Annotated in this window: 55 protein-coding genes (2 of these 55 cut by a window edge); 10 read left to right on the top strand and 45 right to left on the bottom strand. The window is 37.2% G+C overall.

All coding sequences use genetic code 11. From position 1 onward, the window contains the following. From KHA96_RS00925 to citZ, 7 genes are all read right to left on the bottom strand, one after another. On the bottom strand, window positions 1-20 hold the beginning of the coding sequence (locus KHA96_RS00925) for a hypothetical protein (protein ID WP_213127426.1). The gene continues 235 nt to the left of window position 1, outside the view; only the first 20 of its 255 coding nucleotides appear in the window; the start codon lies at window positions 18-20; its stop codon lies off the left edge, out of view. A 77-nt stretch (window positions 21-97) separates the two neighbouring features. Beyond that, window positions 98-1,030, bottom strand: coding sequence for a protease modulator HflC (gene hflC / locus KHA96_RS00920; RefSeq protein ID WP_213127425.1), 933 nt, complete (start codon window positions 1,028-1,030; stop codon window positions 98-100). Continuing rightward, complete coding sequence (gene hflK / locus KHA96_RS00915) at window positions 1,030-1,980, bottom strand: FtsH protease activity modulator HflK (protein ID WP_213127424.1); 951 nt, start codon at window positions 1,978-1,980, stop codon at window positions 1,030-1,032. The genes hflC and hflK overlap by 1 nt, the downstream gene beginning before the upstream one ends. A gap of 143 nt (window positions 1,981-2,123) precedes the next feature. Continuing rightward, a complete protein-coding gene (locus KHA96_RS00910; protein ID WP_213127423.1) occupies window positions 2,124-2,585 on the bottom strand; it encodes a MaoC/PaaZ C-terminal domain-containing protein in 462 nt (153 codons plus the stop codon). A 128-nt stretch (window positions 2,586-2,713) separates the two neighbouring features. Next, on the bottom strand, window positions 2,714-3,652 hold the full coding sequence (mdh, locus tag KHA96_RS00905; protein ID WP_213127422.1) for a malate dehydrogenase: 939 nt from the start codon (window positions 3,650-3,652) through the stop codon (window positions 2,714-2,716). 93 nt (window positions 3,653-3,745) lie between these two features. Next, window positions 3,746-5,017, bottom strand: a complete 1,272-nt coding sequence (gene icd / locus KHA96_RS00900; RefSeq protein ID WP_213127421.1) for an NADP-dependent isocitrate dehydrogenase — start codon at window positions 5,015-5,017, stop codon at window positions 3,746-3,748. Between the two features lie 72 nt (window positions 5,018-5,089). Further along, a complete protein-coding gene (gene citZ / locus KHA96_RS00895) occupies window positions 5,090-6,205 on the bottom strand; it encodes a citrate synthase (protein ID WP_213127420.1) in 1,116 nt (371 codons plus the stop codon). A gap of 920 nt (window positions 6,206-7,125) precedes the next feature. Between citZ and ytvI the strand changes: the two genes are divergently transcribed. Then, on the top strand, window positions 7,126-8,250 hold the full coding sequence (gene ytvI / locus KHA96_RS00890) for a sporulation integral membrane protein YtvI (RefSeq protein ID WP_213127419.1): 1,125 nt from the start codon (window positions 7,126-7,128) through the stop codon (window positions 8,248-8,250). Between the two features lie 187 nt (window positions 8,251-8,437). Here ytvI and KHA96_RS00885 read toward each other — a convergent pair whose 3' ends face one another. The 8 genes from KHA96_RS00885 to dnaE form a co-directional block, all read right to left on the bottom strand. Next, on the bottom strand, window positions 8,438-8,824 hold the full coding sequence (locus tag KHA96_RS00885; RefSeq protein WP_213127418.1) for an FxsA family protein: 387 nt from the start codon (window positions 8,822-8,824) through the stop codon (window positions 8,438-8,440). Between the two features lie 247 nt (window positions 8,825-9,071). Beyond that, window positions 9,072-10,832: a pyruvate kinase gene (gene pyk / locus KHA96_RS00880; protein WP_213127417.1), complete on the bottom strand. Its 1,761-nt coding sequence runs from the start codon at window positions 10,830-10,832 to the stop codon at window positions 9,072-9,074. A 49-nt stretch (window positions 10,833-10,881) separates the two neighbouring features. After that, the gene (pfkA, locus tag KHA96_RS00875) at window positions 10,882-11,841 is read right to left on the bottom strand and encodes a 6-phosphofructokinase (RefSeq protein ID WP_213127416.1); all 960 of its coding nucleotides are present in this window, start codon (window positions 11,839-11,841) and stop codon (window positions 10,882-10,884) included. Between the two features lie 470 nt (window positions 11,842-12,311). Next, window positions 12,312-13,292, bottom strand: a complete 981-nt coding sequence (gene accA, locus KHA96_RS00870) for an acetyl-CoA carboxylase carboxyl transferase subunit alpha (RefSeq protein ID WP_213127415.1) — start codon at window positions 13,290-13,292, stop codon at window positions 12,312-12,314. After that, window positions 13,286-14,155 (bottom strand): acetyl-CoA carboxylase, carboxyltransferase subunit beta, encoded by an 870-nt coding sequence (gene accD / locus KHA96_RS00865; protein ID WP_213127414.1) that lies wholly within the window; start codon window positions 14,153-14,155, stop codon window positions 13,286-13,288. The genes accA and accD overlap by 7 nt, the downstream gene beginning before the upstream one ends. Before the next feature lie 52 nt (window positions 14,156-14,207). Beyond that, window positions 14,208-14,822: a FadR/GntR family transcriptional regulator gene (locus KHA96_RS00860; protein ID WP_349305635.1), complete on the bottom strand. Its 615-nt coding sequence runs from the start codon at window positions 14,820-14,822 to the stop codon at window positions 14,208-14,210. Then, on the bottom strand, window positions 14,819-16,057 hold the full coding sequence (gene ystJ / locus KHA96_RS00855; RefSeq protein ID WP_213127413.1) for an NADP-dependent malic enzyme: 1,239 nt from the start codon (window positions 16,055-16,057) through the stop codon (window positions 14,819-14,821). The genes KHA96_RS00860 and ystJ overlap by 4 nt, the downstream gene beginning before the upstream one ends. A 285-nt stretch (window positions 16,058-16,342) precedes the next feature. Next, window positions 16,343-19,690 carry a DNA polymerase III subunit alpha gene (dnaE, locus tag KHA96_RS00850; protein WP_213127412.1) on the bottom strand — a complete coding sequence of 1,116 codons (3,348 nt, stop codon included), beginning with the start codon at window positions 19,688-19,690 and terminating at the stop codon, window positions 16,343-16,345. 179 nt (window positions 19,691-19,869) lie between these two features. Here dnaE and ytrH point away from each other — a divergent pair, with 179 nt between their 5' ends. Together ytrH and ytrI are read left to right on the top strand one after the other, a co-directional pair. Next, window positions 19,870-20,202 carry a sporulation membrane protein YtrH gene (gene ytrH, locus KHA96_RS00845; RefSeq protein WP_213127411.1) on the top strand — a complete coding sequence of 111 codons (333 nt, stop codon included), beginning with the start codon at window positions 19,870-19,872 and terminating at the stop codon, window positions 20,200-20,202. Further along, a complete protein-coding gene (gene ytrI, locus KHA96_RS00840; RefSeq protein WP_213127410.1) occupies window positions 20,199-20,705 on the top strand; it encodes a sporulation membrane protein YtrI in 507 nt (168 codons plus the stop codon). The genes ytrH and ytrI overlap by 4 nt, the downstream gene beginning before the upstream one ends. A 15-nt stretch (window positions 20,706-20,720) precedes the next feature. Here ytrI and KHA96_RS00835 read toward each other — a convergent pair whose 3' ends face one another. After that, window positions 20,721-21,656, bottom strand: a complete 936-nt coding sequence (locus tag KHA96_RS00835; protein ID WP_213127409.1) for a DHH family phosphoesterase — start codon at window positions 21,654-21,656, stop codon at window positions 20,721-20,723. A 127-nt stretch (window positions 21,657-21,783) separates the two neighbouring features. Between KHA96_RS00835 and KHA96_RS00830 the strand changes: the two genes are divergently transcribed. Beyond that, window positions 21,784-22,086, top strand: a complete 303-nt coding sequence (locus KHA96_RS00830; RefSeq protein WP_213127408.1) for a YtpI family protein — start codon at window positions 21,784-21,786, stop codon at window positions 22,084-22,086. 220 nt (window positions 22,087-22,306) lie between these two features. Here KHA96_RS00830 and KHA96_RS00825 read toward each other — a convergent pair whose 3' ends face one another. The 3 genes from KHA96_RS00825 to KHA96_RS00815 all read right to left on the bottom strand — a co-directional run bounded on the left by KHA96_RS00825 (window position 22,307) and on the right by KHA96_RS00815 (window position 24,690). Beyond that, entirely contained in the window at window positions 22,307-23,617 is a 1,311-nt protein-coding gene (locus KHA96_RS00825) for a CBS domain-containing protein (RefSeq protein ID WP_213127407.1), read from the bottom strand. A 76-nt stretch (window positions 23,618-23,693) separates the two neighbouring features. Further along, entirely contained in the window at window positions 23,694-23,936 is a 243-nt protein-coding gene (locus KHA96_RS00820) for a hypothetical protein (RefSeq protein ID WP_213127406.1), read from the bottom strand. A 70-nt stretch (window positions 23,937-24,006) separates the two neighbouring features. Beyond that, entirely contained in the window at window positions 24,007-24,690 is a 684-nt protein-coding gene (locus KHA96_RS00815) for a metal-dependent hydrolase (protein ID WP_213127405.1), read from the bottom strand. A gap of 237 nt (window positions 24,691-24,927) precedes the next feature. On the opposite strand from KHA96_RS00815, the gene KHA96_RS00810 reads away from it, so the two are divergent. Beyond that, entirely contained in the window at window positions 24,928-26,019 is a 1,092-nt protein-coding gene (locus KHA96_RS00810; RefSeq protein ID WP_213127404.1) for a M24 family metallopeptidase, read from the top strand. A 45-nt stretch (window positions 26,020-26,064) separates the two neighbouring features. Here KHA96_RS00810 and ald read toward each other — a convergent pair whose 3' ends face one another. Further along, a complete protein-coding gene (gene ald, locus KHA96_RS00805; protein ID WP_213127403.1) occupies window positions 26,065-27,180 on the bottom strand; it encodes an alanine dehydrogenase in 1,116 nt (371 codons plus the stop codon). A 386-nt stretch (window positions 27,181-27,566) separates the two neighbouring features. Continuing rightward, the gene (locus KHA96_RS00800; RefSeq protein WP_213127402.1) at window positions 27,567-27,716 is read right to left on the bottom strand and encodes a hypothetical protein; all 150 of its coding nucleotides are present in this window, start codon (window positions 27,714-27,716) and stop codon (window positions 27,567-27,569) included. 105 nt (window positions 27,717-27,821) lie between these two features. On the opposite strand from KHA96_RS00800, the gene KHA96_RS00795 reads away from it, so the two are divergent. Further along, entirely contained in the window at window positions 27,822-28,277 is a 456-nt protein-coding gene (locus tag KHA96_RS00795) for a universal stress protein (protein ID WP_213127401.1), read from the top strand. Window positions 28,278-28,370: 93 nt separating this feature from the next. Here the strand turns inward: KHA96_RS00795 and argH are convergent, their stop codons facing one another. The 6 genes from argH to KHA96_RS00765 all read right to left on the bottom strand — a co-directional run bounded on the left by argH (window position 28,371) and on the right by KHA96_RS00765 (window position 34,750). Further along, the gene (argH, locus tag KHA96_RS00790; RefSeq protein ID WP_213127400.1) at window positions 28,371-29,744 is read right to left on the bottom strand and encodes an argininosuccinate lyase; all 1,374 of its coding nucleotides are present in this window, start codon (window positions 29,742-29,744) and stop codon (window positions 28,371-28,373) included. Continuing rightward, window positions 29,741-30,946 carry an argininosuccinate synthase gene (locus KHA96_RS00785; RefSeq protein WP_213127399.1) on the bottom strand — a complete coding sequence of 402 codons (1,206 nt, stop codon included), beginning with the start codon at window positions 30,944-30,946 and terminating at the stop codon, window positions 29,741-29,743. Before KHA96_RS00785 ends, argH begins: the two co-directional genes overlap by 4 nt. Before the next feature lie 190 nt (window positions 30,947-31,136). Beyond that, on the bottom strand, window positions 31,137-31,643 hold the full coding sequence (locus KHA96_RS00780) for a MogA/MoaB family molybdenum cofactor biosynthesis protein (protein ID WP_213127398.1): 507 nt from the start codon (window positions 31,641-31,643) through the stop codon (window positions 31,137-31,139). Next, on the bottom strand, window positions 31,640-32,485 hold the full coding sequence (locus KHA96_RS00775) for an EcsC family protein (RefSeq protein WP_213127397.1): 846 nt from the start codon (window positions 32,483-32,485) through the stop codon (window positions 31,640-31,642). Before KHA96_RS00775 ends, KHA96_RS00780 begins: the two co-directional genes overlap by 4 nt. Before the next feature lie 33 nt (window positions 32,486-32,518). Continuing rightward, window positions 32,519-33,712 (bottom strand): acetate kinase, encoded by a 1,194-nt coding sequence (locus tag KHA96_RS00770; protein WP_213127396.1) that lies wholly within the window; start codon window positions 33,710-33,712, stop codon window positions 32,519-32,521. A gap of 48 nt (window positions 33,713-33,760) precedes the next feature. Further along, on the bottom strand, window positions 33,761-34,750 hold the full coding sequence (locus KHA96_RS00765; protein ID WP_213128634.1) for a class I SAM-dependent methyltransferase: 990 nt from the start codon (window positions 34,748-34,750) through the stop codon (window positions 33,761-33,763). Window positions 34,751-34,928: 178 nt separating this feature from the next. Between KHA96_RS00765 and KHA96_RS00760 the strand changes: the two genes are divergently transcribed. Continuing rightward, a complete protein-coding gene (locus KHA96_RS00760) occupies window positions 34,929-36,050 on the top strand; it encodes a helix-turn-helix domain-containing protein (RefSeq protein ID WP_213127395.1) in 1,122 nt (373 codons plus the stop codon). Window positions 36,051-36,142: 92 nt separating this feature from the next. Here KHA96_RS00760 and tpx read toward each other — a convergent pair whose 3' ends face one another. From tpx to sppA, 5 genes are all read right to left on the bottom strand, one after another. Beyond that, window positions 36,143-36,643, bottom strand: coding sequence for a thiol peroxidase (tpx, locus tag KHA96_RS00755; protein ID WP_213127394.1), 501 nt, complete (start codon window positions 36,641-36,643; stop codon window positions 36,143-36,145). Between the two features lie 332 nt (window positions 36,644-36,975). Further along, complete coding sequence (gene ytfJ, locus KHA96_RS00750) at window positions 36,976-37,452, bottom strand: GerW family sporulation protein (protein ID WP_213127393.1); 477 nt, start codon at window positions 37,450-37,452, stop codon at window positions 36,976-36,978. Next, window positions 37,445-38,074, bottom strand: a complete 630-nt coding sequence (locus KHA96_RS00745) for a DUF2953 domain-containing protein (RefSeq protein WP_213127392.1) — start codon at window positions 38,072-38,074, stop codon at window positions 37,445-37,447. The genes ytfJ and KHA96_RS00745 overlap by 8 nt, the downstream gene beginning before the upstream one ends. A 52-nt stretch (window positions 38,075-38,126) precedes the next feature. Beyond that, entirely contained in the window at window positions 38,127-38,618 is a 492-nt protein-coding gene (locus KHA96_RS00740) for an RDD family protein (RefSeq protein ID WP_213127391.1), read from the bottom strand. A 12-nt stretch (window positions 38,619-38,630) separates the two neighbouring features. Continuing rightward, window positions 38,631-39,638, bottom strand: coding sequence for a signal peptide peptidase SppA (gene sppA, locus KHA96_RS00735; RefSeq protein WP_213127390.1), 1,008 nt, complete (start codon window positions 39,636-39,638; stop codon window positions 38,631-38,633). A gap of 163 nt (window positions 39,639-39,801) precedes the next feature. Here sppA and KHA96_RS00730 point away from each other — a divergent pair, with 163 nt between their 5' ends. Continuing rightward, the gene (locus KHA96_RS00730; RefSeq protein WP_213127389.1) at window positions 39,802-40,602 is read left to right on the top strand and encodes an NAD kinase; all 801 of its coding nucleotides are present in this window, start codon (window positions 39,802-39,804) and stop codon (window positions 40,600-40,602) included. Window positions 40,603-40,849: 247 nt separating this feature from the next. Here the strand turns inward: KHA96_RS00730 and rarD are convergent, their stop codons facing one another. From rarD to refZ, 7 genes are all read right to left on the bottom strand, one after another. Beyond that, entirely contained in the window at window positions 40,850-41,767 is a 918-nt protein-coding gene (gene rarD / locus KHA96_RS00725) for an EamA family transporter RarD (protein ID WP_213127388.1), read from the bottom strand. Window positions 41,768-41,823: 56 nt separating this feature from the next. After that, the gene (locus KHA96_RS00720; protein WP_213127387.1) at window positions 41,824-43,434 is read right to left on the bottom strand and encodes an amidohydrolase; all 1,611 of its coding nucleotides are present in this window, start codon (window positions 43,432-43,434) and stop codon (window positions 41,824-41,826) included. A 272-nt stretch (window positions 43,435-43,706) separates the two neighbouring features. Further along, window positions 43,707-43,907 (bottom strand): alpha/beta-type small acid-soluble spore protein, encoded by a 201-nt coding sequence (locus KHA96_RS00715; RefSeq protein WP_213127386.1) that lies wholly within the window; start codon window positions 43,905-43,907, stop codon window positions 43,707-43,709. A gap of 99 nt (window positions 43,908-44,006) precedes the next feature. Beyond that, complete coding sequence (gene thiI, locus KHA96_RS00710; protein WP_213127385.1) at window positions 44,007-45,215, bottom strand: tRNA uracil 4-sulfurtransferase ThiI; 1,209 nt, start codon at window positions 45,213-45,215, stop codon at window positions 44,007-44,009. Next, window positions 45,212-46,360, bottom strand: a complete 1,149-nt coding sequence (locus KHA96_RS00705) for a cysteine desulfurase family protein (protein WP_213127384.1) — start codon at window positions 46,358-46,360, stop codon at window positions 45,212-45,214. Before KHA96_RS00705 ends, thiI begins: the two co-directional genes overlap by 4 nt. Window positions 46,361-46,507: 147 nt before the next feature. Then, window positions 46,508-48,220 (bottom strand): septation ring formation regulator EzrA, encoded by a 1,713-nt coding sequence (ezrA, locus tag KHA96_RS00700; RefSeq protein ID WP_213127383.1) that lies wholly within the window; start codon window positions 48,218-48,220, stop codon window positions 46,508-46,510. 206 nt (window positions 48,221-48,426) lie between these two features. After that, window positions 48,427-49,062: a forespore capture DNA-binding protein RefZ gene (refZ, locus tag KHA96_RS00695; protein WP_213127382.1), complete on the bottom strand. Its 636-nt coding sequence runs from the start codon at window positions 49,060-49,062 to the stop codon at window positions 48,427-48,429. A 201-nt stretch (window positions 49,063-49,263) separates the two neighbouring features. Here refZ and KHA96_RS00690 point away from each other — a divergent pair, with 201 nt between their 5' ends. Next, window positions 49,264-49,743: a GAF domain-containing protein gene (locus KHA96_RS00690; protein ID WP_213127381.1), complete on the top strand. Its 480-nt coding sequence runs from the start codon at window positions 49,264-49,266 to the stop codon at window positions 49,741-49,743. A gap of 318 nt (window positions 49,744-50,061) precedes the next feature. On the opposite strand, the gene KHA96_RS00685 is transcribed toward KHA96_RS00690, so the two are convergent. Beyond that, window positions 50,062-50,973: a nuclease-related domain-containing protein gene (locus KHA96_RS00685; RefSeq protein ID WP_213127380.1), complete on the bottom strand. Its 912-nt coding sequence runs from the start codon at window positions 50,971-50,973 to the stop codon at window positions 50,062-50,064. Window positions 50,974-51,080: 107 nt separating this feature from the next. Further along, entirely contained in the window at window positions 51,081-52,490 is a 1,410-nt protein-coding gene (locus tag KHA96_RS00680) for a sensor domain-containing diguanylate cyclase (RefSeq protein ID WP_213127379.1), read from the bottom strand. A gap of 364 nt (window positions 52,491-52,854) precedes the next feature. Here KHA96_RS00680 and rpsD point away from each other — a divergent pair, with 364 nt between their 5' ends. Next, on the top strand, window positions 52,855-53,457 hold the full coding sequence (gene rpsD / locus KHA96_RS00675) for a 30S ribosomal protein S4 (protein WP_213127378.1): 603 nt from the start codon (window positions 52,855-52,857) through the stop codon (window positions 53,455-53,457). Window positions 53,458-53,654: 197 nt separating this feature from the next. On the opposite strand, the gene KHA96_RS00670 is transcribed toward rpsD, so the two are convergent. The 4 genes from KHA96_RS00670 to moaA all read right to left on the bottom strand — a co-directional run. Further along, the gene (locus KHA96_RS00670) at window positions 53,655-54,524 is read right to left on the bottom strand and encodes a M23 family metallopeptidase (protein WP_213127377.1); all 870 of its coding nucleotides are present in this window, start codon (window positions 54,522-54,524) and stop codon (window positions 53,655-53,657) included. Window positions 54,525-54,851: 327 nt separating this feature from the next. After that, a complete protein-coding gene (locus KHA96_RS00665; protein WP_213127376.1) occupies window positions 54,852-56,660 on the bottom strand; it encodes an SEC-C domain-containing protein in 1,809 nt (602 codons plus the stop codon). Beyond that, a complete protein-coding gene (locus KHA96_RS00660; protein WP_213127375.1) occupies window positions 56,657-57,097 on the bottom strand; it encodes a hypothetical protein in 441 nt (146 codons plus the stop codon). Before KHA96_RS00660 ends, KHA96_RS00665 begins: the two co-directional genes overlap by 4 nt. A 61-nt stretch (window positions 57,098-57,158) precedes the next feature. After that, window positions 57,159-57,671, bottom strand: partial view of a GTP 3',8-cyclase MoaA gene (gene moaA / locus KHA96_RS00655; RefSeq protein WP_213127374.1) — the 3' portion only. 504 nt of this gene lie beyond the right edge of the window; the window shows 513 of its 1,017 coding nt (coding positions 505-1,017); its start codon lies off the right edge, out of view; it ends in the stop codon at window positions 57,159-57,161.

The raw sequence follows: 57,671 nt of genomic DNA, 5'->3' as shown, positions 1-57,671 counted from the left end.
GTCGTCCCAGTTTTACCCACATTGTTGAGGGCTCGTCAAGGTCAAGCTATATTAAAATGAAATAAATACCGCACAGTTTTAACCGTGCGGTATCGTTTTATTTTGTATAACCCATCAAAATACGGGCATATGGTGAATCGGAAGGAATGACGATGACCGTCTCCTCGCCAATTGTTTTCTTATATGTTTCTAGCGTTCGGTAAAGGTTATAGAATTCCTTATCCTTTGAAAAAGCTTTATTGTATGTTTTAGCAGCTTCTCCTTCACCTTCTGAAATGATGACATCTGCATCTGCTTGAGCTTTCGACAAGATTTCACGTACTTTACGATCTGTTTCTGCTGTAATTCGGTTTTTCCCCGCGTCTCCCATCGATAAGTATTCCTGTGCTTTTGATTCCCTTTCTGAAATCATTCTCGTATAAACAGAGTTTTCGTTTTCCTCAGGAAGATCTGTGCGTTTCGTACGCACATCTGTTACGGTAATACCATAATTATCTCTCGTCAGTAATTCATTTACTTTTTCAGTTACCCTATCATTTAAGCTGCCTCGAGAGGACTTTTCATCATTTATAATTTCTTCGTAATTTAATTGACCTAGCTCTGAGCGAACGATGGAATAAATGAACTCTTCCATACGCATTTCCGCATTTACTACTGATCTAGCATTCGAAATCATTTTTCTAGGATTATCAATCTTCCAAATTGCATAATTATCGATGATCATTCGTTTCTTATCTTTTGTATTTATTTCTGCTTGCGATACATTATATGTCATTTGATATTTAGGTAAAGATGTGACACTTTGAATAAATGGTACCTTAAATGCAAGCCCAGGCTCACTCTTAATGTCGACTACCTCACCAAACTGACGGATAACCTTGTATTCTCCTTCTTTTACAATAAATGCACTAGCCATGAGCAGCATAAATAATACGATCAGTATGAGGAAAAACAATCCCATTTTTACATATTTTCTCCACTGAAAGTCAGCCGTTTTTCTGGATTCTAAATCAACTACTTTTCTATCCATTATTCTTTTTTCCCTCCCTCTTCATCGGATTCCTTTGCTTGTTCTTTTTCCAATGGGCGAATTGGGAAGTATTTCAATGTATTACCATCGTCGTTCATAATATATATTTCAGCACCTGGTAAAACTTGTTCAAGGGTTTCAAGAGTTAGACGTTCACGAGTTATTTCAGGGTTCGTTTTATATTGTTCATACAATTTATTAAAAATAGCTACATCCCCACGAGCTGCTTGAAGCCTAGCCGCTTTTTCTCCCTCAGCCTTAAATATGAGTGCATCTTTTTCACCTTCAGCTTCATTCATACGCTTATTTTCATATTTCTTAGCTTCGTTAAGTTTCGTATTCATCGTTTCACGCGCGTCCGTAACAGCTGTAAAAGCACTGCGCACTTCTTGGTTCGGCAGTTCAACGTCTTTCAAGTTTACTGCTAGAATTGAAATTCCAATATCATATTTTTCAAGCAAGGTCGATAGCAAATCCCGAACCTCTGCTTCAATTTCTGCTTTTCCAGATGTTAAGGCGTCATCTATCTTTGAGCTTCCGATAATACTTCTTAATGAAGCAGATGTCGCATCATATAAAATTTCTTGCGGCTTCTCAGAATTAAATAAATACTTTTTAGGATCGGTAATTTTCCATTGCACAACTAAATCAGCTAGAACAATATTCTCATCACCTGTAATCATCTTCGTTTCATTCGACTTACCATTTGCCTCTTTATAGCCAAAGTCAAGCTTCAATGTTTCACGTGCCAATTTCTTTACATTTTGAATAGGCCAAGGCAATTTAAAATGCAATCCAGGTTCAGTTATCGTTTCATCTGCTTTACCAAAAGTCATAATAACAGCCTGATCCGATTCATCAACCGTGTACCAAGATGTAAATACGACAACAGAAAGTACAATGATGGCGATGATAAGTCCTGTAACTGTATATACTCTCTTTAAACTCATGTTTCACTTTCCTTTCTACTAATCTCTCAGTCATGTAATACGATTATGTTTATAATAAGTTTCATTTTGGCTTAAAATTAAAAATAAGATCCAGATTGAATGAATCTGGACCTTACAGAATTGTATTTTTAATATTTGGGATGTTAGTCCTCTTCCACATTTTCAAGATGCTGCGGAGGGCAAACTTCAAGGACGCCATTAATGACCGTTTCCTCTTGTTCATCTGTTGCTAGAACTTGAATGAAAATACTGCGGCGTTCTCGATTGATTTTCACAACTTCAAATAAAAATCGGACAGTGTCATAGTGGTAAACAGGTTTAACAAATTCTATTTCCTGTTTTAAAATATGTGAGCCTGGCCCTGGCATGTATTTAGAAATAGCGGAGGTGATAATTCCAGTTAGCATAATGGATGGTACGATCGGCTTTTTATAGTTTGTCTGTGAAGCATAATCGTGTTGAATGTAGAGCGGATTAGCGTCATTTGTCAAACCTAAAAAAAGCAACAAATCCTTATCCTCAATTTTCTCCGTCAGTGTTAACTTTTCACCTGTCGAAATTTCCTCTAGCCTTCTGCCAAGCTTACGTTTTTTACCCAATAACAACACATCACCTCATCCTTATTTAACCGTTTACATAATGGTTTGAAATTATAATACCATGAAATGAAACGTTATAAAAGTAAAAAAGCTGTTCCAAATTAACATTCATTTGGAACAGCTTTCATAATAAATTAAACAAGAACCTTCATTACTTCACGGACTGAATCCGCTGATTTTTGTAAAGAGGATTTTTCCTCTTCAGTAAGATCAAGTTCAATAATTTTTTCAATACCCTCTTTTCCTAGGATTGTTGGTACTCCTAGGTAAATGCCATTAAAACCATATTCACCTTCAAGATAGGCGATTGAAGGAAGGACACGACGTTGATCTTTTACAATCGCTTCAACCATTTCAACTAAGGAAGCCGCAGGAGCGTAATATGCGCTACCGTTTCCGAGTAAGTTGACGATTTCACCGCCGCCTTTTCTCGTTCTTTCTACTATAGCATCTAGACGCTCCTCAGGAATTAATTTTTCAAGCGGAATTCCACCAGCATAAGAATAACGAACAAGTGGGACCATATCATCCCCATGGCCTCCTAGAACAAATCCTGTTATGTCTTTTACGGAAAGATTTAATTCCTTGGCAACAAATGTACGGAAGCGCGCAGTATCTAGAACACCTGATTGGCCGATTACTCGATTCTTGGGAAAACCTGATTCTTTAAATACTGTATATGTCATAGCATCTACAGGATTAGTCAAAACAAGAATATAACAGTCAGGTGAGTGCTTTACGATTTCCTTTGTCACACTTTTCATTACCTTTTGGTTCGTTTGCACTAAATCATCACGGCTCATACCTGGTTTTCGAGCGATTCCTGCAGTGATGACAACCACATCAGAGTCCTTCGTATCTTCATAATTCGAAGTACCGGTAATGTTTGCATCAAATCCTTGAACAGGGGCAGCTTCTAGCATATCAAGCGCTTTCCCTTTTGTCGGGTTTTCCATTTGGGGAATATCAACAAGGACCACATCGCCAAGTTCTTTCTGTGCAAGCAAGAACGCAGTAGTAGCTCCTGTAAAACCACCGCCGATAACTGAAATCTTTTTCCGTTTCAAAGTCATGAGTTCCCTTACCTTCCTTCTTTAGAAAATATATAAGATTCGAGCGCAAAGCCGGGAATTGGCGTTTGCGCTCGCAATTATTATTAAATAATTTTATTCCATATTTTCAATTAAGGCAGTTGCAAATTCAGAAGTTTTCACTTCAGTTGCACCTTCCATCAAACGTGCAAAGTCGTAAGTAACTACTTTGGATTCGATTGTTTTTTCAACTGATTTAACGATTAATTCAGCCGCTTCATTCCATCCAAGGTGCTCAAGCATAAGTACACCTGAAAGAAGAACAGAAGATGGATTTACCTTATCAAGTCCTGCATATTTTGGAGCAGTACCATGAGTAGCTTCAAAAATGGCATGTCCTGTTTCGTAGTTAATATTTGCTCCTGGAGCAATTCCAATTCCACCAACTTGAGCTGCAAGTGCGTCGGAAATATAGTCTCCATTCAAGTTCATTGTTGCAACAACATCAAACTCTTTCGGACGAGTTAGGATTTGCTGTAAGAAAATATCAGCAATTGCATCTTTAATGATAATTTTTCCAGCAGCTTCTGCATCAGACTGGGCTTTATTCGCTGCATCCGATCCTTGCTCTGCTTTAATTTTGTCATACTGATCCCAAGTGAATACTTTGTCACCGAATTCTTCTTCAGCAAGCTCATATCCCCAGTTTTTAAATGCACCTTCTGTAAATTTCATAATGTTTCCTTTATGAACTAATGTTACAGATTTGCGTCCTTCTTTAATAGCATAATTAATTGCTGCACGAACTAGACGTTTTGTACCTTCTGCAGACACAGGCTTAATTCCAATTCCAGAAGTTTCTGGGAAGCGGATTTTATTAACGCCCATTTCCTCTTGAAGGAAAGTGATTAATTTTTTAACTTCTTCAGAACCTTCTTTATACTCAATACCTGCATAGATGTCTTCAGTATTTTCACGGAAAATAACCATGTCAGTATCTTCAGGACGCTTGATTGGTGAAGGAACACCTTGGAAATAGCGAACTGGACGCAAGCAAACAAATAGATCAAGCTCTTGACGTAATGCCACGTTTAACGAACGGATTCCACCACCGATAGGAGTTGTAAGTGGTCCTTTGATAGCAATGAAATATTCACGGATTGTTTCAAGTGTTTCTTCAGGAAGCCATTCGCCAAATTTATTGAATGCTTTTTCTCCTGCATACACTTCTTTCCATTCAATTTTCTTTTCTCCCGCATATGCTTTTTCTACCGCTGCATCCAATACTCGTTGTGCGGCAGCCCAAATATCAGGACCGATACCGTCCCCTTCAATATAAGGAATGATTGGGTTATTCGGTGTATTTAAAACACCATTTTCTACAGTAATTTTTTCACCTTGTGACATAATTTTTCCCTCCATTTACAATCTCAACTAATAATATTATCAGAAAAACAGACTATTTTCTAGATGAGCCAATTAACGTTCGTCGATTGGCTCATACTTTCTCAAGCCTGGTCCTGTATATTCAGCACGAGGACGAATCAAGCGATTATTCTCGTATTGCTCAAGAATATGAGCTAGCCATCCTGATACACGTGATACAGCAAAAATTGGTGTGAACAAATCGTGATCAATTCCTAGACTATGATAAACAGAAGCTGAATAGAAATCTACATTTGGCGGCAGTGGTTTTTGGGAAGTAAATACTTCATGCACCTTAGTAGAAATTTCATACCACTGTGGTTCACCCGTAATTTCTGTAAGTTTCTTCGACATTTCTTGTAAATGTTTTGCACGTGGATCACCATTACGGTACACACGATGACCGAAGCCCATAATTTTTTCTTTATTGCTTAATTTGTCTAAAACATATTTTTCAGCATTTTCTGGGCTGCCAATTTCAGAGAGCATTTTCATAACTTGTTCATTTGCCCCTCCATGAAGAGGACCTTTTAAGGCTCCAATAGCCGACGTAACTCCTGAATAAACATCAGAAAGTGTAGCTACACAAACACGCGCTGTAAATGTAGATGCATTTAGTTCGTGGTCAGCGTGAAGAACTAATGCTTTATCAAAAGCTTCGATTTCAATTTGTTCCGGCTCTTTACCTTTTAACATGTACAGGAAATTTTCAGCAAAGCCGAGGTCTTTACGTGGAGCAATAGGAGTAAGTCCTTTTCTCACCCTAGCAAAAGCTGCTACGATAGATGGCAATTTTGCTTGTAGACGAATAGCTTTTCGGTAGTTAGCCTCTTTATCCATTACATCCGCTTCTTCATCGTAAAGGCCAAGGGCAGAAACCGCAGTACGAAGGGCGGCCATTGGGTGAACTTTATCGATCGGGTATGTTTTAAAGCTATCAATAATTTCCTGAGGAAGTTCCATATTATCTACTAGTTGTTGTTTAAGCTCTTTTAACTGATCACTATTTGGCAATTCTAAATGCCATAATAAGTAAATGATTTCTTCAAAGCTAGCTTTTTCCGCCAAGTCATCAATATTATAGCCAACATATGTAAGAGTGTCGTCTATGATTGAACTTATAGAGGAGGTAGTTGCCACTATACCTTCTAATCCGCGTGTTGCTGTCATAAGAATAATCTCTCCTTTATCTTTCTTTACTAACAAAAATAATTATAAAATCTTAATAAAAAGATGATATGTGGATGCATACATATTCTATTATAGACAATTCAGTAAGCTTGTCTATAAATTCAATTTATGTATTCTTCTTCCTTAGACATTATAACTAAATCTAACTCATTTGGAAATGGAAACGCTTATTAACATGATTAAAACCATGTTATAATTAATGAAAGTAAAACTGAATTTGCAAACATTGTTGCTTTACCAAGGTAATGCATGGTTGATTTCCGCTGCAGGGTCTAGATCCCTCGACGATTGGACGTCCTAGTTTCGGCGTTTTTCACAGGACGTGGTCGTCTTTAGCCGACTAGAAGTCTAGCACTCAATTACCATTCAATCGCTTGCTTTCAAAAACAATCATCACTAGTATAAGGACCTAAAAAAAGATTAAGCAATTGAAGGGGAAATATGACCATTGAGGATCGATAGTTCGTCTTTTTGATAAACATAGGAAGAGTCAATGTGTTTTTATCGATGCCATATGTCATAATGTATCACATTTTTGTGGATTGATGCCTAATCGTTTCAATTGAATAACCTGTTGTAAATGAGCAGCGACTTTTAATATCAAATGTTTTAGAAACCGTATAAAAAGGAATTGATTTGAAAGCAAAGTATGAATAGGCGCCTACCATGAGTAAAAAAGATCTCAGTTGATTGGAGTGGGAGACGGCTACTCCAGGAGGCTCACCGCACGCCCCACGGAACGCGTCTGCCTGGAACGGAAATCAACAGCAGTAGGCGGACCTGTTGTAGTGTAAATTATTTATCTTACCCAATACAGAATTAATCCTACTAATAAAAATAAATCTAGTACGATCTGACTCGGTGATTTCCGAGAGTATAATTTGGACTGAGGTGGCGATGTGAAGCGTGAAAATGTTGATAAGATAGTCCGTTTTTTCCTTGTTATCGGAGTAGTTTTTATTTCTTTAGTGTTACTTTATTATATTTTTAAAGTAACTTATCCCTTTATCATAGCGATTGCTATTGCTATGATAATCAATCCTGCTGTACACTTCTTAGAAAAAAGGTGGAAATTCCCTAGAGCTTTAGCTGTCCTAACTTCGTTACTTCTTTTAGTTGCTATGTTTACCGGATTGATTACTTTATTAATCGCTGAAATTGTTTCTGGGGCAACTTATTTTTCCAACGTTGTACCTGAACATACAAAAACGTTAATCAGTTACTTTGAAGATTTTTTTGCAGGACAAGTTATTCCTTTTTACAATAATATTGCTAGTATGTTTAAAGGACTTGATAGTGGTCAGCAAGAAACGATTATGGAGAGTATTAAAAATACAGGAAATAAAATTACGGAAAGTGCAACGGCATTTTTACAAAATTTCTTTTTGAAACTGCCTGCTCTTGTTTCTTGGATTCCCAATGCTGCGACTGTTCTCGTATTTTCTCTATTGGCAACTTTTTTTATAAGCAAGGATTGGGATAAGCTTACAATTTGGTCTAGCCGCTTTCTTCCCGAAAAAGCAAAATCAAGTGGAAAAACTGTTTTTGCAGATTTAAAAAAGGCACTTGCCGGTTTTATAAAAGCACAGTTAACTTTGATTTCTATTACACTTGTCATCGTTTTAATAGGACTTCTCATTTTACGAGTAAATTATGCCATTACCATTGCTCTAATAACAGGAATTGTAGACTTACTTCCTTATTTAGGTACGGGAACTGTGTTTATTCCTTGGATTATTTATGAAATATTTACAGGTAATTATGGGCTGGCGCTTGGACTTGGAATTCTATACACCGTTGTCGTCGTTCAACGACAAGTGGTGGAACCAAAAATCCTTTCTTCAAATATTGGAATGAACCCTTTAGCCACTCTTGTTGCGTTATTCGTCGGCTTTAAGCTTTTAGGATTTTTGGGGTTAATTATAGGGCCGGTCACACTCGTTTTAATTACGACCCTTCATAAAGCTAATGTCTTTAAGGATATTTGGGCGTATATCAACGGAACACCTACAATTATAAAGTAAAAGAGCCGAAATCGGCTCTTTCTTTCCAGCTATACCTAGCTCTATCTTCATCCTACTTACATAACTTTCCCTACAATAAGGAAGCAGATTCACCTTTCATATGCTGATGGTCCGTTGCAAATTTCTTGACTCATTATGTTTTCTTCTATCTCTGTACACAAATAGACTAGAAGCTTTCATTTTCTATTCACCTATAAATATGGATATGTTTACGATTAATCCAATTTTTTATTATCTTTAATAGAAGAGGTCTTAAGGCATTTCTAGTAACCGGAAGTAGAAGAAATAAACCAATAATATCCGACATGAAACCAGGAGTCAATAATAAAATGCCCCCTACTAGGATACAAACTCCATCGAGCATCGCTATTCCTGGAGGGATGCCTGAACGCAAGTCGTTTTGAACTCTTTTTAATGCCTCTAGTCCTTGCTTTTTAGCAAGATATGCACCTAGTATTCCCGTAATTATGATTAACCCTACAGTTGGAAGGACTCCAATCGTATTCCCTGAAAGGACGAAAAGACCGATTTCAATTGCTGGAAGAACAATGAAGCAAAGAATAATGTACTTCAAACGGATTCACATCCCGTCATTTTTTTTACATTATAACATTTTCTGCCTTTAAAAATAAAAAATGTCGGACTCCGAAAATGACCGACATTTTTTTGGGGGCTCTTTTCCCAAAACTTTGCTGCAAAACTATTATTAAAATGGGAAAAGAGATAATAGCTTAATAATAAACGCCAAACTTCTTTATTTGCTTAAAAGCCGTCTTAGGCTTTTAACTGTTAATAAAACTTTAAGAAGGATAACCTATTTTTTATAGTACGCTTGCATGTCCGTTGTATATTATACCTCGAGTAGCGTCGACTGTGATCTCTTGACCGTCTTTAATGATTTTCGTAGCATCTTCAACACCAACGATTACAGGAATTCCCAAATTAATGCCTACTACCGCAGCATGGCTTGTTAATCCACCTTCTTCGGTAATTAATGCAGAACATTTTTCCAATAAGGAAACCATTTCCCTATCCGTTCCGATTGCCACCATAACGGAGCCTGGAACAATCTTTTCTTTAGCCTCATTCGCATCTTTCACTATTACTGCTTTTCCGAATGCTGACTTGCGGCCAATCCCTTGTCCTTTAGTCAATACATCGCCGACAACATGAATTTTCATTAAATTGGTTGTCCCTTTTTCCCCGACTGGAACGCCACCTGTGATAATAATAAGATCACCATGCTGTACCATGCCTGTACTAATACTTTCCTCTACTGCACGTTCAAGCATTTCATCAGTAGACGAAACTTTTTCTCCCATACGAGGGTATACTCCCCATTTTAGAGATAGTCTACGAACAATTGCTTCATTGTACGTAACGGCAATAATCGGAGCTTTAGGGCGATATTTTGAAATCATACGAGCTGTATGGCCACTTTCGGTAGGTGCTACAATTGCACTTACATCTAAATTAATGGCAGTATGTGCAACTGATTGACAAATGGCATCCGTCATATTAGGTTCACTGTTTTTTCTTAAATACGTTAAAATTTCTTGATAATTGAGTGCTTTTTCTGTAGAAACCGCAATATTGTGCATCGTTTGAACAGCTTCGACTGGGTAAGAACCAGCAGCTGTTTCTCCAGAAAGCATGACTGCATCCGTTCCATCAAAAATTGCATTTGCAACGTCACTTGCTTCAGCTCTAGTAGGTCTAGGGTTACGTTGCATGGAGTCAAGCATTTGTGTAGCTGTGATAACTGGTTTTCCCACTTCATTACACTTTCGAATCAATTGCTTTTGAACGAGTGGAACGGCTTCTGTTGGAATTTCAACACCTAAATCACCGCGTGCAACCATTAAACCATCTGAAACGGCTAAAATTTCATCAATATTGTCTACGCCTTCCTGATTTTCGATCTTAGGAATAATATTAATATATGAACCGCCATTTTCCTCAAGTAGTTGTCTGATCTCTAGCACGTCTGATGCTCTTCTTACGAATGAAGCTGCTATAAAATCAACGCCTTGCTCAATTCCGAATAAAATATCTTTTGCATCTTTTTCCGTCATTCCTGGAAGATTAACAGATACGCCAGGAACGTTGACGCCTTTTTTATTTTTCAAAGTACCACTGTTCAATACTTTTGTTACAATTTCACTTGATTCTCTCTTAATTTCTGTAACTTCAAGAGCAATTAAGCCATCATCTAAAAGGATTTTTGAACCTTTATGAACATCATTAACTAATCCAGGATAGGAAATTGAGAATTTTTCTTCGGTACCTTCAACCTCTTCCATTGAAACAATGGTGCTAGTACCTTCTCTTAGTTCAATAGATCCATTTTTCATGTCATGTGTTCTTATTTCTGGACCTTTTGTATCTAATAAAATCCCAACGTTTTTCCCGGTTTTTTTAACGGCTTCTCGAATGTTAATAATCCTGTTTAAGTGCTCTTGATGATCACCATGAGAAAAATTTAAACGCGCTACATTCATTCCTGAATTGATAAGCTGTAGTAATGTTTCTAGATTTTCACTTGCCGGACCGATGGTACATACTATTTTTGTTTTTTTCATTGTTTTTTCCTCCTAAGATCTCAGACGCTTGCTAAATATGTAAGTTAGGTTAAATGGATAATACTTGTGATAAATCATACATGTCTTGGGAAAATGTTCTTGGTTGCTCAAGTGCACTTAAAATATCATTATCTATAATTTTATCCTTTTCAATTCCAACTGTTCTTCCGCCTTTTCCCTCCATAAGCAACTCAACCGCTCTTGCGCCAAGTCTACTTGCTAGAACACGATCAAACCCCGTCGGAGTTCCTCCTCTTTGGATATGCCCTAGAACAGACACTCTCGTCTCGATATCAATTGATTTTTTTAGTTCTTCCGCAAATTCTGTGGCACCCATTACGCCTTCAGCCACAATGATAATACTATGCTTTTTACCACGTTTTTGTCCACTGCGCAGACGTTCGGCGATATTTTCCATATCATATTTTTCTTCCGGAACAAGTATCGTTTCGGCACCGCCTGCAAGTCCAGACCAAAGTGCTATATCTCCTGCATCGCGTCCCATTACTTCAATAATAAAAGTACGTTCATGGGATGATGCTGTGTCACGGATTCTATCAATCGCATCTAAAACGGTATTCAAGGCGGTATCAAATCCTATTGTAAATTGAGTTCCAGCAATATCATTATCGATCGTAGCTGGTACACCGATACAAGGGAAGCCTTGTTCAGTCAATGCTTTCGCACCCATAAATGATCCATCCCCGCCAATGACAACAAGGGCATCGATGCCAAATTTTTTCAGCTGCTCAATCCCTTTTTGCTGCCCTTCTTTCGTCTTAAATTCATTGCAGCGTGCTGAGCGGAGCATTGTTCCTCCACGATGGATAATATCCCCAACCGAACCAAGTTCAAGTTGTTTAATATTTCCATTGATTAAACCACTATACCCTTGATAAATCCCATATGCCTCAAGTCCATTAAATATAGACTTTCTAACTACAGCTCGAATGGCTGCATTCATGCCCGGAGCATCTCCACCACTTGTTAAAATCCCTATTTTCTTCACTATTGCCACCTCGATGTTCGAATATTATAAAAGATCTCAGTCTTTCTTACCTATGAAAAAAAGTAGATTTCATTTAATTTAAAAATACCATTTTATCGACAGTTTCTCAAATTTTTCACTAAAATGACGAAAATAGCTCGAAACATAAGAAAATCGTAAACATCTTGCTCATCGACTTACAGGCCCATAGGACGTGGCTCCGTCGACGTAGCCACAAGACACGGCGACTTTTAGTCGACGTTCCTTCTTCGGACTCCGACTCATATAAAGGAAACACGATGAGCCATGAAAAACGGAAGGCGCCTGCAGCTGGACCTGCACGGCGAATCTGGCTTCCTTATCGTCTTGAGAAGGACAAGTCGATAGGCGTTGGAGTTGGACAGCAAAAGCCTAAATTCAAAAATTCAGACTAAAAAAACTTATACTTTCTTTAAACATTAAAGAAGGCATTGCGCTAAGTGGCAATACCTTTAAAAATGAATATTTTCATATTGATTTGTTTCCGCATATTTACCCATATGTTTATATTTTTGATATCGGTCTTCAATTAAGTTTTCAACCGGGACTTTTTGAAGCTGTTGAAGAGCTTTTAATAAAACTCGATCAATTTCCTTTGCTTGCTCTTCTACATCTTTGTGTGCCCCGCCTTTTATTTCTGGAATGATTTCATCGATTATCCCAAGTTCGATTAAATCAGGAGCTGTAATTCTCATCGCTTCTGCTGCCTTCTTAGCTAAAGAGGCGTCCTTCCATAAAATCGATGCCGCTCCTTCTGGAGTAATAACGGAGTACGTCGAATTCTCAAGCATAAAAATGCGATCACCTACACCTAAAGCTAGAGCTCCACCACTTCCACCTTCTCCAGTTACAATACAAATAATCGGAACGGTTAGTCCAGCCATTTCAAAAAGATTTCTTGCTATCGCTTCACTTTGTCCGCGTTCCTCAGCAGCTTTTCCTGGATAAGCACCTTTCGTATCAATAAAGCAAATTACGGGACGGTTAAATTTTTCCGCTTGCTTCATAAGACGCAGCGCTTTCCGATATCCTTCTGGATGTGGCATCCCAAAATTACGGCGGATATTTTCTTTCGTATCCCTCCCGCGCTGGTGTCCGACTACGGTCACAGGAATACCTTTATATTTAGCGATTCCACCAACGAGAGCAGTATCATCGCCAAAAACTCTATCCCCATGAAGTTCAAGAAAATCAGTAAAAAGTAATTGTATATAGTCTAGTGTGGTCGGTCTGTTGGCATGTCTAGCTACTTGAACACGGTCCCAAGGGGCCATATTTTCATATACGTCCCTCTCAAGTTTCTCTAATCTCGCTTCCAGTTTATCTATTTCCTCGGATAAATCTACCTCAGAGTTTTTCGTGAACTCTCTAAGCTCCGCAATTTTATTTCGCAGTTCAAGTACAGGTTTTTCAAATTCCAATCCGTTTACCATGTGAGTTCACCTTCTTGCTGATGGATTTCAAGTACAGTCGTCAGTTTTTCTTTAATATCGTGACGATGTATAACTGCATCTAGTTGTCCGTGTTCAAGAAGAAACTCGGAAGTTTGAAAATCATCGGGAAGCTCTTCACGAATCGTCTGCTCAATGACTCTACGACCCGCAAAACCGATTAAAGCACCGGGCTCAGCAAAGTTATAATCTCCTAATGAAGCAAAGCTCGCAGATACTCCACCTGTTGTCGGGTGTGTCATAAACGATATAATCAACCCACCCTTATCACTAAACATCTTTAATGCGGCACTTGTTTTAGCCATTTGCATTAATGATAAAACTCCTTCTTGCATTCTTGCTCCGCCAGATGCAGTAAAGATTAAAAATGGAACTTCCAGCTCTGCAGCTTTCTCAATAGCCCTTGCTATTTTTTCCCCAACAACAGAACCCATACTTCCCATTCTGAAATGCGAATCCATAATAGCAATGACAACGTTTAGGCCGTTTATAGCACCTGTCCCTGTTAATACCGCTTCATCCAAATTCGTGTTCTTTTTGTCTTTTTCTAATTTCTCTAAATAGCCCGGGAATCCAAGTGGGTTTGCAGATGAAATCTGTTCTTCAAACGCGGCGAACGATCCTTCGTCTAGTAAACTATCCACACGTTCATATGCGGGCATTCTCATATGATGATCACATTGCAGGCACACTTTTAAGTTTTTTTGTAAATCTTTTGTATACATTATTTTTCTACATTCTGGACATTTGGTCATAATTCCTTCTGGAACATCTTGTTTTGCTGCTTCAGATGGAATGGCTGCATATTTTTTCTTTTTAGGTTTAGAAAAAAGGTCCTTAAGCAATCTGAGTCCCCCTAAAAAACGACTTTTATTTATTAATGTTTATTTTAATCTACTAGATGAGATTACGACTAGAGTCCTTTCTCTCATAAATAGCTATTGCCTTTTCTGAATCCCCTTCAATGAGCGCATCTAGAAAGGATATTACACTATTATGATCAAGCTGGGCATAGTCGTCCATAATTTCTGCGGAATAGCTTTTTAATACATCCCAAATCCTATATAGGAGGCGATTACTTTCTAAATCCATGATCCTATCAAAGAGGATATCACTATCTTCATTCTCATTCTTCCTAAGGGCTTGTAGCTGCTCGTTATCTGTTAATAAACAAATATTTCGAATGATATCTTTTTCAAGTAGTTTCTTTGTTTTAGTTATATCATTTTTTACATTTGGATCTTCTAAAATAAACATACCAAGCAACTTAATGAGTTGGTTATTTTTAAAATCTCCTAAAAAGGTCCCTTCACCTCTTCGCGTTTCAATCAGTCCTAAAAGTTCAAGCGATCTAAGGGCTTCACGGACTGAGGAGCGGCCAACTTTTAGCCGCTCTGTTAATTCACGTTCGGATGGAATTTTATCTCCCTGCTTTAAACCATCATTCGTTATCATTTGCCTAATATCTTTTACGATACTTAAATATACTTTGGATTGGCTCAATTTTTTCACTCGCCTTTTCCTATTACTGCGAGCCTCATCGTCCTTTTCCTAACTTCTTCCGGATCAACCTTTATTCGAGCAACTCCTGTTTCCATTGCAGCATTAGCGACTGCAGCTGCAACATGAGGAGCTACTCTAGGATCAAATGGACCTGGTATGACATATTCTGCTGTCAGTTCTTCATCAGAAATCAGATTTGCAATGGCCGATACAGCTGCTTGCTTCATTTTTTCATTAATATGGGTGGCCCTTACATCAAGAGCTCCCCTAAAAATCCCTGGAAATGCAAGTACATTATTTACTTGATTGGGAAAATCTGATCGTCCTGTTCCAATCACTTTTGCCCCCGCTTCAATAGCATCTTCAGGCATAATTTCCGGTTCAGGATTCGCCATCGCAAAAATAATTGGATCTGGATTCATCGATTGAATCATTTCTTTTGTCAGTGCTCCTGCAACCGACACACCGATAAATACATCTGCACCCTGAATCACATCCTTCAGGCTGCCACTCATTTTATCTCGATTCGTATATTTGGAAACAGCTGCTTTCACATCGTTCATACCTACTGAACGCCCTTCATAAATAGCCCCTTTTGAATCGCACATAATGATATCACGCACCCCATAGCTGTATAAAAGCTTAATAATGGCAATGCCGGCAGCACCAGCACCGTTAGCCACAACCTTTACACTGGACATTCTTCGTCCGGTTATTTTGAGTGCGTTCATTAGACCAGCCACAGTTACAATGGCTGTGCCGTGCTGATCGTCATGAAAAACAGGGATATTGGTTTCTTTCTTTAATCTTTCCTCGATAACGAAACAATTTGGAGCAGCGATATCTTCCAGATTCACTCCTCCGAAATTCGGCTCTAGAATCTTAACTGTTTGTATAATTTCTTCGATATTATTTGTATTTAAACAGATGGGGAATGCATCAACGCCGGCAAAACTTTTAAATAAAACTGCTTTACCTTCCATAACAGGCAAGGCCGCTTGTGGACCAATATTACCAAGTCCTAAAACAGCAGTGCCGTCAGAAACAACTGCGACCATATTGCTTTTCATTGTATAATCGTATACTGTTTCAGGCTTTTCATAAATTTCCTTACAAGGCTCTGCTACACCAGGTGAATATGCAAGACTTAAATCCTTTGCATTTTTCACTTCAACTTTTGATTTTGATTCCAGCTTCCCTTTGTGAATCCTGTGCATATGCAATGCTTCTTCACGCAAAGTCAAAGAGTTTCACTCCTTCTTTTTCACTGAAAGTGCCGCCTTGATCAAAAATATCCGCTGCATTTAAAGACAATAGTGGTCTGACCACAAAAAGCTTCTAAAACAATATATCATATTTTTGTCCATTTGAAAAAATATTTTTCGGCTCATCTTGCAAACATCTCAGCAAATCGATATTAACTTTAATGATGAAAATATTAACTAAGAAAACTGCCAACCATTTTATAAGAGCATTTATAAACATGTAAAACTGAACTTTTGAGCTTTTTAGAAATGAACCAAATCATCTTATTTTAAGATGACGCAGTCACTTCCGAGCAGTGTTCTTATTTCACTTAACGCTTCATTCGAAGGTTCTATCCAGTCTTCTACTGACAATTTGATCGTTTTCCTTGTTGTTTCATAATGAAGGACTATGGCAGTTTCCCCTTTATAATTTCCAATAATTTCATGTAAAGAATGAAGCGTTTCCCTCGTATGCATTTCGGCTCTAACTTTAAGATACAAGATTGCGGGGTTTTTCAATTCATTTGCCAACTGCAAATGTTGAACAATTAATTGAAGCCCCCCATCCCTACTCTCAACATTCCCTGAAATGAGAACAATTTCTCCTTCTTTGCATATTAAGCTGAAGCGTTTATATGTTTCGGGGAAAACCACTCCTTCCATATCGCCTGACTGATCACTAATCTTAATAAATGCCATTAAATCCCCTTTTTTTGTTCTGATCGTTCTGACACTCGTTATATAAACCCCTACAGATACTTTCCTTTGATTTGGTTTTAGTTCGATGAGAGGGACTGTTTTTGCGGACTGGAAACGTTCTGAGTACATCGTAACTGGATGATCTGAAATATATAGACCGAGAGCTTGCTTTTCCAATAAAAGTTTATCCGTTGAACCGATCGGCGCCGCTTCAATATATTTTGGCTGAATACGAAATATCTCGGTGTTCTCAAAAAGATCTGGTCCATCTTCTGTTGGCCTCATCAATTCAGCATGTTCCATTGCTACATCTAAGGTGGCTAATAGCACTGCTCTGTCGTATCCAAATTCGTCAAATCCCCCAGCGTGAACGAGCGCCTCCAATATTTTTCTATTAACAGCCCTTTGCGGAACTCTCAGGCAAAAATCAAAAAGATCTTTAAATGGCTTAACGCTCCGAGCTTTGATTATTTCTCTTAATGTTGAAACACCAATCCCTCTAATGGCTGCAAGACTAAACCTTATTCCCAATTTCTCAGCGATAAATGGATAATGACTTCTATTTACAGATGGAGGCAATACTTTAATCCCCATATGCTTCACTTCTGAAATATATTCGGCAATTTTATCCTCATTTCCAATGACGGATGTGAGTAGCGCTGACATAAAATCATTAGGAAAATTGGCTTTTAAATAGCTAAGCTGCCATGAAATCATACTATAAGCAACGGCATGACTTCTATTAAATCCGTAATTGGCAAAGCGAACAATTAAATCGTATGTCGCATTTGCTATTTTTTCATCATGACCTTTTTTTAATGCACCCTCTACAAAGTGTTTTCGTTCAAGGTCCAAGACCTCTTTCTTTTTCTTACTTACCGCTCTGCGTAGTAGATCAGCTTCACCAAGTGTAAAACCTGCCATGACAGATGCAATTTGCATAATTTGCTCCTGATATACGATGACACCATATGTTAACTCTAATATAGGCTTTAAGTCGGAATGAAGAAATTGAACTTGTTTTTTGCCATGTTTGCGGGCAATGTATTCGGGAATATTTTCCATTGGTCCAGGTCTGTATAAGGCATTAACTGCGACAATATCCTCGAATTCGGTTGGACCCAATTCACGAAGGACCTTTCTCATTCCTTCTGATTCCAACTGAAAGATGCCAGTAGTGTCGCCTTTTCTCAGCATCGCAAATGTTTTCTCATCATGAGACGGAATTTCTTTCGGATTTATTTTTTTACCTGTACGTTTTTCAATACTGTTTACGACTCTTTCAAGCAAAGACAAATTACGAAGGCCTAGAAAGTCCATTTTTAAAAGACCTATTTCTTCTAAATCCTCCATTGGAAACTGGGTTAAGTATGTGCCAGTTTCGTTGCCTTGAATTGCAATAATATCTGTAAGAGGCTTCTCAGAGATAACAATTCCTGCTGCGTGTGTAGAAGTATGACGAGGAAGGCCTTCTACTTTTAATGCCGTTTCGAAAAGTTTTTTATTTAATTCTGATTCGCTTACGAAAGCCTTTAAACCGTCTGACTCTTTATACGCCTGTTTAAGACCCGCTCCTCCTAATCTTGAAGGGATAAGCCTAGCCAGCTGATCCATTTCTTTCGTGTTCATACCAAAAACTCGCGCTGTATCTCGCATGGCGGCTCTTGCTGCAAAAGTTCCAAATGTTATGATTTGGGCTACATGAATTTTCCCATATTTATTCATTACATATTCAATCACTTCATCACGTCTATGGTCGGGAAAATCAATATCTATATCCGGCATGCTAATACGTTCAGGATTTAAAAACCTTTCAAATAACAACCCGTGTTCAATTGGATCAACATCTGTAATGCCTAGTACAAAGGCGACTAATGATCCTGCAGCGGAACCACGTCCGGGTCCGGTTAAAATGGAATGTTCCCTTGCGAATTTCATAAAATCCCAAACAATTAAAAAATAATCATTAAAACCCATTCTTCTTATGATGTTCAATTCGTATTTTATTCGATCAAAATAGCGTTGGTCTGGATGAACAACTCGCTTTTCCAACCCATCTAAACTTAATTCTTTCAATAGCACTTCCGCTTTTTCTTCATCTTTAAGTGGATATTTCGGCAAAAGCTCTTGATTTGTTTCAATCATGACATTGCAGCGTTCTACGATTTTTAGTGTATTTTCTAATGCATCTGGCATATCAGAAAATAACTCCGCCATTTCCTGCTGACTCTTAAAGTAATATTCGCTTTCTTCTCCTAGTTGCTCCTGAAAATTTTCCAACTTTTCACCATCACGGATGGCTTTCAAACATGTATAAGCAAATGAATCATTTTTTTCTAAAAAACGAACATTATTCGTTGCTGCAATCTGCACATTCATTTTATGGGCTATTGATTGAATGGCTTTATTCAAAGATTTATCAGTTGCTGTTCCAAAATTTTGTACGGATAAATAAAAGGACTCGTCTTCAAATAAATCTGCAAAATTATTTATGTATTCAGCCGCCTTGTTCATATTACCGCTGGAGATGAGTTCACCAATTTCTCCATTACGCCCCGAGATTAACCCTATTAACCCGGTTGTTAAAGATTGCAGCTTATCCAATGAAATATGCTCATCTTGTGAAGTTTTTATATAACTAGATATTTTCAACAAGTTTTGATAGCCTTTATTGTTTTTAGCTAACAAAACTAAAGGATAGACTTCATCTTTATTCACAGATTGTACATCCACGGTCATACCTATAATCGGCTTAATCTTAGCTCGTATACAAGCTTTATAAAATGGCAGTACACCATATAATGCATTATGATCTGTAATGGCAAGTGCGGGAAATTGCAATTCTTTCGCCTTGTCAACAAGAGATGATATGGAGATCGTACTCGATAACAAACTGTATGCAGTTGATATGTGCAAATGGGAAAAAATCATTATCCTCACCTTTCCCTATTTCTATCTTCATCAAAAATATTTAATGTATGTTCAACCTTCTTCTATTATGGACTAGCAAGCAAAAAAAGAAAATATGTTCGATTTCTCTTTTTCATACTATTATGCTTTGTCCCATATATTCAATAATAATGGAATTTTATTAAATTGGAGATGGTGTCATGAATGAGGCTTTCTTTCCTACATTTTTCAATAGCTTTTTTATAGCCTTTGGTGTCATGCTAGGAGGTTCTTTAATAGGGGGTCTCGCAGCTTTTATTACAGGTGAACCACTATTGACGGAAATATCTAGAATTGGCAGCAGAATAAGAATATGGGCCATTGTTGCAGCTATCGGCGGAACATTTGATACAGTGTATAGCTTTGAAAAGGGTTTTTTAGAAGGCGGTACAAAAGATATTTTCAAACAATTTTTGTGGATTTTATCTGCAATGGGTGGTGCCAAATCTGCAGCACTTATTATTAGCTGGCTTACACAGGAACATATATCATGAGAATTCCACCACTCTACAGAAAGCCCGCATGGCAGCGTTTTTTGGGCGGGGCTGCTGTTGGCGGTTGTATTAGTTGGATGATCTTTTTATATATGTTTGGCGTCATGCAGGAAAGGAATGGTATTTTACTGGAAGAACGGTCTAATCAAATAAAAAGATTGCAAAACCAAATAACGATTTGGCAGGAGGACTACCAGGAACTTAATAAGAAAAACGAAGATATGCTTACGATTCAAGAAATACATGTTAGGTTAGTTAGTTATGAAAAGTATAACATTCAAGATAGACAAAGTGTATTCGACGTTGAAGAAGCCGTAAAAGAAGATTTAAAATCCTTGCTGGCAAAAGATTTAAGCACAGTATATAAAAATAAAGATATCATAAAAAAATCAATTGAAAATAAAGTAACGCCTATTAATGGTAAACGATTTAAATTAATCGTAAAGGAAATGTACTTTTATACGACCATTCATATTACAGTTGAACTAAGATTGGCCGGATAATATTCCGGCCCCTTTTTACTTTTTACAAATTTCTTCAATCGCAAACTTTACCTTTTCCACTTCATCCCAAGAAGCTACGGAAGCTCCAGCAGCAAGCGGGTGCCCACCGCCATTGTATTGCATCGCTATCTTATTGATAATTGGTCCCTTCGACCTCAGCCTCACCCGGATTTCTTTTTCTTCCTCTATGAAAAAGCACCATGCCTTAATTCCTTTTATGCTGCCTAGTGAGCTTACGAGTATGGAAGCTTCCGAAGCTGACACATCAAATGAAAGAAGCGTATCTTTTGTTAATTCAATTGTTGCAGCCCCATCTTCATTCATTTTAAAATTTTCATATACATAACCTTGCAGTTTGATTAACTTTGGCTCTAGCTCATACATATCGTTGAATAATTTAGTCCGATCAAACTGAAAGCCGATAAGATCCCCTGCATAGTCAAACGTCTTTTTCGTAGTGCTCGAATATATAAATCGTCCAGTATCCCCAACGATTCCAGAAAAAATGAGTCTTGCTGCTTCATCCGTCATTTTTAATCCTTCACTTTTCCCAAAAAGATAAAATTCATATATCATCTCGCTCGTAGAGGATGCATTAGTATCAACCCATAGCATATCCCCGTATCGATCTTCATTTGGATGATGGTCGATTTTAATTAACATATCTCCGAGTGTATAGCGCTCGTCGCAGATTCGTTCTTGATTTGCAGTATCGCAAACAATAACTAGTGCACCATTATAATGTTGGTCAGTAATCGTATCTGGGACAAATAAATAATCTAGCGTAGTATCCCTTTTACCTGTAACATAGATCTTTTTTTCAGGGAATGAAGCTTTTAATATTTCTGCAAGCCCACCTTGTGAACCATATGCATCAGGATCTGGCCTTACATGACGGTGTATAATGATCGTCTCATATTGTTTAATAGCCTCTAATATTTTCTGTTTCATAATGTGCCCCTTTTCTATTTGGACATTTTGTCATTCAATGTTCATTTCTCTTAAGTAGAATTTTAGCCTTTTTATCGTTACAATAAAAGAATAATAACGCTTAGACGAAATGGAGGCCATTCTTTCAATGCCTTTTTTAGTTTTCTTTATCATATTATCGTTTTCTTTTTATGTATTTTACAAAATAAAATATGTACGCAGTAAAAGGCCGATGGAGAAAAAAATGCTAAATGGAAAATCCAGTGTAGCACTTGGACTTTTCGTTGCATTATTTGGTATAAATCAGCTTTTTCTTTATGATACAACCACAACGTATGTGATCGCTGCAGTTTTTATTTTGCTTGGTGGGTTTAGCGCATGGGTTGGATTTAAGGCATACCGCCATCATGTTCCCTATGCTATTAGAGAAGCGGAAGAGATGTCGAAATAAAATGGTGGAAAGGCTATTTCATTTTGGAAATAGCCTTTTTATGTCTAGCTCCAGCGCCTATCGACTAGCTAACTTCTTGCCCTTTTCGCTTGCGTAGTCAACATCAGGTGAAATTTGAAGTGCCAATTTCACTAACTCGTTCCTCGTCGTGTTTCCTTTATCGCAAGTCTTAGGACCTGAAGTTTGTACGTCGATGAGCAAGGCGCTTCCGCTTTTCGTTTTATTTATCTATTAACTTACACATCAAAAGTGCTTTGCCTATTAACTCTGTACCATTAAGTACTTCTACATCCACTTTTCCAAATTTCCTGCCAGCTTCAAGGATTTTAGGCTGAACGACAAGAACACTTTCCATTTGGGCTGGTTTGAGAAAATAGATAGTCATGTTTTCTACTGCTAATTCTCCTTTTTTCTGTTGCCTAAAAATACGGTTCGCCGCCTCAACTACAATGGTCGTAAACACACCATATGAAATTGTTCCAAGCTGATTTGTCATTTGCGGCGCGACCTCGAACAAAAATGAAGTATCCCCTGTGTTTTCCCAGGATGAAAGTTGCTTTGAAACTGTATCGTCAATTGTCTCCCCTACATGAGGCTGACGCTGAATCATTTGCAAGGCTTTTAATACATCTTGCCTGCTGATGATTCCTTCAAACCTCTGTTGTTCATTGACGACAGGCAGTACTTCAATTCCTTCCCATATCATCATATGGGCAACTGAGGCAACACTTGTTTTCATTCCTACGGTTAATGGATTTTTTGTCATTACTCGATCGATGGACAATGATTCATCTTGTCCAATAACATCTTTTCCTGTCACGATCCCGAGCACTTTCTGATTAGCATCAATAACTGGAAAGCGGCTATGGTTCGTTTCTTTCTTCTTATTATACCAATCACCTACAGAATCCTTAACCGTCATGGATGCTGCCTTATCTGGCGTCGTTAAAATATCTTCGACTAAAATTATTTCTTTTTTAATTAGTTGGTCGTATATGGCTCTATTAATCATAGTAGCTACTGTGAACGTATCATAGCTTGTAGATAGAATAGGGAGCTCCAACTCATCGGCAAGTCTTTTAACAGAATCACTCGTATCAAAGCCACCCGTTATTAAAACTGCTGCACCAGCTCTTAATGCATGCTCATGTACTTCCGTTCGATTCCCAACAATCAATAAATTTCCGGCGCCTGTATATCTCATCATCGCGTCTATTTTCATGGCACCAATGACAAACTTTGTAAGTGTCTTATGAAGACCTGCTTTTCCGCCGAGCACTTGACCATCGATAATATTGACAATTTCCGCAAATGTCAGCTTCTCAATATTTTCTTTTTTCTTCCGCTCTATGCGAATTGTCCCAACACGTTCGATCGTACTAACATATCCTTTGTTTTCAGCATCTTTTATTGCTCTATATGCTGTTCCTTCACTAACCTTCAGCACTTTAGCAATTTGCCTTACCGAAATTTTTTCGCCTATTGGAAGACTATCAATATGGCGAATAATTTGTTCATGCTTCGTCGACAAGCTTTTCACCCTTTTCTACTACCAATCAATGTATCTTTATTATAGCGAGAAAAGGCACCATCAGCAATTTTACAGGCTATGATCGTCCGCGCAAACGCTTAATTTCAAATAGTGAAACTTGTTTTTCTCCAAGTGAAGCCTGTTTTTTTGGTAAAAATAGGAGAGCCGATAAATTTCCTGCTATAACGATAAAAGCAAACACGAACCACGAAATGGCAAAAGCTCCTTCTAATCCTATTCCACTGACAGATAAACGCGGCACTGCAAAATACAATAATACCCCGCAAAGCAGTAAACAAAGCAAATATCGATTTTTCATGGAAGAGCCTCCTTGTATACTTTTTGTTATTGTATGCAAGGAGGCAATAGTAAAAAACCAACTTTGTGATTTATAGTTCCAATGTTTCTCCCACTTCAAAGACTTTTCCTTTTATAGAGTCTTCTAATAGCCCAATAAAGTTATGGGGATTTTGCCTAATAGGCGGGAATGTATTGTAATGGACCGGCACTGCTAGTTTAGCATTTATAAGCTTAGCCGCTACAGCAGCATCTTCAGGACCCATCGTAAAATTATCACCAATAGGCAAAAATGCGAGATCTATTGAATGCCTTTCCCCAATCAATTTCATATCTGAAAACAAGGCTGTGTCCCCTGCATGGTAGATTGTTTTCCCTTCAGCAGTAAAGAGAACTCCCGCAGGCATCCCCATATAAATAATTTGTTGATCCTCGGTTACTACTGCAGAACTATGGAAAGCTTGTGTATACTTTACCGTTCCAAAATTAAATTCATAAGCCCCCCCAATATTCATTCCATGAGTATTTAATCCTTTCCAGCCCAAATAAACTGCCAGCTCATTTGGAGCAATGACAAGAGAATCGCCTCGTTTTGCAATTGCTTCAGTATCGCCTACATGATCCCCATGTCCATGAGTTAAAATGATGACATCTGCTTTTTCTGTTTTCGCATCTAAATCAGTTAATGCATTTCCCGTTATAAAAGGATCGAACAAAATGGTTTTACCTTCTGTTTGAATTTTTACAACTGAATGACCATGATAAGAAACTTTCATAGTAAAAACACTCCTTCATAAATTCTTCCTTATACTCTTCGAGTCATTTTAGTCATTTCCCTTCTATTGCTTTTCTTAATCTAAAAAAACTGATACTCTTTTAACAAGAAAAGCGTATGCGCTTTGAACATTAATGTACAAACTTTGGAGTCTTTGAATTATCGTATAAAAACGGACAAGAGTTTGCTATATAAGCGCTGGAGCTGGATATTGAATAATGTTAAGGAGTGAATTCTTTTGAATGAAAGGCTAACGAAACTCACAAAATGGCTTAAGGAACAACAAATTGACGCTGCATTCATTACACTGCCCGATAATATTTTTTATTTGTCAGGCTTTCAAAGTAATCCCCATGAACGCTTGCTAGGTCTTGTTGTATTCCCAGAACAAGAACCCTTTTTAATTTGTCCAAAAATGGAAGTCAATGACGCTCAACAGTCAGGCTGGAATTATGAAATCGTCGGATACAGTGATACGGAGAGACCGTGGGATTTTGTTGAAGAACGAGTTAAAGCTCGAAACAATAAAATTCAAAAATGGGCAGTGGAAAAGGAGCATTTAAATGTTGAGAGATATGAAGAACTATTATCTCACTTTCCAGGTGCCACTTTTAAAGGTGCGGAAGCCATACTTAATGAACTAAGAATGATAAAGGATCAAAAAGAGATTGCCTTACTTCGAAAAGCGTGTGAACTGGCTGATTTTGCTGTTCAAGTAGGAGTGCATGAAATTATGGAAGGTAAGTCCGAACTTGATATCATTGCAGCCATTGAATACGAAGTGAAGAAAAAAGGGGTTTCCGGTATGTCGTTTGAAACGATGGTACTTACAGGAGCAAACGCAGCTTCTCCTCATGGAACACCGGGAGATACAAAAATACAAAAAGGAGATTTCGTTTTGTTCGATCTTGGGGTCATTTATGAAGGATATTGCTCTGATATCACGCGAACGGTTGCCTACGGGGATATAAATAATGAGCAAGAAAAGATATATAAAACAGTCCTAGAAGCTGAAGAAGCAGCTGTCGAAGCTACACGTCCCGGAATGCTTGCAAAAGATCTTGATTTTATTGCACGCGAAATCATTCATCAGGCTGGATATGGAGATTACTTCCCTCATCGACTAGGGCATGGACTTGGAATTAGTGTTCACGAGTATCCATCTATGACAGCGACGAATGAACTGGAGCTTAAATCAGGGATGGTTTTTACGATTGAACCAGGAATTTATGTACCGGAAGTAGCTGGGGTAAGGATTGAAGATGATGTGTTAGTAACAGATGAGGGCGTCGAAGTTTTGACTAAGTTTCCGAAATCACTTGTATTATAAGTATAAAAGGAGTATTAAATCGCCTTGATTTAATACTCCTTTTTTTCATTGCAATAGTTCCTTAACATCTTGATAAGTATACTGGAATGCTTCTGCCACCGCTTTATACGTTACATGGCCTTTGAAAGTATTTACACCTTTAAGCAACGACTCGTTTTCAAGACATGCTTGTTTATAACCTTTATTAGCAATTTGAAGTGCATATGGAACTGTCACATTTGTAAGCGCAATTGTGGAAGTCCTTGGAACTGCTCCAGGCATATTAGCGACTGCATAGTGAACAACACCGTATTTTTCATATGTTGGGTCGTCGTGAGTCGTGATACGATCGCTTGTTTCGAAAATTCCGCCTTGATCGATGGCGATATCGATGACGACTGATCCTGGTTTCATTGTTTTTACCATATCAGCCGAAACGAGCTTAGGTGCTTTTGCACCAGGAATCAATACTGCCCCAATTACTAAATCAGAATCCTTAACGGCTTGAGCAATGTTAAAAGGATTTGATATTAAAGTTGTAACATCATGGCCAAATAAATCATCCAGCTGACGTAGGCGATCTGGTACTAAATCAATGATTGTTACATCTGCGCCGATACCAATAGCAATTTTTGCGGCATTTGTACCTGCTACACCGCCTCCGATTATTGTCACTTTCCCTCTTGGCACGCCCGGTACTCCCGAAAGAAGAATTCCTTGACCACCATTTTTTTTCTGAAGAAATTGAGCACCTATATGTACAGCCATTCGACCTGCTACCTCACTCATCGGCGTCAGCAGCGGCAAGGTTCTATTTGGCAGCTGTACTGTTTCATACGCAATTCCTGTTACTTTATTTTCGATTAAAACATCCACTAGTTTTTGCTCATTTGCTAAGTGTAAGTATGTGAAGAGTATCAAGTCTTCTCGTAAAAATCGATATTCTTCTTCTAATGGTTCCTTCACCTTCATAACCATTTCTTGTGCCCAAGCTTCTTCAGCTTTATGAACAATTTGGGCTCCTGACTGTATGTAATCTTCGTCCGTGAATCCCGAACCGAGACCAGCACCAGTTTCAATAAATACATTGTGCCCAGCTGTCGTTAATGTCACAACTCCCGCAGGGGTCATCGCAACTCGATTTTCGTTATTAATAATCTCTTTTGGAATTCCAATTCTCATCACTCTGTCCTCCTGTTCGATGATTCTATACTTTCCATCATAACATTACGGCAGAATCATGACAGCATTTTTTTCTTAATATATAAAAAAAGCTTATGCGTCTGCTTACCGTTGTACAAATTCATGTCGATAAAGATAAAGAAAACATACGGGATAGGTCAGTCTAAGCAAAAAAAGACCGATTTTGACTTTTACTGTAAGCCGGTATTTGACTTGTGGAGACTGACAGCTAGACAGGACGAATCGATTATGACTCATCAGAGAGAGAAAGAGGTTCGCTAGTCGATAGACGCTGGATAAGGAAAATTCTTAGTCAAAATTATGACTTATATCTTTCTTTAAAAGAAAAATTGGAGAGGCTTTTTGCGAACAAAAAGCCTCAATCATTATCCTTCTATTGTATTTTGCGCTTTATCATTATTGATTTTGCTTTGTTCAATCGCCCCACTAACATATACATCCTTTATTTGATTGATGGTTTCATCGTTATTTTCTTCATTATATTGAAATTCGTATTGAACATCCTTCTTCTTCATCAAAACAACTCCTATTCCTTTTTTATATATTATTCGATACTTCAAAACAGAAATCCCTTCCTAATTATGCTAATATAAAGGAAAGGTAATAGGAGGCTGGTAAAAATGACACTAGGATATCACAACATTTTAGTCGCTGTCGACGGTTCCAAATCAGCAGAATGTGCCTTCAAAAAAGCCGTGCAAATTGCAAAACGCAATAATGCCAAGCTTACTCTTATTCACGTAATTGACACAAGATCCTTTGCTACCATTGATGCCTATAACGGGACGATGGCAGAAAGGGCCGAAACGTATGCTACAGAATTGCTGGATGAATACAAAAAAGAAGCAGCAGCAGCACAGTTTACCAATTTTGAAACTCTTGTAGAATATGGATCGCCAAAAACGGTCATTCCGAAACAAGCAGCTAAAAAAATAAATGCCGATTTAATTATTTGCGGTGCAACTGGGCTTAATGCAGTTGAGCGATTATTAATCGGAAGTGTATCAGAACATATTATGCGTTCAGCTTCTTGCGATGTTTTAATTGTAAGGACTGAGGAAGACGAGCTTGAATAAAAAAAAGAGCATCTCCCTGTGTTTAGGGAATGCTCTTTTTTAGTCACGTTCTATAATTCAGTGGCCATACCTTGCGGCATATCGACCATCATTTTACACTATAGACTGTTTCGCTTTTTCCAATTGGACCTTAACCTGATCGAAGCCTGTTCCGCCGTATGAGTTTCTGCGTTTAACAGCTTCTCTTGGTGAAAGAATGACAAACACATCTTCGTCGATTTCTGAACAAGCATCTTGTAGCTGATCTAATGGCAGGTCCAATAAATAACAATTTTGCTGAATACATGTTAAAACGAGTTTTCCGACGATTTCATGTGCTTCGCGAAATGGAATTCCTTTTGCAGCTAAATAGTCTGCTAGTTCAGTCGCATTGGAAAAGTCTTGGTTTACTGCGGCTTCCATATCTTCATTTTTCACTGTCATCGTTTGGATCATGCCAGTGAATATTTTTAACGAGCCAATCATTGTATGGACAGTATCAAACATGCCTTCTTTATCTTCTTGCATGTCTTTATTATAAGTAAGCGGCAAGCCTTTGAGCACCGTCAGCATACCAACAAGGTTCCCAATAACTCGTCCACTTTTCCCTCTAATCAACTCTGCCATATCTGGATTTTTCTTTTGAGGCATGATACTGCTCCCAGTCGCATAAGCATCATCCAGCTCGATAAAGCCGAATTCCTTGCTCGTCCAAAGAATAATTTCTTCTGCAAGTCTAGAAAGGTGTGTGATCGTCAAAGCTGAATTGCTTAGAAACTCCACAACAAAGTCGCGATCACTTACGGCATCCATACTATTTTCATACACACTTGAAAAGCCTAATTGTTCTGCAGTATAAAAACGATCAATCGGAAAAGTTGTTCCTGCAAGAGCGCTTGCTCCAAGTGGAGATATATCGATTCTTTTCAAACTACCCTCGAAGCGGTCATAGTCGCGTTTAAGCATCCAAAAATAAGCAAGCATATGATGGGCAAATGAAACAGGCTGCGCACGCTGCAAATGAGTATAGCCCGGAAACACTGTTTCGATGTTTTTATCTGCTTGTTCAATTAAAGCCGATTGCAATTCCTTAATATGGTCCATAATAATATGTACTTGTTTTTTTAAATACAAATGCATATCCGTTGCAACTTGGTCATTTCTACTTCTTCCAGTATGAAGCTTTCCTCCAACTGGACCAATTTCATTCGTTAGCATTTTTTCAAGATTTAAATGAATATCTTCTTCTGAAACGGAGTACTCTAATTCGCCGGCTTCAGCTTTTTGTTTTAAGGTTAGCAAGCCAGCGACTATTTGTTCACTTTCTTCAAGTGGGATAATATTTGATTTCCCAAGCATCTTCACATGAGCAATGCTGCCTTCAATATCTTCCAATACTAGCTCCTGGTCAAAGGAGATGGAGGCGCCGAACTCTTCAATCCATTGTTCGGATGATTTCGAAAAGCGCCCTCCCCATGCTTTTTTCATGCTTTAACCCCATCCTTTTTGTGTATCATGCTGTGTACTTCTGTTGGAAGACCCCATAATTTAATAAACCCAACAGATGCAGACTGATCGAATTCGTCTTCCGCTGTATACGTAGCAAGTTTTTCATCATATAAAGAATTTGGTGATTTTCTGCCTTCAACAATAGCATGGCCTTTAAAGAGCTTAACTCTAACCTTTCCATTAACATACTGTTGAGTTTCTTCTAAAAATGCAGTTAAAGCAGGCTTTAAAGGTGAGAACCAAAGCCCATCATATATTAATTCAGTCAATTTTTTTGATATCACTGGCTTAAAATGAGCTAATTCCTTAACTAAAGTTAAATCTTCCAACTCTTTATGTGCTTTTAAAAGAGTCATTGCTCCCGGACATTCATATACTTCACGAGATTTTATCCCAACCAATCTGTTTTCAACATGATCGATTCTTCCTACTCCATGCTTTCCTGCAAGTGCGTTTAATTTTAAAATAAGATCACTTAAAGGATAATTTATTCCGTCAATGGAAACAGGTACTCCTTTAATAAAATCAATTTCAATCACATCAGGTGTATTAGGTGTATCTTCCAATGCAGCAGTAAGTTCATAGGCATTTTCAGGTGGAGCAGCCCAAGGATCCTCTAAAATTCCACATTCATTCGCTCTACCCCATAAATTTTGGTCAACTGAAAATGGGCTATCTAAATCAATTGGAATTGGAATTCCTTTTTCCTTTGCATAAGCGATCTCTTCTTCACGGGACCAGCTCCATTCACGTACAGGTGCCAACACCTCAAGATCTGGATTTAATGCTTTAATCGATACTTCAAACCGTACTTGGTCATTCCCTTTTCCAGTACATCCATGTGCCACCGCATCTGCATTTTCTTGTTCAGCAACTTCAACTAATTTTTTTGAAATAAGTGGTCTTGATAAAGCTGAAACAAGTGGATATTTATCCTCATACATTGTGTGAGCTTGTAGTGCGATTAATGCATAATCATTAGCGAATTCTTCTTTTGCATCAATGACATAACTTTTTGAAGCTCCCATATCTAATGCTTTTGATTGTATAAATGCAAGGTCTTTTCCTTCACCTACATCTAGGCAGCAAGCTACAACCTCATAGCCTTGATCAATAAACCATTTTATCGCAACAGATGTGTCCAAACCTCCTGAATAGGCTAAAACGACTTTCTTATCCATGTAAACTCCTCCTGGTTGTTGATTGTATACTTATACATAAAATGTTATTTTTAATCATTTAATATAAGGATATTAACATAATAGATTTATATTTTCAATAGTTATTCAAAAAAATGTATATAAATGAATCATATAAAAAAAGAAGGCCCCAAAAAGCCATATTGGCGTTTTTGATTAGCCTTCTCTCCGATTATTTATTCAATTCCCTCACAACATGCCCTATTTCCTTCAATATTAATTTTTCCATCGCAAGCTTAACAGCTCCTGATGAACCTGGCATAACAAATACCGCTTTGTTGCGAAATGTTCCTGCACAAGCCCTAGACATGATGGCAGCAGAACCGATATCTTCCATATAACCTAGCATTCGAAATAGTTCACCAAACCCAACAATCTCTTTTTCAAATAAAGCTGAAACAGTTTCGATTGTAACATCACGTTTGGAAATCCCTGTTCCACCTGTCATTAATATCACATTTACTTGCTCTACCCCGGATGCCTCCTCAATCGCTGCCTCGATAGATGTTCCATCATCCTTTACTATTTTATAAAAGGATATTTGATGTCCATTTTCTTCTAAAAGCGTTGATATAAGTTTTCCACTTTTATCGTTTTCAACTGTTCTAGTATCGCTGACAGTAATGATAGCGCAATTCACCCTATAGGGTGCTTCCCTTTTATGTTCTAAAACGCTCATTTCAGTTCTCCACTTTTTTCTAGCAAGTACTTATATTGATAATATTTAATTGCGAAGCGAGTTACATTTCTCGTGGTCCGATAGTTTATCCCCGCACCAATTGCAACCGAAATAAGGGGGAGGCCTGATATTGTATTTTTCGAAAAAAGCATGATAAGGCTGATTTTTAATGCTTCTTTTAATGGCTCATCAACCCATGTATGGTCTGTAATTCTTTCATGGATGTCAAAGTAAAATTGTTCATCTTCTTTTTGTAAATCTTCCATTAAATCTTCCCAGCCAAACATTTTCATTCGTTCCGGCATCGTTGCAACATTAAAAACTTTCAACGTTTCAAGCAAACCCGCAGGTGATTGGACATCATATCCAAATGACATGGCTGTCAGCTGAACTGCACGCAAATTAATGACAAGCATGGCGAAAAAGTCACTAGTTAAAAATAAAGGCTTTCCTGAGCCTGTCATACTTCCTTGAACTAAGGAATAAATTCGATGACGAGAAGCCTGTTGTTCTGCTAAATATGTTAGTTGTGCAACCGGCATTTTCTTTCTCATATCTGAAAAAGATTCTACTTCTTCATTCATCGATTTCGCGGTATTTAATAATCTTACACTTGCTTCTTTTTGGAGCTTTGTTCCCCGTAAAAGTGAATTCAGTTGAAATAGCCAATCGTCCACCTTCTCAAAAAATTGAATTTGTAAGGAATCAGGGAGAAGCGAGAATGCTTGGTCTATCCATTTATCATAAGAATTTTCCAAATCTGTCGCTTCGTACTCAAAAAAGGACTGGCGCCATGAATGAAGTTCCTCTAAAAGCACTTCTTCTCTTTGTGTTAAGGTCATTGATACCACTCCCTTAATCTTTTGGTTAATGTATTACTGAATTCCTGAAAGACTAACAACATCTCGTGCAATCATTATTTCTTCATTTGTCGGAATGACAATGACTTTTACAGGAGAATGAGGATAATTAAGGAATAATTCTTTCCCACGAATTTTATTTAAATCTTCATCCCAATATACACCCATAAATTGAAGCCCATTCAACACCTTAGCACGAATTGCGCTGCTATTTTCTCCAATTCCCGCTGTAAAGATAATGGCGTCTACTCCAGACATTTTTGCAGCATAAGAGCCTAAATATTTATGAATCCGATCAGCAAATATATCAAGGGCCAATTCTGCACGATGATTTCCAGCAGTCGCCTCTAGTTCTATATCGCGCAAATCACTTGAAAAGCCTGATACGCCAAGCATACCCGATTTTTTATTCAATACCTCAAGCACTTCTTCAGCTGACTTGCCTGTTTTCTCCATTAAAAATGGAATAAGGGCGGGATCAATATTCCCTGATCTTGTCCCCATTGTTACTCCGGCAAGAGGAGTAAAGCCCATTGAAGTATCGAGCGATTCACCGCCTTTAATAGCTGCTATACTTGCACCATTCCCTAAATGACAAGAGATGAGTCTTAACTGCGATAAAGGCCGTTCTAATAATTGTGCCGCTCTTTGCGATACGTATTTATGCGAAGTTCCATGAAATCCATATTTCCTGATCCCGTAGCTTGTATAATAATCATATGGAAGACTATATAAAAATGAACTTTCTGGCATTGTTTGATGAAATGCTGTATCGAAAACAGCCACTTCTGGAATACCGGGCAACGCTTTTTGAAACTCCTTTATTCCTGTTACATTTGCTGGATTGTGAAGAGGAGCTAATTCTGAAAGTTCCTCTATTTTTTGCAAGACTTCTGGAGTAATCAAGACCGATTCATTAAATACCTCTCCTCCGTGTACAACTCGATGACCTACCCCTTCGATTTCATCAAGAGAAGAAATAACCCCATTTTTAATTATTCTATCCAGTAATAATGCTACTGCCACTTCGTGGTTCGGTATATCAAGCGTATCCTTAATATTTTTTTCTTCTACACTCATTGTAAAAATAGAATCCTGTAAGCCAATTCTTTCAATTACTCCCTTGGAGATAACCTTTTCCTCCGGCATATCGAAAAGCTGAAATTTTAACGATGAACTACCTGCATTAACTGCAAAAATTTTTGCCATAAGAATCACCTTTCTTTTGCGTATTATAATTTTTGTCGGCAGTAACTCTTATTTATTTTCCTTAAACCATTTTTCCATTCCTAGCATCATTTTATCGAGTGCTTCCTTATTAGATAGTTTCGGCAATGTCGCAAGAAGGACCTCCTTCGGTGCTTCAATTCCAGGTTTTTTCTTCTGAAGAATAAGAATGCTTTTCCCGGAATTTTTATCTTTAAACAAAGATAGAGGAAGCTGTAATACTCCTTGTATATAAGCGGTTCGTTTCAAATAATTATGAAGTTTAGCGGCCTCTTCCGATTCAAATAAATTGTTTGGAATAAGGAAAAATAAATAACCCCCAGATTTAGTGTGATTTATACTTTGCTCGATAAATAAATGGTGAGCATAAGCATGACCTTGTGAAGCGTTAAGTTCGTATTTTCCCGCTTGAACATCATTTGGATAATAACCAATTGGCAAGTCACTTACAACTAAATCCACAGGGTCAATAAATAACGGTTCCAATGCATCTTGGTGAAAAAACTCTGTCTGTTGCTTTTGTAGATTTGCTCCCACAAATGCAAGTTTAATTAAAAGTTCATCAACTTCAACTGCGAAAGAACGGATATGACTTGCATTTCCTTGGCGATTAATAATCGTCGATAGTAAATTACCAGTCCCGACGGCAGGATCCATTATGGATAAATCAGTTTTTGCCCCTAGGAACTTTTCAGTAAAGTAGCTTATGATGAAACCGATCGTATCAGGAGTCATTTGATGATTGGGCTGTATATTCCCTTTCATCCCTTTTAAAATAGACAATTGAAAAGCCTTCCGGATGTCTTCCGTTGCATAGGATGCAACAACGACATCCGCGTACTTTCGCTTAAGTCTTTTTTTTGTTATTTCGCTTAATGAATCCTGTAATATATCTTCATGAAAAAGGTTTTCGCCCGTTTCGGCTAGCGCCTCTAAATATGTACAATCCAGTTCATCTTGCAAAATTTCTGTCGTCTCATTAAACAACATGAATAGTCTTTCCACTGGAGTAGCTTTCAAATTCATCCCCCCATCTACCTTCTATACCTATAGTTTAGCTTTCGTTATCTCCGCAAACAAGAAATAAGTATAAATCTCCAAAATTGTTTTCTTTTATCCAAAATAAAGGAAAAAGCAAGAAAGCCTTGCTAGCTTTTTCCAATAGTTGTGAGAAAATTTAATCACAGGAGGGAAAGGTATGAAAATAGGAGAAAAACTGAAATTAAGGAGAAAAAAAGCAGGATTAACTCAAGAACAAGTAGCTGAAAAAATGAATATAACGAGACAAACTCTTTCAAATTGGGAAGTCGGTAAAAATTATCCAGATATTGACTCCATCATTGAACTTAGCCGTATATATCAACTCTCCTTAGATGAACTTTTGTTAGGAAAAATTTATTTTAAAGGAGCGCTTACTTTGAACAAAAAAATATCTGAAGTAGAGATTCAAAATCTGATTACAAGCCGTTATCCATCTGCGAATCATTTAAAGGAGCTAAATGGTGGGCTAGTATCGCAAACATATTCCTTTCATGCAAATAATGGCCGTTACGTTTTTCAAGTCGGAAATCGCCTCGAAGTATATGAGAAAGAGAGATGGGTTTACAACCAGTTTAATCATCTGCTCCCTTTAAGGAATGTGATAGAAATATCGGTAGAAAATGATATTACGTACTCTATTTCGAATTATTTCGAAGGTGATAAATTGTTCGATTTAAATAGCCAGGAATTACTTGATACTTGTCCTTCCATAATGAAAACCCTTGAATTATTAGAGACAATTGATGTACCTGAAGAAAATGGTTATGGAAGATATGACAATACGGGTCAAGGTGCATATCCAACGTGGGAGGATTTTATTAAAGCTGTATACAACGAGAATATTTATAATTGGCAGGCACTCGAACAAAATGGTTTAGATTCAAGTGTAGTTAAACACGCTTTACAAGAATTGCAAAAGTATATAAATAGTGTTTCTTTGAGCAAAAAAAATATTATCCATGGAGATTTAGGATCATTTAATCTAATAGCAAAGAATGGACAAATTACAGGTATTATCGATTGGAGCCTTTCTTTGTATGGAGATCACTTATATGATAAGGCAAATATTCTGTTTTGGAATGAGGATAAGCTTCAGCCGCTAATCCATCGAATAACTGAAAAATATATTAATTCTCCTGAAACAAAGGAAAAAATCTATTGTTATATACTTCGGATTGGGTTAGAAGAAATATATAACACGGTTGTACTAAACGAAATAGGATATGACATTGAGTGGGTAGCAAATAGGCTTCAAAAAGTTATTAACGATTTTTTATAAAGTTTTGTAAGCGACAATCGCGACAACGAAATAATACACGACGATAAATAGATAAAGAGATTGGAGCTTATCCAATCTCTTTATGAGGGCTATTATTTTGCTTGTTTCGCGGCAGCCAAAGCAGAGTCATAGTCAGGATGGTTCGTTACTTCACTGACATATTCAGCATGGACAACATTGTCTGCACTGTCAATTACAAATACACTGCGTGCCAACAGGCGAAGTTCTTTCATTACAACACCATACGCTTCTCCAAAAGAAAGATCGCGATAATCGGAAAATATTCTCGCATCATTCAGACCATTTTCGTTTGCCCAACGTGCTTGAGCAAATGGAAGATCAGCTGATATTGTAAGTACTTGGACATTTCCTAGATTCGCTATTTCATCATTAAAACGTTTTGTTTGCGCTGCACATACTCCAGTATCTACAGAAGGTACTACGCTAATAAGACGAACAGAACCTTTATAATCACTTAGCTTCACTTCTGATAAATCATTTGCCAACACAGTGAAATCCGGTGCTTTATCTCCGGACTTTATTTCTGTCCCTACAAGTGTCATTGGATTGCCCTTAAACGTAACTGCTGCCATAAATGATTCCTCCTTAAAAAAATAAGTATATATATATCATTGCCTAAAGTTTCCACTACTGCAAGAAAGAAGTTTCAGAAAATAATTAAAAGCAGACACGATTGTTTTTTGGCGTATAAACATAAGGGCGGCAGGCATAGATAAAAAAATACAGTGAGATAGGAAAGTAGAAACCGCTTGCTGTTAGACAGCATGAGACAATATTAGAAAAAGAACTTTGCCAATCGCTAGCTGCTTATGCTATACGGAAATTGCTTTCTAGAAGGGCATTCACAATATAAACATTTCTGTGAAAAAAAAATAACTCGCCCTTATAAAGCGAGTTATCGGGGTTATAAGTCAAAATCTAAGTTTTCCTTATTAGTTTGTTCCTGTTGTTGCTGTTTTTTATTTGAAAAATTGCTTGTCATTTTCTGTATTTTTTCGAAAGCGCTTGGAGCTAGATCAATCATTTTTTCTATTAAGTGTGTATTTTGCTCGAGATGAAGCATGTTGACGCCGTGTTTATTGACGACTAGAAAGGCAATAGGCGTAATCGAAACACCACCGCCACTTCCTCCGCCAAACGGTAAATATGAACCTTGTTCATCTGAACCGTTGCTAGAGGATCCGCCCCCATCTGATGAGCTTCCACTCGATTTAAATTCACTGCCACCCATTGCAAAACCGAACCCTACTTTTGAAACCGTTAAAATGACTCCTCCATCAGGTGTTTCTACTGGATCACCAATAATTGTATTGACATCGATCATTTCTTTCAGATTCTCCATTGCTGTTGACATGACACCTTGAATTGGATGCTCATCCATTAATGGTCCTCCTGTCTATCTTTTGATTTTGTCCCTTAATTTGTGAGGATTTTTCGTACTTTTTCCATTCTTTATACAAATTAATCCCAGCTACCATAGCTTTTCCTGTTTTTATATCAACCATACATTGCATTTTGGTCTGAGCTGAAAATCCTTGGAAATCTGGCACTACTGAAATAATTGGCGAATTTTTAAATGTAAGATTGCTCCTAACATAAGATAACAAGGCCCCTTTAATAGCCCAAATCGCTCCTGCAGCTGTAGCTGAAGATGCGGCCTCTCCTGTGCCGATTGTTGAATGCCATTCCAGTTTGCGAATTTTCATTGTAAGCAAAAAGGATTTAAGTATATGCAAAAAAGGATGAATATCACTTAACATCATTTTCATTGAAACATTTTCATGCATATGATCTTTCATTTCATTTGCTGCTTTCTCAGATATTAAATCATTTAATTTAACCTTCTTTTTTATCCTAATAAGGCCAAACAAAGTTACGATGGCGACTGACAAATACGATTCAGACTTACTTAGTAAAATAAGTAAGTCTATCTTTATTTTCATGAAAATAAAGAGCAAAAATAGCAATAACAAAAAAAGACCGCCTAAAATAGGAAGAGTCATAACTAATCCCTCCGGCCATCATTATTTCCATCTGTAAATTAAATAAACCCGCTTACGAATAAGCGGGTTCAACTATTTTTGTTCGTTCATGGACAACGGTCGTATCAGCAAAAATATCGTGCAATCCTTGTTTTTTAGGAGTAAATGCTACTACCGCATACAAAAAATTAAACGTAGCGGAAATATAGCGGCCAATTCCTTCTCTAAAAATGATCGTCCCCCACGTTAATCGATCTCCCTTAAGTGGAACCACTTTTAAACCAAAGACCATTTTCCCAAGAGTTTGCCCATAAAATTTAGTCATCAAAATAAAGTACAGATAAAAGATGAGCCCTGCTGTTATTCCATATGGGGAAATGAACCCGGAATCTGAAAGAGATACGCCCAATCCGCGAAAGAGCGGTTTTACGAGAATTCCATTTATACTAAATACAATCATTCCGTCAAGCAGGTAGGCCCAAAAACGCATCCAAAACCCTGCGTAATGATAGGATATTGCTGGCGATTGAGCCTTTTCAACAATTTGATTATCATTTTCTATCATAGGTTTCCCTCCTTATTCAGAGTATAAATACATAAGTCTAGGTGAATTAGGTTTTGAAAGAAGGTTTACAATCCCCGTCATTTCCGCTTGTTTTCCGCCTATTTTTTGTGCTGCCACACCAAATAGCGAACCAAATCCTGCATTAGAAGTGTAGCGGACTACTTGAGCGCCAGCTAATTCATGATCTTTTTTCAGCTGTTCTACTACATCTTCTTGATAGCCAAAATCATCAATTAACCCAACTTCTTTTGCTTGTCTTCCATCGTATATTCTACCATCAGCAAGTTTGCGAACTTGTTCTTCAGTCATTCCACGACCTTCTGAAATAATTCTTACAAATTCATCATAAGAGTTTTTCAACATTGATTGTAAAATATCTTCTTCTTCTTTTGTCATTTGACGATAAGAACTCATAATATCTTTAAAAGGCCCGCTTTTAATCGTCATAAAGTCGACACCATATTTATCAGCAAGCTCGCTAATATTTACTCCTTGCATTATAACTCCGAGAGAACCTGTCAATGTTTCCGGACTAGCAAAGATTTTATCAGCGGGTGCTGAAATATAGTAGCCGCCGGATGCTGCCATTGAACCCATCGACACATAAATTGGTTTTTTCGTTTCTTCTTTAATCTGGACAAGCTTATGGTGGATTTCCGCTGACTCATTTGTTCCTCCACCAGGCGAATTTACACGAAGGACAATAGCTTTTATACTTTTATCATCCTTAACTGTTGTTAATTGCTTCATAAACTCCCTATGTAAGTAGCCATTATTTGAAAAAATTGATGCTGCTTCACCAGTATCTTGAATGACACCATCTACATCTAATATAGCAATTTTTTTTGCTGCATTTCCTGCTTCTACAACTTCCTCAGTAAATGCTTTATTTGCTGTAAAATTTTCTCCAAACACCTTAGAAAAATCCGAAAAAATAAAGGCGCTCGCCATGTTGACCATACTTGATACGAATAAGACTGCGGCGGCGATTCCTAGGGCCGCCCAACGTTTACCATTCATCTGTTTTTCCTCCTTTTAGTGCGTTCCCACATTTTATATACGGCTCTTTCTTTTAAATAGTTTCAAACTAATGATAAAATAAATACGTAATACCTACTTAACTAATAAATTTCTTCCATTCAACCACAAATCATGGCAATTAATCAAAGGGGGATATTTTGAAATGGAACAACGCAATAAAATTTTCTTTTTTCATAAAAATAGTTCGGACAGTATCGAAAGGATTTCTGTTCTCAAAGAACTTGCTGAAAGATACGGATTTAAAATTGTAAACAATTCCGAAGAAGCAAATCTTATCGCGAGTCTAGGTGGCGATGGTACGTTTTTACAAGCAGTTCGTAAAACAGGATTCAGACAAGATTGTCTTTACGCGGGGATTGCGGATGATGGGATGCAAGGCCTTTATTGCGATTTTCATATTGATAATCTGCATGATATGATCGACGCTATGACAACCGAGCAAATCGAAGTCAGGCGCTATCCAATCATTAAAGTGGATGTGGATAAGGAAGGTTCCTTCTATTGTTTAAATGAATTTACGATACGATCAGGAATCATTAAGACACTTGTAATGGATGTTTTCATTGATGGCTTGCATTTCGAAACATTCCGAGGCGATGGAATGGTAATAGCGACTCCAACCGGTAGTACAGCTTATAATAAATCAATCAAAGGGGCTGTCGTTGACCCTCTTCTTCCGTGTCTTCAAGTAAATGAAATGGCATCCTTGAACAACAATCGATATCGTACTCTCGGTTCACCATTCATTTTAAGTGAAGGAAGGAAACTTGTTTTAAAGGTTGTCCAGGATGGAAATGATTATCCGACAATGGGAATGGATAATGAAGCATTGAGCACACAACGTGTCGAGCAGGTTGAAATTCTCTTATCTGATAAACGAATTAAAACCGTAAAACTTAAAAATAACTCGTTCTGGGAGAAAGTAAAAAGAACGTTTTTATAAAAAGATGGGAGGCTATCTCCTAATCCATAAAATGACTTAATAGATGTAGTTTTAGTTGCATATCATTAAACATGGCACCAGAATATACAGTGACTCAACTGAGCTTCTTACAGATTTCGAGAACTTGTTTAAAGACGTATTGGGTGCTAAGCATTACGGTGCATTTTCCCCGCTGATAAGCATAGTCCATATAAGAGAGGCTGTCCAAAAGTCAATTACTACGACATTTGGACAGCCCCTTTATTTTTCAAGCCGCTTTTCCTCTATGAATTCCTCTTAATTGCTTCCAATTTACAGATGATAATGTAACGAGGGCAAGTGCGCTCCAGATGAAAGCAAATGCCACGATACGCGTTGCTCCAAATGGTTCGCCGTATAGGAAAACCCCTAAAAACAGCATCATTGTCGGAGCAATATATTGAATGAATCCCATTAAATAGAGTGGAATTTTCTGCACCCCTTTAGCAAAAAACAATAACGGTATCGCGGTTACAGCTCCTGATGCAATGAGCATGGCATCGGTTTTAAATGACCCAGAAAATAAAGCACTGCTTCCATTAAACATATGGATAGATAGATAGATAAATGCAACTGGCATAATAACGAGTGTTTCCAAAGCCAAACCAATCGAGGAATCGACCGAAATCATTTTTTTTACCAATCCGTACACTCCAAAAGAAAACGCAAGACCGAAGGATACCCAAGGAAATTTCCCATATGAAATAGTTAAAATTAATACCCCGATAAGCGCCAGAAAGAACGAACAAACTTGAATTTTGGATAGACTTTCTTTTAAAAAAAGAACTCCCAGGATGATGCTTACTAAAGGATTAATATAATAACCAAGGCTAGACTCTACTACTTTATCCGCGTTAACTGCCCAAATAAATAGAAACCAGTTTGCACTAACCAATACAGAAGCAGCTGTGAGTGCCAAAAACAATTTGGGTTGCTTCTGAAATTGCTTCAAGCTTGTTAATAATAAGGGCATCTTTTTACTAAAAACCAATAATAACACCATGAACCAAAATGACCAAAATATTCTATTTGCTAATACTTCATGAGCTGTCACATCGCCAATGAGTTTCCAGTATATCGGCAGAATCCCCCATGTAGAATACGCCGCGATTGCATATAAAATTCCTTCCCGATTATGATTCCCCATCGTATATTTCCCCTGTTATTTAGATTTACGAAATAACTTTTATTATATACGATTTACTAAGATAAAGCTTTAGCTTTTTTATTTTGAAATACGATATGACCATCAACGATAGTCATTTCCACAATTGTTTTTAAGATATCTTCTTTTTCTATGCTGAATAAATCTTGATTAAAAATCGTAAAATCAGCTGTATAGCCAGCTTTAATCATTCCCCGATCATGAGCATGCCCACAAGCAAAAGCAGCTCCTGTCGTATACAGGGAAATGGCTTCAAACATAGATAATTTTTGTTCGGGCATATAAACATTGTGTTTTGGATCAAATGGTTTTTCTCTTGTAACAGCTGCATGGATGCCAAGTAATGGATTCACCGCCTCAATCGGTGCATCCGACCCTCCTGAACAGTGAAGGCCATTATCAAGAAGTGTTTTCCATGCGTAATTATTCTCCATATTTTTTTTCCCAATACGGTCCATTACCCAAGGGAAATCTGAAGCCATAAATCCAGGTTGAATATCAATTTCAACTTGTAGTTTTTTCACCCTCTCAATCAAATCGGCACGTAAAATTTGTGCATGAATGAGCCTGTCATTCATTCCATTTGGCGGCGGGAATTCTTCAATTACATCCAATACATATTCAAAAGCTAGGTCACCTATAACATGAGTGGCAATCGGCATATTATATTTCCGTGCTTTGACTACAAGCTCTTTCAATTCTGATATGTTATGGATGGCTGTTCCTTGAGTAGTAGGATCGTCAGCATATGGTTTACTTAAAAGTGCGGTTCTGCCTCCTAATGACCCATCAATAAATATTTTCATTGCCCCAAATTCAATATTACCGACCTTCGACATAAACCGATAGCCATCCTTCTTCCATTCATCCACAACTTTATGGTGAACGAGTAAATGCGCTTTAAAGGGGAGTGAGCCATCCCCTAATACTCTTAAAAAGGCTGTTATCGCTTTTTCATATGTATCGTAGTAGCTCAAGTCTTCCGTATGTGCACCTGTTAAACCATGCTTCCAACAATTTTCAATCCCTATTCTTAATGCCTTTTCAACATACCCGTCTGTTACACTAGGCATTTTTGATAAAATTAGTTCTTGTGCTTCATCCTTAAAAATCCCTATGAACTCTCCATTTTTTCCACGCTCAATGACTCCGCCAATAGGAGACTCAGCTCCATAATCAATATTTGCAGCATCCATTGCCATGGAGTTAACTGCAATAACATGTCGGCACACTCTTTTCATCACAACAGGATTTTTCGGAGCCGCCTCATCTAATTCATTTTTTAATAGAGGTATTTTATCCACCCAAAGATTTTCATCCCATCCCTCACCAATAATCCATTCACCTGGAGAGGATGTTTTTACTTTTTCTTTAATTGCATTTAAGACATTTATTTTCGATGCCATTCCCGAAACATTCAATTTTAAAGATGTTTCTCCATATCCAATCAAATGCATATGACTGTCAACCAATCCTGGAATCATCATTGCACCATTTAAATCGATTGAACGCTCAATATTATACTTCTGCTGTAAAATGGTTAAGGAGCCAGTCTCAATAATTAAGTCATTTTCTGTCACTACAGCTTCTACTGTTTCTCCCTCTTTTCCCATCGTATATATCATTCCGTTATACCAGATCGTTTTCATATTTTTCTCCTTATACTATCTATTAGAAAAATGATATACAAAACTAAATAGATTATCCAGTAAGAACAAAAGGCAAGCGCTTATTTAACGACGTACAAACTTCAGGGTCTTTGATTTATCGTAGGGAAGGACAGGAAGTTTGTACGTCGATAGGCGCTGGACGAAAACTTATTCCTTATATAGTTATCCACAAAGTTTCCACTTTATCATTTCCTTAACAATGAAAAAGAAGCGGGAAAATTCCCGCCTCTTTAGCCATTTATATTTTATTTTTAGTGGGAGTGACCACCAAGTTGTTGTTCAGCCATTTGTACTAGACGCTTTGTGATTTCACCACCTACTGAACCGTTGGCACGTGAAGTAGTATCTGCACCAAGATTAACACCAAATTCAGATGCGATTTCATATTTCATTTGGTCTAGTGCTTGTTGTGCACCAGCAACTACTAGTTGATTACTATTACTATTTGGCATGTGTTTTCACCTCCTTGTAAACATAGAATGTGCGAAAACACCTGCCTTCATTCAACCATTCACTGGTAATTGTTCCTTGCATTTCAAAATCCTTCTATCTCAAAAAAGATCCTCAACATCATGATCATTTTGTTTTTTTCTTTCGCTTACCATGATGGTTTCAGTATTCTCAATTGCTTCAGTCAATAAAGGTTCCCACTCAAATTTCCGCTCATAAGAAACAACCTTTTCCAATTTTGGTCGAGTTTTTGGAGATGGTGGAGTAAAAATGGTGCAACAATCCTCATATGGACGATTTGAAATTTCTAATGTATCAATTTCTTCTGCAATTTTAATTATATCGATTTTATCCATCGTTATAAGTGGACGTATAATAGGTGTGCTCGTCACATCATTGATCGTATACATACTATCCATCGTTTGACTTGCCACTTGACCTAAACTTTCTCCAGTTATAATTGCTAATCCCTCGTGTTTTTTTCGAAGTTCATCAGTAATTCTAAGCATCATTCTTCTTGTAGATGTCATCGTATACCCTTCAGGAATTTCTTTATGGATCGTTTCCTGAATTTTTGTGAATGGGACAATATGAATTTTTACGCTTCCAGAATATTCGGCTAGCTTATGTGCCAAATCAATGACCTTTTGTTTTGCTCTTTCACTCGTAAATGGCGGACTATGAAAATGAACAGCTTCGATTCCTACACCGCGCTTCATCGTCAAAAACCCAGCAACCGGGCTATCAATTCCTCCTGAAAGCATAAGCATCGCTTTCCCAGATGAAGCAATCGGAAAACCGCCCGCTCCTTGAATAACTTCTCCAGAAATATAAGCAGCATCATGCCTAATTTCAACTATTAAATTAATATCCGGCTTTTTCACATCCACTTTAATATCTTCAACATTGATAAGTATATGTGCACCAACAGCATGATTTAATCCATTCGTATCGTATTCAAACGATTTATCCGATCTGCGGGCACTTACTTTGAACGTATTTCCAGATTTATGAGCTCGATTGATTATATGCAAAGCAGCAGTTCTAATGGCATCGATATTTTTTTCTGTTTTTATAGCTGGACTAAAAGATTGAATGCCAAATACCTTTTTAAGTCCTCTTACAACGGATTCAACTGGTTCTCCATTTAATTGGACATACATACGATCCCATTCAGATTCAATACGTATATTTTTAAAACCTCTTAGAATAAATTTTATATTTTTCTTCAATTTTAGAACGAAGTGTTTTCGGTTTCTTCCTTTCAGTGACATCTCACCATATCGTATTAAAATTCTGTCATAGTTCATTTTTTTCGCCTCATTACCTTATTTAATCGCTCTAACACATTATTTAGAGCCTCTATAAATTGTTTTGCTTCTTCCATTGTGTTTTCATACGAGAGACTGATTCGCACCGCAGCTTTTGCAATTTCCTCATTTATTCCAAGTGCTAATAGCGTATTGCTTGGAGCATTTTCCTTTGAAGAACATGCACTCGTTGTTGAAACAATCATCCCTTCTTGTTCAAGCGCATGAACAATGACCTCCCCTTTTTGTCCAATGACCGAAAAGTTTATAATATGAGGTGCTCCATTCTGAGGTGAGTGAATGACGATTTGTGCGTTCTTCTGAAGTTCAGAAAATAAAAAATTACGGATTTGTTGAAGAGAATCGTACTTATTTTGTTGGTCTAATAATTCCATTCTGAACGCTTTCGCCATTGCTACGATTCCGCCCGTATTTTCTGTGCCGCTTCTTAATCTTTGCTCTTGATTTCCGCCCGTCACTTGTGGATCAAGCAGTATACCTTGTCTTTTATATAAAAATCCACTTCCTTTAAGACCGTGAAATTTATGTGCAGAAAACGTGCATAAATCGACGTTTGATTCATAAAGATTAATAGGAATTTTTCCTGCTCCTTGTACATGATCAATATGATAGATCACTTTAGAATAACGGCTCAGCATTTTTCCAATTTCTTTAACGGGCTGTATCGAACCGATTTCGTTATTAACGTGGATAGTAGAAACCAAAATCGTATGATCGGTAATTGCTGCTTCAATGTCTTCTACCGAGACTGTTCCATCCGAATTAACAGGCAAATAAGTCACTTTAAATCCTATTTGTTCTAACTGTCTACACGGTTCCAATACAGATGGATGTTCGATCGAAGTCGTAATAATATGATTTCCTCTGTTTCTATATTTTAGAGCTGCTCCTTTAATAGCTAAATTATTTCCTTCGGTGCCCCCGGAAGTAAAAATGATTTCGGAAGTTTTCGCACCAACGAGGCTGGCAATTTGCTCACGTGCTTTACTTATCAGACTTTCAGATTTCCCTCCAAAATTGTGAAGCGAGGACGCATTTCCGTAGAAATCACGATTTATTTTTATATAAGTATCCAATACTTCCTCATAAGGCTTTGTTGTCGCGCTGTTATCGAAATATATCATTATCAACACACCTTCAAAAAATCTATGTAGCAATTTTAAATCATAACACTGAATATAAAAAAGAAAAAGGACTAATCTTATGATTTGAGAATTTTAAAAAATCATCCAAAAAAGCTTGTAGAGTATCTACAAGCTTTTTTGGATTCATTATTGATTAACCAAATCCTCACTGAAAATTTCTTCTATACGCTTTAAAGCTCCAGGTTCAATTTCTTCCACTGCAGTAGCAGCCTGCTCAAGAGCTGACTTATATTCGTAATTTCTGAAAGCCTGCTCCGCTTTCTCGAGATTAGCCCGTAATTGCGGATTACGTCCCCTGTATCTGTTTCCATATTGGATCACTTTCTCTGCGAGACGAGCATTTTCAATATGTTCATTCGTTCTCGAATATAAATAATCAACTGTATCTGTCGCATCGTATAAAAACTTTTGCACTGAACTCATATTGAGCGGCTTTTCATCTAAGCTTTTTATTACGTCTTCAATATGCTCTTCAGCCTGTTCATAAAGAGATTCAAAATCTCCTGGCAGCCCAGGCATCCGACTTTTCTTAACGAGGGAAATGATTTCCTTAATTTTCTTCTGCAGAATCTCTATATTCTTGCGAACTTCCAATTCATCTTTTCTCAAGTTTTGCAGCTTATCGATAAAATCATTCTGCTCTTGCTGCAATGCTTTAATTTGTGTGTCAATTTCTTTTAATTCTTCGCTTAAAAGAGTATAGGCCGTTTTTTCTTCAGATATTTTAGCATTTAATAGTTCAAAACGTTTAGAAAGCTGGCTTAAATTCTTTTCAAGCTTGGAAGGCGTTTCTAGATCATCATTTAATAGTTGATAACTGTGTTGAACAATTTGTGTCTCACGGCTTATTTCAGCGTTTATTTCTTTTAGCTGATGAATTGTGTTATCAGCATTATCGTTTTCCGATAAAATATAATGTTTAGCATATACTTCTTTTTCAAGTAAATCATACAGCGTTTCAATCTTGTCTTTTATTTCTTGTAAGCCTTTTTCCACGTCTTCCGTTTCAGTTTCTTTAAGAAACCCAATATATGTCTCAAGTTCCTTATCAAGTTTTTCAAACTCTCGATCAATATCCAGATGTTCCAATACAAAACCTTGCTGCTTCATTTCATGAAAACCGTCTGTAAGTTCACCTTTTTGCGAAGGGATCACTGTTTGACATTCAGTAAGCAAGTCAGGTATTTTTTCCATTTTTATAATCAGTTGTTCCAATTCAGAAGCAAGGGTAATGACTACTTTGCGTGCATCCAAATAATTACCGTGATTCGTCAATTCTTCATAGTTGGCAATTTTTTCACCCATCTCATTAAGCAACTGCTCTAGTTTGTCCGCAGCAACACCATAAATATGTCGATGAGCAAGTACATTCTTTTTTGAATGACGAAATTGTTCAAGCAGCCCTTCTATTTCTTCCCTGTTTTTTTCTTCACTGCCAATCAGTTCAGCCAACTCTTCAAGGATTTGATTGATTTGGACTTCAATATCTCCGAGCATTTTTTCAATTTTTATATGAGTTTCTTTCGCCTTATTGAATCGGTATTTATCCGAATATTCTTCTGCATAGAAGAGCATTTCATCGATATTTGGAAGTTGAACTGCAATAATATCATCCCACATCCCGCGCCAGCGCTCGAACATCTCTTCTGTTTGACCCGTCATATTTAATTTTTTCACTTTTGCCATTTCTTCCATGACGGGACGATTCATTAGTTCCATTTTTCTTGATTCGAGCTTATCAATATCCTTGTAATATTTTTTTCTCATAATATATCCTACAACAAAAAAAATAAGGACTATAATAATCGAAGCAATCACGATTTCCACACTGTATTTCATAGTAAGCCCCCTGTTCCTTCCATCTATCAACCGATCATCTATGTAAAATACGTTCGTAAGCATAATTTTAAGTTTATGTTCTTCTATAATACCATGAAGGCGACAATTTTTGACTAATAAAAGCATTTTTTACGAATAAAAATTGAAAATTTTACTAAAAAGATCTTAAAAATAAAAAAACGCCTATAGTAGGCGGATATCCATCATTACACCGATAATTTTTTTATATTAGGTGAAGCATTTTCTTCTTCAGTTCCCATCAAAACAAGCAGCCATGTTTTGATAGAATGAAAATACTTTTCGGCAAAATATGGTTCTTGGGGAATCATACCCCATACTTCACGAACGTATAAATTATTTAGGTAGGGCATCATTAGCATCCCTTTTAATTGAATGACGATCATACTGATCGAAACAGGCGCCTTGTTTTCTTTTAATGCGGATTGAATCATCGTCGTAAAAAAATATTGTTCTTTCTTCAAATACAATGACATCATTTCACGAGATGTTTGGGAATCAATCGTCACTTCTCTCCAGACAAAGCGGGCTAGTTGATAATGTTTACTTTGAAAGTATATGACTTTTCTTATCGCCCTTATTAAGCATAGCTGCGCAGAATCATTTTCGAGCTTTTCCGTCTCTTGTTCCAAGAATGATAAGTACGGTTCAAAAAAATAGATAAGGCATTCTTCCAGTAACCCTTGCTTATTTTTAAAATAATATGCAATATTAGCCGGATTTACATTAGCTCTTCTAGCAATATCACGAATCGAAGTACCTTGATAGCCTTTTACATTGAACAATACAATGGCCGCTTCTATAATAGATTCTTGCGTATTCATACGATCCCCGCTTTCAAAGTCTTGAATATAATGAAAAAATATGTAAAAATAGTTCAACAGTCAAACTATGTTTTCTATTAATATATATGTACATTTCGAGAGAAAAACACGAACTCCTTTGAAGACTTATCGACAGTTTGTGCGAGAACCGCGTAGCGATGAGGATATTTGTAAAAATTTGTTGCAGGAAGGATGTATATAATGTTTGAAGTAAAAGAATATAGTGGAGATCGAGTAAAAAATTATGAGCTAGTCATAAAACAACTAGCTGCACTTTTAGATGGAGAGCCTAATCAAATAGCCAACTTAAGCAATGCATCTGCGTTACTAAACCAATTTCTCGATCGAATCAATTGGAGCGGATTTTATTTACTAGAGGATGGCGAACTAGTACTAGGTCCCTTCCAAGGCTTGCCAGCATGTGTAAGAATTCCATTAGGAAAAGGTGTCTGTGGCACAGCTGCCGCAAACAAAGAAACGATCGTCGTTCAAGACGTTAACCAATTCCCGGGCCATATCGCTTGCGACGCAGCATCCCAATCTGAAATCGTCATCCCGCTAATTAAAAACGGTAAGTTGCTCGGAGTCCTTGATATTGATAGCCCTGAGAAAAGCCGTTTTGATGAAGTAGATAAAGAATATTTGGAGAAGTTCGCTGAGGAGTTATTGCGTCATATATAAAAGCTAGAATTCTATTTTGAATCGAATATTCGATAACTTTTCTATTGATCATTAGAAAGATTTTTTCGATCGTTTCATAATAAATATATTATGCTGGACAGAATTCCCACTTTTACTCTGATTCTGTCCAGCATAGACCCCTTGATGGACAAATTTACCTTTCCCACTTAAACTTTGTCCAACATAACCTCTTTGTTGGACAGATTTATCTTTCTCACTTAAACTTTGTCCAGCATAGACCCTTTAACGGTTATATTTCAATTTCCCACCTAGATTTTATCAATCATAATAAGGAGATACAGTAAATGGGGCCTTTTTCTATTTTTCAATAAAATGCGAGGATTTTCCGTTAAGTATATGTTTGAAGTTATTAGAAAGGATTCTTTGAATGGTTCTTTTTGATTTTATGCCATTGCACCATTCACTAATATTACTAGTTGTAATTTTTCTATTTGGAAATAAAAGTCTGTATTCCTTAATGCACCGCAAAACGGCAAACTTTACCTCTTCAATATTTCCACATGCACATATTAAGGTAGATCCTTCAATTTTTTTGTAAAAACAATGACAAAGAATACACGTGACCCCCTTCCTTAATTCCTCATAATCATATTTAGGGATTTTCTTAAAACGGGATTCTTTCTTTTGCAATAAGAAAAGTTTGTGTGCTAATTTTTGGTGGTGTTCGCTAATATATGACGGAACTTTATTCAGCTTATCAAAAAAACGATTTAGTTGGTTTGGAAATATAATTTTTGGGTTTCGCGGGGCGTTATACATGTGGAAATCGGGATTAACGAAGATGAGATAAGATTCGATGGGGATGTTATAGTCGTGATCACGAAGCAGACGCCTTAATAGAACTTCGCTTCTTTCCAACTGAGACACCGGTTTGTGTATTTGAGTTCCGTTTATGTAATACCATTGACCATCATCCTCCATATAATAGTCTCCCTCGTAATTTTTAATCTCGAACATTAAGAATGTTTTTTGAGCTATGATAACTGAATCAATTTGGAATTCGGAATTATTGATTTCCAATTGCAAATCATTAAGAACTAGCCATTCCTTTGATAATTTTTCTACTCTTTCATCAACCCTTACCTCTCCTTCATATCCTTTTTCAAGTCTATCTAGGTGTTCAGCTTCCTTAACGGTTAACACCTTCCTATTTTTTAAAATCCTATATACTTTTAGCTCTTTACTTTCGACTCGCTGTTTAATATTCATTTTCCACATCCTTCATTTTTATTATCTTAATTTTATGAAATCTCATCAAAAAAAACCACCCCAGTGTATTTCAACATTCTGAAAATACGAAGGGCAGCCTTTTTCAATTAAAATAAAATATTTTTTACTACTACTTGATTTTTTCCGGCATTTTTCGCTTCATAAAGGGCTGTATCAGCGCGGCTGAATAAAAGGGTAACTTCATCCACTTTACTTGAATCCCAATTTGAAACGCCGCAAGACATAGTAACTGCTGGTTTCGTATGCTGTGATACATGATTTAGAAGTCGCTGAGCAATATAAGTTCCTTTTTCGATCGGGACACCTGGAAGATAAACAGCCAGCTCTTCTCCGCCCCACCGGGCACCAATATCAGTAGGCCTTAAACTATTTTTAATAAGATTAGCAACTTGTATGAGGACGAGATCCCCAATTTGATGGCCATATGTATCGTTGATGTCTTTAAAATCATCCAAATCGATGAGAATAAAAGTTCCACCTCGATCTGTTTGCATTGATTTTTCTATCATATCATTTAAATAGTTTCTAGCATAAAGCTGGGTGAGTTGATCAGTAATTACCATTTTCTCCAACTTTTCGCGAAGCATTAAATTCGCCACCGCCAAGGAAGATCGTTGAATTAAGGATTGAAGAAGCTTAAATTTTTCAAAAGAAAAACTATAAGGCTCACCACCAAGTACAATAGCTATTCCATTGACTGCATTACTGTGAATCATTGGCACTGCCATTAATGAACCGTATTGTAACTGAACAGACTCAGGCATTTGCTTGATTTCTCCCATAAAAATGGCCTCATTGCTGCTTTCAATTCTTTGCAATACTGCCTGGATGAGCTCTTTACCTGGTTCTTGTTCAAAATAATTGGAGCTGCCTTCCAAAACCCTTGGTTCGTCTTCCTCAAGAATAATAAAACCAATCGCAGATGCCTGAAATGATTGTCTAATTTGATGCTGCAAATATGTAATAGTTTCACTTAAACTAGAAGTCGAATTCAGCTTTTGTGATATTTCATCAATTAATCGCAAATCCTCGACGAGTTTTTGTGATTGTTGATACAATTTTGCATTTTCCAATGCATTGCCCGCTGTATTTGCTAGTAATCGTATAAAATCAATTTGCCTATTTTCGAGCGGATACGTTAAATGTGACTTGACTTGCAAAACACCGTACACACCTTGTTTTCCTTTTAACGGGGCATACATAATAGGGTATTCAGTCTCTTCAAGCTCGACAGCTGCATTCACATAAGACGCTATAGCTGAAGCGTTTTCAGAATTATATTCCAAATTTTTAATAGGTAAATCTTCACACGCATCATGATCATTCGATAGGAGCAAAAAGTAGTCATACGTAGGAAAAACTCTCTTAAGGGTTTGTATTATTTCTGCTAACACACTATTAATATCCATACTAGAATGAAATTTTTCTGTTACTCTAAATAATTCCCTATACTTTATCTCTTCTAATGTTTCTATGGGATTTGTCCGATTTGGCATCCATATCAACCTACCCATCAAATACTTAATAGTTTTAACTGTGACTTATCACCTAAAAAATTTATATTAGATTGTTTTCTTAGTAATAATTATAACATACGTAGAACTTTTTACCTATATATATGATGAATCATTTTTACGCTTGTTGACTTTGTAGAGTAATAATAATATAATGGTCGTTGTGTAAAATAATGCAGCCTAGATGAACACTTTATGAGCGTATTTTGTTCCTCGTTAAACTCGAGGTGCATCACGTAACCCGCCGCTGCTAGGGCGAAGGTGCATGAAAACAAAATACACATATATGCTGTCTCATAATCGGTTTTTATTTTACAACTAAATAAAAACAAAGGAGGAGACTATTATGTCTCGTTATACCGGCCCAAGCTGGAAACTTTCCCGTCGTCTTGGAATTTCTCTAAGCGGCACAGGAAAAGAATTAGATCGTCGCCCTTATGCGCCTGGACAACACGGTCCAAACCAACGTAAAAAACTTTCTGAATATGGCTTACAGCTTCAAGAAAAACAAAAGCTTCGCCATATGTATGGAGTAAACGAGCGTCAGTTCCATAATACGTTCGTAAAAGCTGGTAAAATGAAAGGTAAACACGGCGAAAACTTCATGATCTTACTTGAACAACGCCTTGATAACCTTGTTTACCGTCTAGGTCTTGCACGTACTCGTCGTCAAGCACGCCAATTAGTAAACCATGGCCACATCCTTGTTGATGGACGTCGCGTTGATATCCCATCTTACAAAGTTGCTCCTGGCCAAACTATCAGTGTTCGTGAAAAATCACGCAACCTTGATATTATTAAAGAATCTGTCGAAGCTACAAACTTCGTACCAGAATTCGTATCTTTCGATGCAGACAAGCTTGAAGGAACATTCTCTCGTCTTCCTGAGCGTTCTGAACTTCCTGCAGAAATTAACGAAGCGTTCATCGTTGAGTTCTACTCACGTTAATTTTAGAGCTTATTAAAATGCAGTAACTAAAACCCTAGAAACATTGTTATATCAATGTTTCTAGGGTTTTTTGTTTTTTTCACTCTGTAAGCACCTCTTTTAAAAAGTCATTCTTTCTTTCTTGATCCTATGTTTTTAAGCAGCAGAAGTTCAAGGGAACCAGTCATATAAAGTTTTTCACCTCATTACATTAATCCCTATTGTAAGTCTACTTTCTTAATCCAACTATAAAGCTCCTTAATTAACACATCCTCATTACCAACTTGTTGGATTGTATAATACTTATTTTTGTATTGTCTTGGAATTGAAACATTGGATCGCGAATATTTTGTTGCATTTGATTTAATTTTTACTTTTTGACTTACTTTAAATGTGGCAGATCCAATTTCATTCGGATTAATCCATGAGCCCGGTGTTCCGTTTTTTGTTGTGACATTTATCATTCCACCCGATGTCTTATAAACAAAATATAATCCGGGCTTAACAGTAGTCTTTTTATTTTTACCAGCTTTAGCATCCGCTGCCGTTACGTAGCCAGAGGTCTCATTTTTAACTTGATATTTCGTAATTTGTATAGGTGGGATGTTTTCATGCTGCGATGGTTTGTTTTCAGTCGTCTCATCTTTTTCTTTCAGCGATTGTAAGTATATTATAGGATCTATCGTTGATGAGGCTTTATCAGTAGACCAACCATAACTAGGCGATGTTTCTCTTCTAATCTCGTAATGCAAATGAGAACCCGTCACCTGCCCTGTCGCACCTTGGCGTCCAATCATTTGACCTTTTGACACATGTGCTCCTGTAGCGACTGCAACGCTGTCTAAGTGAGCATATAAATGGCCATAGCCATTAAGATCTTCTATTAGCACAACATTTCCGTAGCCACCAAGACCGCTGCCTGTTTGCCCAAATCCCCCAAATACTACAGTTCCTTCTAAAAAAGCGTAGATAGGTGCTTTGTGCTCTTTAACCAAATCGATACCTGCATGGAATACATTTTGTCTGCCGCCAAACGGATCTCTTATAAAGCCGTAGCCTGAGGTTACTTTATAGCCTTCAAGTACCATAATAATCGACTCCTTTAATATATCAAATGATATTGTCCTTAAAATTGGAAAGGCAGATGAATTGATGAATTTGATTGTTTTGACAACAAAAAAAAGAGCAACGCCTAAACGTCACTCTAAACCTATAGATAGCAGGGTAATCCTATGCCGAATTATCGCTTTTAGAAGGGATAAAGTCTGTTACACTTCTCTTCCCTATGCATAAATATTATAGGATTTTCACATATTTTTCTCGACGTAATAGATCTTCGATAGCTAATTTCTCGATATCCCCTTCCTTTCCTAACAAAAAAGAGCCTATTTAAATAGACCCTTATAAATAATTCCTTAAATTAATGGCGCTAACAATGTCCAGATTACTCGTGCTTCCTCTGGGCTATCCGGTGTAATAGTGCTGTATTTTGGATATGGCAAGGCAGTGGCTTTATCACGAATATATTTGGATACATAGCCATTATCCATCATCGCACTTTGATAAAATTCTTGTGTTTCTTCACTAAAGAAGTTTTTCTTGCGGCTCATTGCCCAACGGAACCAGCTAAAAAATGCATTATCTGATTCGCGATAATGTTCCATTATGCGATTTGCTTCATCAAAACGGTTTAATGCAATTAAAGATGCAACTGCTGGATAACGAACACCTTGATGATCCCCTGGATTTAGAATCAACACTTGATTCATAAATTCAAAAGCTTTATCATACTCGTGTTTTTCAAAACACCAAATTCCGTATTTATATAAAGCGCGTAAATAAGGGCGATTTGTTACTAGCCCCCAAGCTATTTCAACAGAATGATCAAATAAAACTTTTGCCTGATTCACTGCCTTCTCGTACATGCCCTCATCATCATTCATTTCAGCAATTAACAATATACCATCGGCATTTTCCGAATCAAGAAGATGAGCTAATTTAGCTGAGTTTTCCCTTAACTCAGGAATCCCCGCGGAATATGCCTCATATGCATAAACTTGTGCTTCCTCAGCATTATTGTTCGGTTCATATTCAACATTTGTAAAAGCCTCAATTAAACGTTTCATTTCATTTTCAGAATGAATTTCACGTGATTTTAAATGCATCAGCAGTTGCCAATTGGGATATTCCGTTGGACGTGCATCTGTCCCCACTTCAAAGGCAATTCCCTGATATTCTGAATCACCATCGAAATCCGTCCATTCATTTTCAACAAACTCAAGCATTTTACTTTCATGAGTAGCTGCACTAGATGTTGAGACATCAAAAAACTCGGCGACTTTCTTTTTAGTCCAAACAGAATCAATCAATCCTGCTCCCATTCCAAATTGCAACACTCCGGCTGCTAGAACCCCTGGCTTTTTCAAGCCTTCTACAATATTATGCTTATGCATATAGGCGATCAGCATCGCCATTAATTTATCAGATTTTACTTCCATTTCAATCATGCCTTCATATACAGAAAATAACACTTGTTGTTCATTATTCGACATTTCACGATCTTCTAATTTCTGTTTTACACCAAAGATATAATAAGCTTCAATCAATGCCTCATTCCAAAATTCATCTAGCGATGTAAATTGGCTGGCTAACTCTTTCAGTTCACTTTCAACTTGAGAATACTCAGGATTCAATGTCAATACACTATTCAATGGAGCTAACGTATTATTTTGATCCAAAGGTACAAAATGAGCCAATACATAGTCGCCATTATTTACTATAAAACTTTCGCTCATATTTACGTTATATGTACCATCAACTAATGTATTTTCCAATGTTGCCATGTCATGATCGATTTTAATAATTTTGCCAAACACACACAAAGGATTCTTCCAATTACGTATAATTTCCTTTGCGTCAGCAGATATATGTCCAGCTCCAATTTGTTTTTCAATGAACTCATTCCAAATATCAACATGATGAGAAAAGAAATAAGCGTCACCTAAAATTGTGCTTAAACGTTCATTATCATATCGTTCGGCCAATGCATCTTCTTTCCTATTTGTCCACCTATACAAATCGGCGATTTCTTCTTGAGTTGGGTGTGCATTGAAAAATTTCTGCATAATCTCTTGGAAGACATTATTTAATTGTTCTTTATTCATACAACACTTTTTATACTTTTTGCCACTGCCACATGGGCAAAGATCATTTCTACCTATCATTTATGAAAATGCTCCCTTTCCTCAAAAAGTGTCCGCTCCTCTTCACGGCTATGCAATTCATTAACAATAATTAATGAGTCGAATTTCATCATCACTTCATGAGTTATTCCTTTGTCATTTAAAATCAGGCGAATATCTTGGAGGATCATACGCAAAATATCATGATCACGCTTTAAACCGATAACTGCTTCTTTCAATTCGGGGTATTGTTCTACCTTTTCTTGATAGAAACCCGATTCTTCAGAGTCTGCATGCGCAATAATCCGTGTTTCCCAATAGTCGACTAAATCATCAGCAGCTAGTTTTGCTGCTTCAGCCTCGCCTTTTTTTAAAAAACCAAATAGATCCTCCGTTTTTTGAATTGCACCTGTTAGAGCCCCTTCATGTATCGCATGATGTGCATGTTTTTGCCCAAGTGATGGACCGTATTTCGCCATACCAACCTACTCCCTTAGAATGAAATTGTCTACCTATCGCCAGGCACTCCAGCTTATCTATTTAACCACCTATATACGACATATTAATCTTCTTATATTTTTTCGATGAATTTGCTGTTCGTTCATCTGAATAGCGATCTGTTCGTTTTTGCCAAACGCCTTTAATAGCTTCTTCCAATTCCTCATTTGTTGCTTCGCTGCGAATTAGTGAACGTAAATCAAAACCTTCAGATGCAAATAAACAAGTATATAATTTGCCATCTGACGACAAACGAGCTCGTGTACAAGAGGAACAAAAAGATTCTGAAACGGATGTAATAAAACCAACTTGTGTGTCGGAATCATTATATCGGTAACGGGTTGCCACTTCACCAAAATAATCTTTTTTCACTTCATCTAATACAAATTCTTTCGAAAGTAAATCAATAATTTCCTTTTTCGTAATAACTTTTTTAAAACTCCAAGCATTATCGTTTCCGACATCCATAAATTCAATAAATCGCAGCTCTAATTGATGCTCCTTACAATATTTTGCCATCGGAACAATTTGATGCTCATTTAACCCCTTTTGAAC

It is taken from the genome of Bacillus sp. FJAT-49711, from assembly GCF_018343715.1.
GTDB lineage: Bacteria > Bacillota > Bacilli > Bacillales > Bacillaceae_C > Lederbergia.
Note: the sequence above shows the minus strand (reverse complement) of the source record. Positions and strands in the feature narration are given on the sequence as shown.

What these genes read in the sequence shown, in the direction of transcription:
- ytrH (WP_213127411.1), top strand. Translation starts at nt 19,870, where the DNA reads ATGAATGAGGCTTTCTTTCCTACATTTTTCAATAGCTTTTTTATAGCC.
- refZ (WP_213127382.1), bottom strand. Translation starts at nt 49,062, where the DNA reads ATGAATACGCAAGAATCTATTATAGAAGCGGCCATTGTATTGTTCAAT.
- citZ (WP_213127420.1), bottom strand. Translation starts at nt 6,205, where the DNA reads ATGACAGCAACACGCGGATTAGAAGGTATAGTGGCAACTACCTCCTCT.
- ytrI (WP_213127410.1), top strand. Translation starts at nt 20,199, where the DNA reads ATGAGAATTCCACCACTCTACAGAAAGCCCGCATGGCAGCGTTTTTTG.
- KHA96_RS00835 (WP_213127409.1), bottom strand. Translation starts at nt 21,656, where the DNA reads ATGAAACAGAAAATATTAGAGGCTATTAAACAATATGAGACGATCATT.
- mdh (WP_213127422.1), bottom strand. Translation starts at nt 3,652, where the DNA reads ATGACTTTGAAACGGAAAAAGATTTCAGTTATCGGCGGTGGTTTTACA.
- KHA96_RS00830 (WP_213127408.1), top strand. Translation starts at nt 21,784, where the DNA reads ATGCCTTTTTTAGTTTTCTTTATCATATTATCGTTTTCTTTTTATGTA.
- KHA96_RS00680 (WP_213127379.1), bottom strand. Translation starts at nt 52,490, where the DNA reads ATGCCAAATCGGACAAATCCCATAGAAACATTAGAAGAGATAAAGTAT.
- rpsD (WP_213127378.1), top strand. Translation starts at nt 52,855, where the DNA reads ATGTCTCGTTATACCGGCCCAAGCTGGAAACTTTCCCGTCGTCTTGGA.
- KHA96_RS00745 (WP_213127392.1), bottom strand. Translation starts at nt 38,074, where the DNA reads ATGACTCTTCCTATTTTAGGCGGTCTTTTTTTGTTATTGCTATTTTTG.
- KHA96_RS00800 (WP_213127402.1), bottom strand. Translation starts at nt 27,716, where the DNA reads ATGAAGAAGAAGGATGTTCAATACGAATTTCAATATAATGAAGAAAAT.
- KHA96_RS00685 (WP_213127380.1), bottom strand. Translation starts at nt 50,973, where the DNA reads ATGAATATTAAACAGCGAGTCGAAAGTAAAGAGCTAAAAGTATATAGG.
- ytfJ (WP_213127393.1), bottom strand. Translation starts at nt 37,452, where the DNA reads ATGGATGAGCATCCAATTCAAGGTGTCATGTCAACAGCAATGGAGAAT.
- KHA96_RS00740 (WP_213127391.1), bottom strand. Translation starts at nt 38,618, where the DNA reads ATGATAGAAAATGATAATCAAATTGTTGAAAAGGCTCAATCGCCAGCA.
- KHA96_RS00720 (WP_213127387.1), bottom strand. Translation starts at nt 43,434, where the DNA reads ATGAAAACGATCTGGTATAACGGAATGATATATACGATGGGAAAAGAG.
- hflK (WP_213127424.1), bottom strand. Translation starts at nt 1,980, where the DNA reads ATGAGTTTAAAGAGAGTATATACAGTTACAGGACTTATCATCGCCATC.
- KHA96_RS00780 (WP_213127398.1), bottom strand. Translation starts at nt 31,643, where the DNA reads ATGAGCGTTTTAGAACATAAAAGGGAAGCACCCTATAGGGTGAATTGC.
- icd (WP_213127421.1), bottom strand. Translation starts at nt 5,017, where the DNA reads ATGTCACAAGGTGAAAAAATTACTGTAGAAAATGGTGTTTTAAATACA.
- rarD (WP_213127388.1), bottom strand. Translation starts at nt 41,767, where the DNA reads ATGGGGAATCATAATCGGGAAGGAATTTTATATGCAATCGCGGCGTAT.
- KHA96_RS00715 (WP_213127386.1), bottom strand. Translation starts at nt 43,907, where the DNA reads ATGCCAAATAGTAATAGTAATCAACTAGTAGTTGCTGGTGCACAACAA.
- KHA96_RS00785 (WP_213127399.1), bottom strand. Translation starts at nt 30,946, where the DNA reads ATGGATAAGAAAGTCGTTTTAGCCTATTCAGGAGGTTTGGACACATCT.
- argH (WP_213127400.1), bottom strand. Translation starts at nt 29,744, where the DNA reads ATGAAAAAAGCATGGGGAGGGCGCTTTTCGAAATCATCCGAACAATGG.
- accA (WP_213127415.1), bottom strand. Translation starts at nt 13,292, where the DNA reads ATGGTAAACGGATTGGAATTTGAAAAACCTGTACTTGAACTGCGAAAT.
- KHA96_RS00690 (WP_213127381.1), top strand. Translation starts at nt 49,264, where the DNA reads ATGTTTGAAGTAAAAGAATATAGTGGAGATCGAGTAAAAAATTATGAG.
- dnaE (WP_213127412.1), bottom strand. Translation starts at nt 19,690, where the DNA reads ATGATTTTTTCCCATTTGCACATATCAACTGCATACAGTTTGTTATCG.
- KHA96_RS00760 (WP_213127395.1), top strand. Translation starts at nt 34,929, where the DNA reads ATGAAAATAGGAGAAAAACTGAAATTAAGGAGAAAAAAAGCAGGATTA.
- KHA96_RS00730 (WP_213127389.1), top strand. Translation starts at nt 39,802, where the DNA reads ATGGAACAACGCAATAAAATTTTCTTTTTTCATAAAAATAGTTCGGAC.
- KHA96_RS00665 (WP_213127376.1), bottom strand. Translation starts at nt 56,660, where the DNA reads ATGATAGGTAGAAATGATCTTTGCCCATGTGGCAGTGGCAAAAAGTAT.
- hflC (WP_213127425.1), bottom strand. Translation starts at nt 1,030, where the DNA reads ATGGATAGAAAAGTAGTTGATTTAGAATCCAGAAAAACGGCTGACTTT.
- KHA96_RS00795 (WP_213127401.1), top strand. Translation starts at nt 27,822, where the DNA reads ATGACACTAGGATATCACAACATTTTAGTCGCTGTCGACGGTTCCAAA.
- thiI (WP_213127385.1), bottom strand. Translation starts at nt 45,215, where the DNA reads ATGAACTATGACAGAATTTTAATACGATATGGTGAGATGTCACTGAAA.
- KHA96_RS00775 (WP_213127397.1), bottom strand. Translation starts at nt 32,485, where the DNA reads ATGACCTTAACACAAAGAGAAGAAGTGCTTTTAGAGGAACTTCATTCA.
- sppA (WP_213127390.1), bottom strand. Translation starts at nt 39,638, where the DNA reads ATGAATGGTAAACGTTGGGCGGCCCTAGGAATCGCCGCCGCAGTCTTA.
- KHA96_RS00670 (WP_213127377.1), bottom strand. Translation starts at nt 54,524, where the DNA reads ATGGTACTTGAAGGCTATAAAGTAACCTCAGGCTACGGCTTTATAAGA.
- ald (WP_213127403.1), bottom strand. Translation starts at nt 27,180, where the DNA reads ATGAGAATTGGAATTCCAAAAGAGATTATTAATAACGAAAATCGAGTT.
- KHA96_RS00770 (WP_213127396.1), bottom strand. Translation starts at nt 33,712, where the DNA reads ATGGCAAAAATTTTTGCAGTTAATGCAGGTAGTTCATCGTTAAAATTT.
- tpx (WP_213127394.1), bottom strand. Translation starts at nt 36,643, where the DNA reads ATGGCAGCAGTTACGTTTAAGGGCAATCCAATGACACTTGTAGGGACA.
- KHA96_RS00815 (WP_213127405.1), bottom strand. Translation starts at nt 24,690, where the DNA reads ATGAAAGTTTCTTATCATGGTCATTCAGTTGTAAAAATTCAAACAGAA.
- pyk (WP_213127417.1), bottom strand. Translation starts at nt 10,832, where the DNA reads ATGAAAAAAACAAAAATAGTATGTACCATCGGTCCGGCAAGTGAAAAT.
- KHA96_RS00820 (WP_213127406.1), bottom strand. Translation starts at nt 23,936, where the DNA reads ATGAAAAATCGATATTTGCTTTGTTTACTGCTTTGCGGGGTATTATTG.
- KHA96_RS00705 (WP_213127384.1), bottom strand. Translation starts at nt 46,360, where the DNA reads ATGATATATTTCGATAACAGCGCGACAACAAAGCCTTATGAGGAAGTA.
- KHA96_RS00660 (WP_213127375.1), bottom strand. Translation starts at nt 57,097, where the DNA reads ATGGCGAAATACGGTCCATCACTTGGGCAAAAACATGCACATCATGCG.
- ezrA (WP_213127383.1), bottom strand. Translation starts at nt 48,220, where the DNA reads ATGAAATACAGTGTGGAAATCGTGATTGCTTCGATTATTATAGTCCTT.